48 protein-coding genes and 2 pseudogenes are annotated in these 56,209 nt (G+C 73.2%); 24 read left to right on the plus strand and 26 right to left on the minus strand.

The annotated features are described in order from the left end of the window. The first annotated feature begins 208 nt into the window (after positions 1-208). A complete protein-coding gene (locus ACFWA7_RS15115) occupies positions 209-2,707 on the plus strand; it encodes a beta-glucosidase (RefSeq protein ID WP_385823304.1) in 2,499 nt (832 codons plus the stop codon). Between the two features lie 715 nt (positions 2,708-3,422). Next, complete coding sequence (locus tag ACFWA7_RS15120) at positions 3,423-4,073, plus strand: DedA family protein (RefSeq protein ID WP_385823306.1); 651 nt, start codon at positions 3,423-3,425, stop codon at positions 4,071-4,073. A 21-nt stretch (positions 4,074-4,094) separates the two neighbouring features. Here the strand turns inward: ACFWA7_RS15120 and ACFWA7_RS15125 are convergent, their stop codons facing one another. Beyond that, on the minus strand, positions 4,095-4,541 hold the full coding sequence (locus ACFWA7_RS15125) for an SRPBCC family protein (protein WP_385534833.1): 447 nt from the start codon (positions 4,539-4,541) through the stop codon (positions 4,095-4,097). A gap of 94 nt (positions 4,542-4,635) precedes the next feature. Here ACFWA7_RS15125 and ACFWA7_RS15130 point away from each other — a divergent pair, with 94 nt between their 5' ends. Both ACFWA7_RS15130 and ACFWA7_RS15135 read left to right on the plus strand, forming a co-directional pair. Beyond that, positions 4,636-5,166: a gamma carbonic anhydrase family protein gene (locus ACFWA7_RS15130; RefSeq protein WP_385534835.1), complete on the plus strand. Its 531-nt coding sequence runs from the start codon at positions 4,636-4,638 to the stop codon at positions 5,164-5,166. A gap of 78 nt (positions 5,167-5,244) precedes the next feature. Then, a complete protein-coding gene (locus ACFWA7_RS15135; protein ID WP_385534837.1) occupies positions 5,245-5,988 on the plus strand; it encodes an acyltransferase in 744 nt (247 codons plus the stop codon). An 80-nt stretch (positions 5,989-6,068) separates the two neighbouring features. On the opposite strand, the gene ACFWA7_RS15140 is transcribed toward ACFWA7_RS15135, so the two are convergent. Further along, complete coding sequence (locus tag ACFWA7_RS15140; protein ID WP_385534839.1) at positions 6,069-6,932, minus strand: EamA family transporter; 864 nt, start codon at positions 6,930-6,932, stop codon at positions 6,069-6,071. 122 nt (positions 6,933-7,054) lie between these two features. Between ACFWA7_RS15140 and ACFWA7_RS15145 the strand changes: the two genes are divergently transcribed. From ACFWA7_RS15145 to fxsT, 5 genes are all read left to right on the plus strand, one after another. Beyond that, the gene (locus ACFWA7_RS15145) at positions 7,055-7,627 is read left to right on the plus strand and encodes a helix-turn-helix domain-containing protein (RefSeq protein ID WP_385534841.1); all 573 of its coding nucleotides are present in this window, start codon (positions 7,055-7,057) and stop codon (positions 7,625-7,627) included. A 206-nt stretch (positions 7,628-7,833) separates the two neighbouring features. Beyond that, positions 7,834-8,019, plus strand: coding sequence for a hypothetical protein (locus ACFWA7_RS15150; protein ID WP_385823308.1), 186 nt, complete (start codon positions 7,834-7,836; stop codon positions 8,017-8,019). Positions 8,020-8,035: 16 nt separating this feature from the next. After that, positions 8,036-10,486 (plus strand): FxsB family cyclophane-forming radical SAM/SPASM peptide maturase, encoded by a 2,451-nt coding sequence (locus tag ACFWA7_RS15155; RefSeq protein ID WP_385823310.1) that lies wholly within the window; start codon positions 8,036-8,038, stop codon positions 10,484-10,486. A gap of 94 nt (positions 10,487-10,580) precedes the next feature. Then, on the plus strand, positions 10,581-11,945 hold the full coding sequence (locus tag ACFWA7_RS15160) for a TIR-like protein FxsC (protein WP_385823312.1): 1,365 nt from the start codon (positions 10,581-10,583) through the stop codon (positions 11,943-11,945). Beyond that, a complete protein-coding gene (fxsT, locus tag ACFWA7_RS15165) occupies positions 11,929-15,903 on the plus strand; it encodes an FxSxx-COOH system tetratricopeptide repeat protein (RefSeq protein ID WP_385823314.1) in 3,975 nt (1,324 codons plus the stop codon). The genes ACFWA7_RS15160 and fxsT overlap by 17 nt, the downstream gene beginning before the upstream one ends. Positions 15,904-15,952: 49 nt before the next feature. Here the strand turns inward: fxsT and ACFWA7_RS15170 are convergent, their stop codons facing one another. From ACFWA7_RS15170 to ACFWA7_RS15220, 11 genes are all read right to left on the minus strand, one after another. Continuing rightward, complete coding sequence (locus ACFWA7_RS15170) at positions 15,953-16,819, minus strand: alpha/beta fold hydrolase (RefSeq protein WP_385534851.1); 867 nt, start codon at positions 16,817-16,819, stop codon at positions 15,953-15,955. A 213-nt stretch (positions 16,820-17,032) separates the two neighbouring features. Continuing rightward, positions 17,033-17,440: a CoA-binding protein gene (locus ACFWA7_RS15175; protein ID WP_385823316.1), complete on the minus strand. Its 408-nt coding sequence runs from the start codon at positions 17,438-17,440 to the stop codon at positions 17,033-17,035. A gap of 28 nt (positions 17,441-17,468) precedes the next feature. Beyond that, a complete protein-coding gene (locus ACFWA7_RS15180) occupies positions 17,469-18,365 on the minus strand; it encodes a class I SAM-dependent methyltransferase (protein WP_385823318.1) in 897 nt (298 codons plus the stop codon). After that, positions 18,365-19,159 (minus strand): alpha/beta fold hydrolase, encoded by a 795-nt coding sequence (locus tag ACFWA7_RS15185; RefSeq protein WP_385534857.1) that lies wholly within the window; start codon positions 19,157-19,159, stop codon positions 18,365-18,367. The genes ACFWA7_RS15180 and ACFWA7_RS15185 overlap by 1 nt, the downstream gene beginning before the upstream one ends. Next, positions 19,156-19,809, minus strand: a complete 654-nt coding sequence (locus ACFWA7_RS15190) for a LysR substrate-binding domain-containing protein (protein WP_385823320.1) — start codon at positions 19,807-19,809, stop codon at positions 19,156-19,158. Before ACFWA7_RS15190 ends, ACFWA7_RS15185 begins: the two co-directional genes overlap by 4 nt. After that, complete coding sequence (locus tag ACFWA7_RS15195) at positions 19,802-20,653, minus strand: DUF6182 family protein (protein ID WP_385823322.1); 852 nt, start codon at positions 20,651-20,653, stop codon at positions 19,802-19,804. The genes ACFWA7_RS15190 and ACFWA7_RS15195 overlap by 8 nt, the downstream gene beginning before the upstream one ends. Before the next feature lie 73 nt (positions 20,654-20,726). Continuing rightward, positions 20,727-21,893 carry a hypothetical protein gene (locus tag ACFWA7_RS15200; protein WP_385534863.1) on the minus strand — a complete coding sequence of 389 codons (1,167 nt, stop codon included), beginning with the start codon at positions 21,891-21,893 and terminating at the stop codon, positions 20,727-20,729. 73 nt (positions 21,894-21,966) lie between these two features. Then, positions 21,967-23,373 carry an NAD(P)/FAD-dependent oxidoreductase gene (locus tag ACFWA7_RS15205; protein ID WP_385823324.1) on the minus strand — a complete coding sequence of 469 codons (1,407 nt, stop codon included), beginning with the start codon at positions 23,371-23,373 and terminating at the stop codon, positions 21,967-21,969. 19 nt (positions 23,374-23,392) lie between these two features. Next, entirely contained in the window at positions 23,393-24,250 is an 858-nt protein-coding gene (locus ACFWA7_RS15210) for a class I SAM-dependent methyltransferase (protein WP_385534867.1), read from the minus strand. A gap of 79 nt (positions 24,251-24,329) precedes the next feature. Then, positions 24,330-26,030, minus strand: a complete 1,701-nt coding sequence (locus tag ACFWA7_RS15215; RefSeq protein WP_385823326.1) for a GH3 auxin-responsive promoter family protein — start codon at positions 26,028-26,030, stop codon at positions 24,330-24,332. Continuing rightward, positions 26,017-26,667, minus strand: a complete 651-nt coding sequence (locus ACFWA7_RS15220) for a hypothetical protein (protein WP_385534871.1) — start codon at positions 26,665-26,667, stop codon at positions 26,017-26,019. Before ACFWA7_RS15220 ends, ACFWA7_RS15215 begins: the two co-directional genes overlap by 14 nt. A gap of 304 nt (positions 26,668-26,971) precedes the next feature. Here ACFWA7_RS15220 and ACFWA7_RS15225 point away from each other — a divergent pair, with 304 nt between their 5' ends. The 3 genes from ACFWA7_RS15225 to ACFWA7_RS15235 all read left to right on the plus strand — a co-directional run bounded on the left by ACFWA7_RS15225 (position 26,972) and on the right by ACFWA7_RS15235 (position 31,879). Next, positions 26,972-27,598 carry a YigZ family protein gene (locus ACFWA7_RS15225; protein ID WP_385534873.1) on the plus strand — a complete coding sequence of 209 codons (627 nt, stop codon included), beginning with the start codon at positions 26,972-26,974 and terminating at the stop codon, positions 27,596-27,598. A gap of 70 nt (positions 27,599-27,668) precedes the next feature. Beyond that, positions 27,669-28,868, plus strand: coding sequence for an exonuclease SbcCD subunit D (locus ACFWA7_RS15230; protein WP_385534875.1), 1,200 nt, complete (start codon positions 27,669-27,671; stop codon positions 28,866-28,868). After that, the gene (locus ACFWA7_RS15235) at positions 28,865-31,879 is read left to right on the plus strand and encodes an AAA family ATPase (RefSeq protein WP_385534877.1); all 3,015 of its coding nucleotides are present in this window, start codon (positions 28,865-28,867) and stop codon (positions 31,877-31,879) included. Before ACFWA7_RS15230 ends, ACFWA7_RS15235 begins: the two co-directional genes overlap by 4 nt. A gap of 16 nt (positions 31,880-31,895) precedes the next feature. Here ACFWA7_RS15235 and ACFWA7_RS15240 read toward each other — a convergent pair whose 3' ends face one another. After that, complete coding sequence (locus ACFWA7_RS15240; RefSeq protein ID WP_385534879.1) at positions 31,896-32,342, minus strand: Lrp/AsnC family transcriptional regulator; 447 nt, start codon at positions 32,340-32,342, stop codon at positions 31,896-31,898. 94 nt (positions 32,343-32,436) lie between these two features. On the opposite strand from ACFWA7_RS15240, the gene ACFWA7_RS15245 reads away from it, so the two are divergent. Then, positions 32,437-32,925: a rhodanese-like domain-containing protein gene (locus ACFWA7_RS15245; protein WP_385534882.1), complete on the plus strand. Its 489-nt coding sequence runs from the start codon at positions 32,437-32,439 to the stop codon at positions 32,923-32,925. A 59-nt stretch (positions 32,926-32,984) separates the two neighbouring features. On the opposite strand, the gene ACFWA7_RS15250 is transcribed toward ACFWA7_RS15245, so the two are convergent. Both ACFWA7_RS15250 and ACFWA7_RS15255 read right to left on the minus strand, forming a co-directional pair. Next, a complete protein-coding gene (locus ACFWA7_RS15250; RefSeq protein ID WP_385534884.1) occupies positions 32,985-34,667 on the minus strand; it encodes a DUF885 domain-containing protein in 1,683 nt (560 codons plus the stop codon). A gap of 50 nt (positions 34,668-34,717) precedes the next feature. Then, complete coding sequence (locus tag ACFWA7_RS15255) at positions 34,718-35,248, minus strand: Lrp/AsnC family transcriptional regulator (protein WP_385534886.1); 531 nt, start codon at positions 35,246-35,248, stop codon at positions 34,718-34,720. Positions 35,249-35,307: 59 nt separating this feature from the next. On the opposite strand from ACFWA7_RS15255, the gene ACFWA7_RS15260 reads away from it, so the two are divergent. After that, positions 35,308-36,570, plus strand: coding sequence for a trans-sulfuration enzyme family protein (locus ACFWA7_RS15260; protein ID WP_385534888.1), 1,263 nt, complete (start codon positions 35,308-35,310; stop codon positions 36,568-36,570). Here ACFWA7_RS15260 and ACFWA7_RS15265 read toward each other — a convergent pair. Next, positions 36,503-37,912 (minus strand): annotated as a pseudogene (locus ACFWA7_RS15265) (GNAT family N-acetyltransferase); the annotation flags it as partial. The gene ACFWA7_RS15260 and the pseudogene ACFWA7_RS15265 overlap by 68 nt on opposite strands. A gap of 217 nt (positions 37,913-38,129) precedes the next feature. Next, positions 38,130-39,719, minus strand: coding sequence for an alkaline phosphatase D family protein (locus tag ACFWA7_RS15270; protein WP_385823329.1), 1,590 nt, complete (start codon positions 39,717-39,719; stop codon positions 38,130-38,132). 279 nt (positions 39,720-39,998) lie between these two features. Between ACFWA7_RS15270 and ACFWA7_RS15275 the strand changes: the two genes are divergently transcribed. Continuing rightward, a complete protein-coding gene (locus tag ACFWA7_RS15275; protein ID WP_385823331.1) occupies positions 39,999-40,415 on the plus strand; it encodes a VOC family protein in 417 nt (138 codons plus the stop codon). 40 nt (positions 40,416-40,455) lie between these two features. Here the strand turns inward: ACFWA7_RS15275 and ACFWA7_RS15280 are convergent, their stop codons facing one another. Continuing rightward, a complete protein-coding gene (locus ACFWA7_RS15280; protein WP_385823333.1) occupies positions 40,456-41,940 on the minus strand; it encodes a PLP-dependent aminotransferase family protein in 1,485 nt (494 codons plus the stop codon). Between the two features lie 47 nt (positions 41,941-41,987). On the opposite strand from ACFWA7_RS15280, the pseudogene ACFWA7_RS15285 reads away from it, so the two are divergent. Continuing rightward, a pseudogene (locus tag ACFWA7_RS15285) lies at positions 41,988-42,776 on the plus strand (EamA family transporter); the annotation flags it as partial. Positions 42,777-42,875: 99 nt separating this feature from the next. On the opposite strand, the gene ACFWA7_RS15290 reads toward ACFWA7_RS15285, so the two are convergent. Beyond that, a complete protein-coding gene (locus ACFWA7_RS15290) occupies positions 42,876-43,706 on the minus strand; it encodes an alpha/beta fold hydrolase (protein ID WP_385534896.1) in 831 nt (276 codons plus the stop codon). A gap of 186 nt (positions 43,707-43,892) precedes the next feature. Here ACFWA7_RS15290 and sigJ point away from each other — a divergent pair, with 186 nt between their 5' ends. After that, complete coding sequence (sigJ, locus tag ACFWA7_RS15295) at positions 43,893-44,801, plus strand: RNA polymerase sigma factor SigJ (protein ID WP_385823335.1); 909 nt, start codon at positions 43,893-43,895, stop codon at positions 44,799-44,801. A 249-nt stretch (positions 44,802-45,050) separates the two neighbouring features. Beyond that, entirely contained in the window at positions 45,051-45,812 is a 762-nt protein-coding gene (locus ACFWA7_RS15300) for a GntR family transcriptional regulator (RefSeq protein ID WP_385534900.1), read from the plus strand. A gap of 270 nt (positions 45,813-46,082) precedes the next feature. On the opposite strand, the gene ACFWA7_RS15305 is transcribed toward ACFWA7_RS15300, so the two are convergent. From ACFWA7_RS15305 to ACFWA7_RS15315, 3 genes are all read right to left on the minus strand, one after another. Then, positions 46,083-47,240 (minus strand): ROK family transcriptional regulator, encoded by a 1,158-nt coding sequence (locus tag ACFWA7_RS15305; RefSeq protein ID WP_385823337.1) that lies wholly within the window; start codon positions 47,238-47,240, stop codon positions 46,083-46,085. An 88-nt stretch (positions 47,241-47,328) separates the two neighbouring features. After that, positions 47,329-47,979, minus strand: coding sequence for a response regulator transcription factor (locus ACFWA7_RS15310; protein WP_101387208.1), 651 nt, complete (start codon positions 47,977-47,979; stop codon positions 47,329-47,331). A 4-nt stretch (positions 47,980-47,983) separates the two neighbouring features. Further along, entirely contained in the window at positions 47,984-49,156 is a 1,173-nt protein-coding gene (locus ACFWA7_RS15315; RefSeq protein WP_385534904.1) for a sensor histidine kinase, read from the minus strand. Positions 49,157-49,263: 107 nt separating this feature from the next. Here ACFWA7_RS15315 and ACFWA7_RS15320 point away from each other — a divergent pair, with 107 nt between their 5' ends. The 5 genes from ACFWA7_RS15320 (at position 49,264) to ACFWA7_RS15340 (ending at position 52,726) form a co-directional block, all read left to right on the plus strand. Then, entirely contained in the window at positions 49,264-50,268 is a 1,005-nt protein-coding gene (locus ACFWA7_RS15320; RefSeq protein ID WP_385534906.1) for an ABC transporter ATP-binding protein, read from the plus strand. Between the two features lie 3 nt (positions 50,269-50,271). Continuing rightward, complete coding sequence (locus ACFWA7_RS15325; protein WP_385823339.1) at positions 50,272-51,018, plus strand: ABC transporter permease; 747 nt, start codon at positions 50,272-50,274, stop codon at positions 51,016-51,018. A gap of 37 nt (positions 51,019-51,055) precedes the next feature. Further along, positions 51,056-51,493, plus strand: a complete 438-nt coding sequence (locus ACFWA7_RS15330; protein ID WP_385534910.1) for a hypothetical protein — start codon at positions 51,056-51,058, stop codon at positions 51,491-51,493. A 105-nt stretch (positions 51,494-51,598) separates the two neighbouring features. Next, complete coding sequence (locus ACFWA7_RS15335; RefSeq protein ID WP_385823341.1) at positions 51,599-52,000, plus strand: hypothetical protein; 402 nt, start codon at positions 51,599-51,601, stop codon at positions 51,998-52,000. Positions 52,001-52,111: 111 nt separating this feature from the next. After that, positions 52,112-52,726 (plus strand): hypothetical protein, encoded by a 615-nt coding sequence (locus ACFWA7_RS15340; RefSeq protein WP_385823343.1) that lies wholly within the window; start codon positions 52,112-52,114, stop codon positions 52,724-52,726. Positions 52,727-52,797: 71 nt separating this feature from the next. Here the strand turns inward: ACFWA7_RS15340 and mug are convergent, their stop codons facing one another. From mug to ACFWA7_RS15355, 3 genes are read right to left on the minus strand one after another with little or no spacing between them, the layout of a single operon-like run. After that, positions 52,798-53,355 (minus strand): G/U mismatch-specific DNA glycosylase, encoded by a 558-nt coding sequence (gene mug, locus ACFWA7_RS15345; RefSeq protein WP_385823345.1) that lies wholly within the window; start codon positions 53,353-53,355, stop codon positions 52,798-52,800. A gap of 49 nt (positions 53,356-53,404) precedes the next feature. Continuing rightward, entirely contained in the window at positions 53,405-54,847 is a 1,443-nt protein-coding gene (purB, locus tag ACFWA7_RS15350; RefSeq protein ID WP_385534918.1) for an adenylosuccinate lyase, read from the minus strand. A gap of 59 nt (positions 54,848-54,906) precedes the next feature. Beyond that, positions 54,907-55,734 carry an SGNH/GDSL hydrolase family protein gene (locus ACFWA7_RS15355; RefSeq protein ID WP_385534920.1) on the minus strand — a complete coding sequence of 276 codons (828 nt, stop codon included), beginning with the start codon at positions 55,732-55,734 and terminating at the stop codon, positions 54,907-54,909. 64 nt (positions 55,735-55,798) lie between these two features. Here ACFWA7_RS15355 and ACFWA7_RS15360 point away from each other — a divergent pair, with 64 nt between their 5' ends. Then, positions 55,799-55,996, plus strand: coding sequence for a hypothetical protein (locus tag ACFWA7_RS15360; protein WP_385534922.1), 198 nt, complete (start codon positions 55,799-55,801; stop codon positions 55,994-55,996). The last annotated feature ends 213 nt before the right edge of the window (positions 55,997-56,209 follow it).

Raw genomic sequence — 56,209 nt, forward strand, 5'->3', positions numbered from 1 at the left:
GGCCCCGAGTGCCTGCACTCGGGGCCGGATCCGTTTCTTGTTCAACTTATTGACTCCTTTCCGGGCCGGTCCTAGCTTTCTCGGACAACACGAGGCGCCTGACGGTGCGTCAACAGAGTTCTGGCGCATGGTGTGTTCAGAAGCCGAAGCACGTCCTGCCGTTTGCACGTGTCACTTCGCCGTGCCCGCACACAAAGGAGTGACGGTCATGTCCGACACCGTTTCCCGCAGGTCCGCCCTGTGGCTGCTCGGCGGCGCCGTCACGGTCGCCGCGGCCGCGACCGGCTGGAGCGCCCTGCCCGCCCGGGCCGCCGGGCCCCGCGCCGCCGGAACCGCAGCCGCCGCGGCCCCCGCCGCGAGCCCCCGTGTCGAGTCGCTGATCCGCCGCCTCACCCTGGACGAGAAGCTGTCCTTCCTGCACGGCGCCGACGACCCGCACAGCCTCGGCCAGGCCGGCCACCTCCCCGGCGTACCCCGGCTCGGCATCCCACCCCTGCGGCTCGCGGACGGGCCCGCCGGGGTCCGCGTCACGAAGCACGCGACCGCGCTGCCCGCCCCGGTGCTGCTCGCCTCCGCCTTCGACCCCGCGCTCGCCCGGGAGTACGGGGAGGTCATCGGCCGAGAGGGACGCGCGCTCGGCCAGGACGTGCTGCTCTCGCCCATGGTCAACCTGATCCGCACCCCGTACGCGGGCCGCAACTTCGAGACCTTCTCCGAGGACCCGCTGCTCTCGGCCGACCTCGTCGCCGAGGAGGTGAGCGGCATCCAGGCGCAGGGCCTGATCGCCACGGTCAAGCACTTCGCCCTGAACAACCAGGAGAAGGACCGTATGTCCGTCGACGTACGGGCCGACGAGCAGACCATGCACGAGGCGGAGCTGCGCGGCTTCGAGGCGGCGGTCGCCGCCCGCGCCGGGGCCGTCATGGGCGCGTACAACAAGGTCGGCTCCACCTTCGCCTGCGAGAACGCCGACCTGCTCACCGGGGTGCTGCGGGACACCTGGGGCTTCGACGGGTGGGTGATGACCGACTGGTTCGCCGCCCACTCCACCGTCGCCTCGATCCGCGCCGGGCTCGACATGGAGATGCCCGACGGCACCCACTTCGGCGCCGCCCTCAAACAGGCGGTCCGGGACGGCAGCGTCCCCCAGGCGCTGGTGGACCGCTCGGTGCGCCGCGTCCTGACCGTCATGGAGCGCTTCGGGCTGCTCGACGGCAGCGCTCCGGCCCGCCCCGACCGCGACCCGGCCGCCGGTGCCCGCACCGCGCTCAAGGTGGCCAAGGCCGGGGCCACACTGCTGCGCAACGAGCACCACGCCCTGCCGCTCACCGGCGCCGCGGCCCGCTCCCTCGCGGTGATCGGCCCGACCGGATCGCTCCCCTTCGTCAGCGGCGGCGGCAGCGCCCATGTGGTGCCGGACCGGGCCGCGAGTCCCCTGGACGCCATCAGGGCACGGGCGGGCAAGGGCGCGCGGGTGCGCCACGCCCTCGGCGAGGACCTGTTCGGCCGGGCCCTGCCCGCCGGAGCCGTCTCGCCCGGCGCCGACTTCGAGGGACAGCACATCGCCGCGGGCGCGACCTGGACGTACGACGGCACCCTCACCGCCGCCGAGGCCGACGAGTGGACCCTGGTCGTCCACTACTCCGGGCGAGAGCGGCCCGTCGTCCTCCTCGACGGCACCGAGCTCTTCCCGCTCGCCCCGGGCTACGGCGAGTACTTCGCGGGCGGCCTGGTCGGCACCACCCCCGACGGGCTCTCCGTGCGCCGGGCGACCGTGCGGCTCGCGGCCGGTCCGCACACGCTGAAGATCACCGCGAAGGGCGGCGCCGAGGGGCAGCTGTTCCGGCTGCGCCGGGTCACCGGGGCGACCCGCGCCGCGGACGTCGCCGAGGCGGTGCGTGTGGCGCGCGCGGCCGAGAGCGTGGTCCTCTTCGCGTACGAGGACGCCACCGAGGGCGCCGACCGCACCACCCTCGCGCTCCCGGGCCACCAGAACGCGCTGATCGACGCGGTCACCGCGGCCAACTCCCGTACCACCGTGGTCCTCAACACCTCCTCCAGCACCACCATGCCCTGGCTGGAGCGGACCGCCGCGGTGCTCCAGATGTACTACCCCGGCCAGGAGGGCGCGGCGGCCACGGCCGCGGTGCTCTTCGGCGACTGCGACCCTGGCGGGCGGCTCACCCAGTCCTTCCCGGTCTCCGACGAGCGCCACCCGGTGGCGGGCGACCCGCGCCGCTACCCGGGCGTCGACGGCGTCGAGGAGTACAGCGAGGGCATCCACCTCGGCTACCGCTGGTACGACGCGGCGGGCGTCGCACCGCTCTTCCCCTTCGGCCACGGCCTGTCGTACACGGCCTTCGTCTACGACGACCTGTCCGTGCGCACCGAGCACGGGGGGCTCTCGGTGACCTTCACCGTCCGCAACACCGGCCGCCGCACCGGCACCACGGTCGCGCAGGTCTACGTCGGCCGCTCGCCGCACCTCCGCCTCGACCAGGCCGAGCGCGCGCTCGCGGGCTACCGGCGCCTGGAACTGCCTCCGGGCGGCATGCGCCGGGTCACCGTCACGCTCCCCACCCGCACGCTCTCCTCCTGGGACCCGGCCCGGCACGGCTGGGTCCTGGGCACCGGCCGCCGCCGCGTGGAGGTGGGCGCCTCCGCGCGCGACATCCGGCTCACCGGCCACGGGGAGGTCCGGTGCTGAGCGACGGCGGGATACGGGTCCGGCTCGCGGCCCGGATCCGCACGGCTCTGCTTCTCACGACCGCCTGCGCGGCGGACCTGCTCACCCCCGTCCCGGCCGGGGCGCTCACCCCCGGGCCCACCCTCGTACGCACCCACTCCGGTCTGCTCGAAGGGGAAACGACCGGCGAGGGGCGGCAGTTCCTGCCAATTCCCTACGCCGAGCAGCCGGTCGGCGCGCCGCGCTGGACGGCGCCGCCCCGGCCGCGCCCTGGCGGGGCGTGCGCGATGCGACCCGGTTCGCCGACCGCACCTCGCCGCCCTTCGCCTCGCTGCGCGCCCTGCACACCGACTTCGTCTTTCGGGGCCACCCCATATGAACGAGGTGCGGTACCTCTTCCGCCACTTCGGCCTCGATGCGCCGTTCGACCCCGAACAGCGGGCGCCGGCCCGGCAGATGACCGCGTACTGGGGCTCCTTCCTGCACGGGAACCCGCCCCGGGCGGCCGGGCAGCCCGCCATTGCCGCAGTGGTCCGGCGACGGCTTCCCGGGCCGGGCTGCTGCGGCTGCGCACGGCGTCGGCGGACGGTAACGCCGTGGTCACCACGGTCGCCCGCGCGCACCGGTGCGGCTTCTGGGACGCCGTCGACGCGGTGTGAGCGGGTAGGCTTCCCGGCGTGCGCCAAGGGGGGCGCACACCGGGCGTCGGCCCGCCGCGATCGGGAGGAAACGGGCCTTGCACATCCAGGAGTGGCTGGAGAACATCCCCGCCGTCAGTGTCTACCTCCTGGTGGGGCTGGTCATCGGCTTGGAGAGCCTCGGCATTCCGCTGCCGGGCGAGATCGTCCTCGTCAGCTCCGCGCTGCTGGCGTCCCAGGAGGGTCACATCAACCCGGTGATCCTCGGCGCCGCCGCCGTCGTGGGCGCGGTCGTCGGTGACTCGATCGGGTACGCGATCGGCCGCAGGGGCGGCAGGCCGCTGCTCGCCTGGCTCGGCGCCAAGTTCCCCAAGCACTTCAGCGAGGGCCATGTCGCCATGGCCGAGAAGTCCTTCAAGAAGTGGGGCATGTGGGCGGTCTTCTTCGGCCGTTTCATCGCCCTGCTGCGCATCTTCGCGGGCCCGCTGGCGGGCGTGCTGCACATGCCGTACTGGAAGTTCCTGATCGCCAACGTGCTCGGCGGCATCTGCTGGGCGGGCGGCACGACGGCCGCGATCTACTACATCGGCGTGGTCGCCGAGTCGTGGCTGAAGAACTTCTCGTACGTGGGTCTGGGGCTCGCGGCCGTGCTGGGCGTGGTCTCGATGCTGATCGTCAAGAACCGCGCGAAGAAGGCGTCGGCCGAGATCGAGTCGGCCCAGGCCGAGAACGTGGCCGCCACGGACTGAACACCGCCGGTCCCGGGCGGTTCACTCCCCGAGCAGCGCGGTGAGCGCGCGGCCGAACACCAGCCGTCCCGCGCGGGCGGTCAGCGGATCGAGCAGCCGGGGCAGCCGCCACACCCGCAGGTCCTCCCGCCACACGAGCAGCGCCCCGGCCGCGGATCCCCGGGGGCTGGGGCGCACTTCGATCTCGGCCCAGCCGGTGACCACCCGCCCGCGCTTCTCCATGCGGCAGCGCCCCGGCCGTCCCCGCTCGGGCGGCTCCCACACCACGACCTCCATCGGGTCCTCGAACGCGAGGCGCCCGATGCCGGTGCGGGCCACGAAGACCGTGCCGACGCCGGTGGGCGCGGGAGTGGTGACGGTGATCCGGGTCAGCGGGACGCTCCCCGAGTGGCGGCCCCAGTCGGTGAGCCGCCGCCACACCTCGGCGGGGCCCGCCTCCGTACGCCGGTCGATCCGGAAGAGTGCCATCCGGCGATCGTACGGGCCACCCGGGCGCACACCCCGGCGATCCGTCGCCTACCGTGCCCCTGGGTGCGATGAGATCCGTACGAAGGAGTGGCGCATGGCAGAGCAGGCGTTGGTCGTGGCTGTGGGCGGGAAGAAGCCGCAGGTCGACCCGGCGGCGTTCACCGCACCCACCGCCGTGGTGCTCGGCGAGGTGACCCTGGCCGCCGGGGCGAGCGTCTGGTACCACACGGTGCTGCGGGCCGACTGCGGCCCGATCGTGCTCGGCGCCGACAGCAACATTCAGGACAACTGCACGGTCCACGTGGACCCCGGCTTCCCGGTGACGGTCGGCGAGCGCGTCTCGGTCGGGCACAACGCCGTGCTGCACGGCTGCACGGTCGAGGACGACGTGCTCATCGGCATGGGGGCGACCGTGCTCAACGGGGCCGTGATCGGCGCCGGTTCGCTGGTCGCCGCGCAGGCGCTGGTGCCGCAGGGGATGGTCGTACCGCCCGGCTCGCTCGTCGCGGGCGTGCCCGCCAAGGTCAGGCGCGAGCTCACCGAGGAGGAGCGCGAGGGCATCAAGGTCAACGCGCTGATGTATCGGGGCCTGGCCAGGGACCACCGTGAGGCGCACGGCGGCTGACCGCCCGGGCCCGGGCTGAGCGGAAGATCACAGGTCCCGGCGCTGACCAGCCCGGTCGGCGGTGAGTACCGTGTGCGGGTGCCGAAGAACAGAAACACGTTCTCATCGCTGACAGCCTGGCGGCGCCGGCTGGCCGCGGGCGCGGTCCAGCGCGGCTGGCAGTGGGTGCAGCAGGCGGGGGCGATCACCGCCGAGCACCCCGGGCGGCTGCGGTTCCGCCGGATCGGCTCCGGCACCCGGCTCGCGTTTCCGCAGGGCACGGTCTTCGGAGAGCCGTGGATCGAGCTCGGCGACCACTGCATCATCGGCGAGCAGGTGACGCTGACGGCCGGGATGATGCCGGGCCTCGACCTCGGCTCCGAGCCGATCCTGACGCTCGGGGACGGTGTGGTGCTCGGCCGGGGCAGCCACGTCATCGCGGACACGACGGTGACCATCGGCTCGAACACCTACTGCGGCCCGTACGTCTACATCACCTCCACCAACCACAGCTACGACGACCCGCACCAGCCCGTGGGCAAGCAGTGGCCGCGGATGGAGCCGGTGGAGATCGGGCCGGGCTGCTGGCTCGGCACCGGCGCCGTCGTGCTGCCCGGCGCCCGGCTCGGCCGCAACGTGGTGGTCGCGGCGGGAGCGGTGGTGCGGGGCGAGGTGCCCGACCACGCCGTGGTGGCCGGGGCGCCCGCCCGGATCGTACGGACCTGGGACCGCGAGAACGGCTGGCAGCCGCCGCTGCGCACACCGGCCCCGGTGCCGATCCCCGAGGGCGTCACCCCCGAACAGCTGCTCGCGGTGGCGGAGTTGGCGACGGACGAGGCGTAAGCGCCCAGGGGCGCGGGGAACCGCGCGATCAGCCACCACCGGCCGGCGGACGACACTCCGACCGTCACGCCGACATCCCGTCACCCCGTCGCCAGCAGCAGCGTGCCCACCAGGGCGATGCCCGCCCCCGCCGCCTGCACCCCGCGCAGCCGCTCCTTGAGTACGCCCCGCGCGGCCAGCGCCGTCACCACCGGGTAGAGCGAGGCGAGCACGGCCGCCACGGTGACCGGTCCCTGCTGCGCGGCGATCGAGTACGTGCCGTTGGCCGCCACATCGGCCAGGCCGACGAAGGCGAGCGCGGGCAGTGCGGCGCGGACCACGCTCATCCCGCCCTCCGGCAGCGCGTCGCCGCCGCGCTTCACCGAGACGTACAGCGCCGCGCCGCCGACGGCGACATTGGTGACGCGCTGGACGAAGAGCGCGAGGAACAGGCCGGTGAGGGTGGTCGACGCCTCCGCGATCAGCGCCATCACCGCGCCGAAGCCGAACGCGGCGAGCAGCGTGAGCACGATCGCCTGCCGCTGTACCGGCGCGCCCCGCAGCTCCGGGCCGCCCGCCATGAGGATGCCGACCACGGCGACGGCGATCCCGGCGAACTGGAGCACGCCGGGCCGCTCGCCGAGGACCAGGCCGACCCCGACCGGCACGGCCACTCCGAGTGAGCCGAGCGGGGAGACCACGCCCATCGGGCCGAGCGCCAGCGCCTTGTAGAAGCTGAGCATCGCGACCGGGCCGACGGCGCCCGCCGCCACCGCGAACCAGAGCTGGGGCCCGGCCTCGTGCCACCCGCCGGTGGCCACGACGACCGCGCCCAGGACGACGACGGCGATGGACTGCGAGACGACGACCACGGTCAGCGCGGGCGTACGGCGGGTGAGCAGCCCGCCGCCGAAGTCGGCCAGCCCCCACAGGAGGCTGGTGGCCAGGGCGAAGAGTGCCGTCATGAGAGTGCCTCGCAGTACAGTGCGGTGAACGGTTCGGTGCACCGGACCGTAGTTCACTATACTGAACTTGTCATCCAAAATATTAGTCTGTCGCTCCCGGCGGCCAACCTCATGGACGGAATGTGTCGGACCTCGATCTGCTGACCCAGTCCCTGGCCCGCAACGTCAAGCGCTGGCGCACCGAGCGCGGCTTCACCCTGGACGCGCTCGCCTCCCGCGCGGCAGTCAGCCGCGGCATGCTCATCCAGATCGAGCAGGCCCGGACCAACCCCAGCGTCGGCACCGTCGTCAAGATCGCCGACGCCCTCGGCGTGAGCATCACGACCCTGCTCGACTACGAGAGCGGGCCCAGCGTGCGGATCGTGCCGCCGGACCAGGCCGTCCGGCTCTGGTCCACCGAGCGGGGAAGCTCCAGCACCCTGCTCGCGGGCGCCGAGGCCCCCGGCCCGCTGGAGATGTGGCGGTGGCACCTGATGCCCGGCGACGGCAGCTCCTCCGACCCGCACCCGGTGGGCACCTTCGAGCTCATCCACGTCACCGCGGGCACCCTCACCCTGGTGGTGGACGGCGCCGAACACCCCGTCCCGGCAGGCCACTCGGTCTCCTTCGAGGCCGGCACGAGCCACATCTACCGCAACGACGGCACCGAGCCGGTGGAGATGACCATGGCGATCTCGGTCCCGTTCGAACGCTGAGACCTCCGGCGCGGTGGCCCGTGGTGCCGCGGGAGCCCGGGATTCGTGCCGTAGGAATCCGTCGGGTGACGCGAACTGGCCATCCATGCGCGGGAGTTCGGACCGATCGGCGCGGTCCTGTGCGAGAGTGGCCGATGCGGGGAAGACAAGTGCGGAGAGGGCAAAAGCCCTCCCGCAACGATGCACGCCCGCCGGTGGGGGGATTCATGGGACATCTCGTCACGGCCGCCGAACGACCTTGTACGGCGGCCGACCGCCAGGGCCGTGAACGGCCATCACTGCACACACAGGCCGCCAAGGCGCGCGGCGGGGAACTCCCCGCGGAGATACAGCGCCTGATCGCCGAGAACGCCTCGACGGTTCCGGTCGCCGCCTTCCAGTCGGCGCTCTAGCCGGAGGCCCCGCGCCATGGACCGGTCGCCTCCGGTGGTGTCGCAGGTCGTACTGAAGATGCACAGCCGCTGCGACCTGGCGTGTGACCACTGCTATGTGTACGAACACGCCGACACCAGCTGGCGCGGCCGGCCCAGGGCGGTCTCGCACGAGATCCTGGCCGCCACGGCGGCCGGGATCGCCGCCCACGCCCGGGCCCACCGGCTGCCCGCCGTCCATGTGGTGCTGCACGGCGGCGAGCCGCTGCTGGCCGGGCCCGCGCTCCTCAGACGCGCCGCCGAGGAGCTGCACCGCGCCCTGCGCGGCGTCAGCGCCCTCGATCTGCGCGTCCACACCAACGGGGTCCTGCTCGACGAGGAGTTCTGCGAGCTCTTCCGTGAACTCGGCGTCCACGTCGGCGTCTCACTCGACGGCGACCGGGCGGCCAACGACCGCCACCGCCGCTACGCCGACGGCCGCAGCAGCCACGCCCGGGTCATCGACGCGGTCGCCCTGCTCGGCCGCCCCCGCTACCGGGAGCTGTTCGCCGGGCTGCTGTGCACCATCGACCTGGAGAACGACCCGGTCGCGGTGTACGACGCGCTGGCCGGACTGGACCCGCCGCGCATCGACTTCCTGCTGCCGCACGCCACCTGGGACCACCCGCCGCCCCGCCCCGCGGGCTCGCCGACGCCGTACGCGGACTGGCTCGACGCCGTGTACCGCCGCTGGGACGGACAGGGGCGCCCGGTCCCCGTACGGCTCTTCGAATCCGTCCAGCGCACCCTGCGCGGCGGCAGCAGCCTCACCGAGTCCCTCGGGCTCGCCCCGGCCGACCTGGTGGTCGTCGAGACCGACGGCACCTTCGAGCAGGCGGACAGCCTCAAGACGTCCTACGACGGCGCCCCGGCCACCGGGATGAACGTCTTCGAGCACAGCCTCGACGACGTGCTCACCCACCCCGGGATGCTGGCCCGCCAGAAGGGGATCGAGGCGCTGTGCGCCCAGTGCACCGCCTGTCCCGTGGTCGCGTCCTGCGGCGGCGGCCTCTACGCCCACCGCTACCGGACCGGAACCGGCTTCGACAATCCGTCCGTGTTCTGCCCCGACCTGATGGCGCTGATCATGAACATCCGCACGCACGAGTCGCTCCCCGGGCACCCGGCGCACACCCGGGCCGGTGAGCCCACCACCCGGCCCGAGGCCGAACAGGCCCTGGAACCGGCCGACTTCGAGGAGCTGGCCGCCGGGCTGGGCGGCGCCGACACCGTCGCCCGCCTCGCCCTGGCCCAGCTCGACCTCAACCGCGGCCTGCTCGCCGCCCTCGGCGGCCGGGCCGACCCGGCGGACCGCCGGGCGGCCGCCGCCTGGGAGCTGCTGCTCGACCTGGACGCGGCGGCGCCGCACGCCCTGGAGGCCGCCCTCGGCCACCCCTACTTCCGGCCATGGGCGCTCGGCGTCCTCGGCGGCCGTGAACCCGGCGCGCTCGCGGGCGGTCTGGCGGAGCTCGCGGCGTCGGCGGCGCTGCGGGCCCGGCGCGCCGACACCGTCGTCGTGCCGCTGCGCGACGGCACCCTGCGGCTGCCCGGCATCGGCCGGGCCCTGCTGCCGGGCGGCGCCGAAGAGGCCGAACTGACCGCGCAGCCCTACGGGTTCACCGTACGGGCCGGGGGCCGCAGGATCGAGATGGGCTGGGGCGAGGGCCTGGACGGCCGCACCCCGCACTGGCAGCCCGTACGGCTCTTCGAGGCGAGCGGCTGGACGGTCGCCCTGGAGGACACCGATCCGCTGCGCGACCGCTACCCCTGGCCGGCCGAGGAGCGGCTGCCGGCGTCCGGGGCGCGCGCCTGGGCCGACGCGCTCGCCGGAGCCTGGTCCCTGATCCAGCGCCATCTGCCCTCGTACGCACCGGGAATCGCCGCCGGACTGCGGTCCATCACCCCGCTCAGCCCACGGGCGGGCGGCGACACCAGCGCCACCTGCCGGGACGCCTTCGGAGCCGTGGGCGCCGCCCGTCCGTCCGCCCCGGCCCCGCTCGCCCTCCTGATCGTCCACGAGTTCCAGCACGTGAAGCTGGGCGCGGTGCTCGACAGCTGCGACCTGTACGACCCGGAGGACACCGGCCGCCACTACGCCCCCTGGCGCGACGACCCGAGACCGCTGGGCGCCCTGCTCCAAGGCGCGTACGCCCACCTGGCGGTCACCGACTTCTGGCGGGTGCGGCGCACCACCGCGGACACCCCGGCGGCGCGCGGCAGGGCCGAGGCGGAGTTCGCGCGCTGGCGCCGGCAGACGTCGGAGGCGATCGACACGCTCGCCCGCTGCGGCGCGCTCACCGGCCCGGGCAAACGCTTCGTCGCCGGGATGGGAGAGGCAGCCGCGGCCTGGCGGGAGGAGCGGGTCGCACCCGAGGCGCTCGCCGCGGCCGCCAACTCCGCCCGGCGCCACCGGGACGCCTGGCGGGCCCGCAACGCGCCGCGCGGGTGACCGGCCGCCCCCGATTCGGCTCGTACAAGCGGTTCCGCCGTGGATCGCTCGCTTTCTACACTGAGGACCCACCCACTCGGACCGGGAGGGAGCGGTGCCGCACGGAGCCGCGCGGGGCGGGGGACACGAGCCGAGGCCGTACTTCTTCCTGAGCTACGCGCACATGCCGAAGAACGATCCCCGGGACAAGGACCCCAACCTCTGGGTGCAGCGCTTCTTCCGCGACCTGTCCGCGCACGTGATGCAGCTGACCGCGCTCCCGGCCGGGGTGCCCGCCGGGTTCATGGACCAGCACGTGCGCCCGGGCGAGGACTGGCAGGGGCAGATCACCGAGGCGCTGGCGCACTGCCGTGTCTTCGTACCGCTCTACTCGCCGCGCTACTTCCTCAGCGAGCAGTGCGGCCGGGAGTGGTTCGCGTTCGCCGGGCGCGACACCCTCCACCAGTCGCGCAGCGAGCACCGCTCACCCCCGGCGATCATCCCCGCGCTCTGGATCCCCGTACTGCCGCACCAACTGCCCGAGCCCGCCCGCAGGTTGAAGTTCGACCACGCGGACTTCGGCGACGAGTACGCCGACGAGGGCTTCTACGGGATGATCAAGCTCAGCTATCTGCGCGACCACTACGAACACGCCGTCTACCAGCTCGCCAAGCGCATCGTGAGCGTCGCGGAGCGGACCCGGGTGGCCGACGGCGACCCGCTCCAGGACTACGCGACGCTCACCTCCGCCTTCGGGGCGGCCCCCGGGCCCGGGCGCGACCTGGAGGTGACCGTCCTCGCCTGCTCCCGCGACGGCCTGCCGCGCGGGCGCGGCCCCGACTGCTACGGCTCCCGGCCCAGCGACTGGAACCCGTACCACCCGCTGTCCGCACGGCCGCTGGCCCGCCACACCGCCGACCTCGTCGTCAACCTCAACTACGCGGTGCGCCTCGCGGAGTTCGAGGACAGCGCCGACCGGCTGCTGCGCCCGGGGCCGCCCGACGCCCCCGGGCTGCTGCTGCTCGACCGCTGGGCGCTGGACTCGCCGCGCCACCGGGAGCTGGTGCGGCTGCTCTGCGCCGAGCCCCGCCCATGGCTCAGCGTGATGGTTCCCTGGAACCGCGCCGACCCCGAATCACCCCCGCGCGAGGCCGAGTTGCGCCATGTCGCGGACGAAGTGCTCGCGACACGGCTGCGGCAGAGCCCCGGCCACCTGACGCAGGGCGGCGGGCTGCCTACTCTGGAAGCCTTCAGCCAGGAGCTCCCCAGGGCGGTCCGGTCGGCGGTCAGGCACTACGAGAGCGCCGCGCGCACGGACAGGCCGGCCGGGCCCGGCAGCCCGCTGCCCCACGTCCTGCCGGACGGGGTCGGGCTCGGCCGGCCGGCCCGCGGCCGCACCGGGGACCAGCGAGAACAGCGCGCCGCCGGGAAGAGCAAGGCCGAGCAGGTGGAGGGCCCCCCAGATGGCCGAGAACCGTGACGGGACCGTCATCACGTTCTACTCGTACAAGGGCGGCACCGGACGCACGATGGCGCTCGCCAACTGCGCCTGGATCCTGGCGGCCAACGGCTACCGGGTGCTCGCCGTCGACTGGGACCTGGAGGCGCCGGGCCTGCACCGGTTCTTCCACCCCTTCCTCAACCTGCGTGATCTGGAGGCCACCCCGGGCCTGATCAACCTGATCACCGAGTACCAGGAGGAGGCCCGGAGGCCCGGCGAGCGCACCCCGGACTGGCACCGCGCCTACGCGCGCGTCCGCCCGCACGCCGTCACCCTCGACTGGTCCTTCCCCAGCGGCGGCAGCCTGGACTTCCTCTCGGCGGGCCGCCGCAACCGCGACTACTCCTCGGTCGTGGGACGGATGGACTGGGACCACTTCTACGAGCACTCCGGCGGCGGCCAGTTCTTCGACGCCATGGGCGACGACATGCGCCGCCACTACGACTTCACCCTGATCGACAGCCGGACCGGACTCAGCGACATCGCCGACATCTGCACCGTCCAGATGCCCCAGGTGCTCGTCGTCTGCTTCACCCTGAGCGACCAGAGCATCGACGGCGCCTCGGCCGTCGCCCGGTACATCGAGGAGCGCTACCAGGAGCGGAACATCCGCATCCTGCCCGTGCCGACCCGTATCGACGAGGGCGAGAAGGAGAAGGCCGACGCCGGGCGGGCGCTCGCCCGGGAGTACTTCGAGGGCCTCCCCAGCGGCCTGACGGGCGAGGCCGCCGACAGCTACTGGGGCACGGTGGAGATCCCGTACCGGCCCTTCTACGCCTACGAGGAGGTCCTGGCGACCTTCGGGGACCCGCCCAACCTCGGCAGCTCCCTGCTCGCCGCCTGCGAGCGGCTCACCTCGGTGCTCACCCACGGGCAGGTCACCGGGCTGCCGCCGATCGACGAGTCGCTGCGGCTCGCCCATGCCGCCGCCTTCACCCGGCGCAGGCCCGCCTCGCCCGCGAACATCGTGCTCAACCACGTCTCCGAGGACCGGATGTGGGTGGACTGGCTGTCCGCCGTGCTCGGCGCGGCGGGCTTCCGCACCTTCCCGGTGGACGTCCGCGCCCCCCGGTCCGACCTGACGGTGCCGGAGTCCGGCGAGGACAGCGCCCACCGCGTCCTGCACATCGCCTCCCCGCCCTACCTCAAGTCCCGTGCGGGACGCGGTCTGTGGGACAGCGGACCCGCCCCCGACCGGGCCGGCGGCCGCCGTCAGGTGCTGCCCGTGCGCGTCGGCGACGTACGGCTCACACCGCCGCCGGGCGGGCTGCGCGCGGTCGACCTGGTGCGTGTGGACGAGGCCGCGGCGGCGGCCGCGCTGCTCGCCGCGCTCGGCCGGAGCGAGGCCGCCGCCGCGCTCCCGTGCGCCCCCGACCGCCCCCGCTTCCCCGGGAACGCGCCCCGGATCTGGAACGTACGGCCGCGCAACAGCTGGTTCACCGGCCGCACCGACCTCCTCGACCGGGTGCGCGACCAGCTGCGCGGCGACAGCCGCTCCGCACAGCGCCTGCCCCAGGTCCTGTACGGACTCGGCGGCGTGGGCAAGACACAGGTGGCGCTGGAGTACGCGCACCGCTTCCGGGCCGACTACGACCTGGTGTGGTGGATCGAGGCGGAGCGGCCCGACCTGGTGGTGGCCTCCCTGGCGCAGCTCGCCGCCGAGATGGGCCTGCGGACGGGGGACGTGGTGGCCGAGGCGGCCATGGCGGCCCTCCAGGAGCTGTGGCGCGGCGAGCGCTACCCGCGCTGGCTGCTGATCTTCGACAACGTGGAGGACCCGGACGAGGCGCTGCGCCGGCTGCCCCCGCCCATCGGGCCGCTCCCCGGCCCCGTCTACGGGCATCTGCTCGCCACCTGCCGCAACAAACCGGCCACGAACCGGGTGGAGACCACCCAGGTCGAGGTCTTCACCCGGTTCGAGAGCGTGGAGCACCTGACCTGGCGGGTGGCTGGCCTGCCGCCCGGGGACGCCGACCTGGTCGCCGACGCGGTGGGCGACCTGCCGCTGGCCGTGGAGGTGGCGGCGGCCTGGCTCGCCGAGACGGCGACGCCCGTGGACGCCTATCTGCGCCAGCTCGCGGAGCAGAGCACCACGGTCCTCTCGCTCGGCACACCGGAGGGGTACGGGCTGCGGTTCGGCGCGACCTGGGCCATCTCCATCAAGAGGCTGCGCGAGGAGTCGAGCGCCGCGGTGCGCCTCCTGGAGATCTGCTCGTTCTTCTCCGCCGAACCCGTCTCCATGCGGCTCATCGGCAGCGACGCGATGTTCGACGCGCTGCTCCCGTACGACGCCGATCTGCGCGAGCGGTACATGCTGGGCCGGGTCATCCAGACGCTGAACCGGTTCGCCCTCGCCAAGGTGGACCCGGCGGACAGCAGCATCCAGGTGCACCGCCTCGTCCAGGCGGCCGTGCGCGACGCGCTCAGCGCCGAGGAGCAGGCCGAGACCAAGAGCGTGGTCCACCGCATCCTCGCGCAGGCGCGGCCGGCCGAGGGCGTCGACCGGGACGACCCGGTGAACGACCCCAAGAGCTGGCCCGCCTTCGAGCTGATCTGGCCGCATCTGAACGCCTCCGGCATCGCGGACAGCGACGACGCCAAAGCCCGTGAGCTGATGGTCGACCGGATCCGCTACCTCCTGCGGCGCGGTGAACTGGAGAGCGCCCGGGTCTTCGGCGCCCAGCTGGACCGGATCTGGACCAGCCGGCTCGGCGAGGACGCGCTGCAGACCCTCAACATCCGCTTCGAGCTGGCCAACGCCCTGCGGGCGCAGGGCCGTTACCAGGCAGCGCTGACCATGGACGAGGACACCCTCGCCCGCCAGCTGCGCCTTTTCCACGCCGGCCATCCCGCCGACGACCACCCCAGCGTGCTGATCGTCACCGGCAGCCTGGCCGCCGATCTGCGCGCCGTCGGCAGGTTCACCGAGGCGCTCGAACGCGACCTGTGGGTCTACCGGGGCATGCGCCGCCTCTTCGGCGAGGCCCACCGGCGCACCCTGATCGCCGCGCACAACCTCGCCATCGACTACCGGCTGACCGGGGACAGCGAGGCCGCGCGGCGGCTCGACGAGCGGACCGTGGAGCGCCGCGGCATGCTGCTCGGCGACGACCATCCCTACACCCTGGTCACCAAGATGAACCTGGCCGGGGACCTGCGGGAGACCGGCGAGTACGCGGTCTCGGTGGAGGTCCTGCGGGAAGTCGTGGACGGACTGCGCCGGGTCCTGGACCCGCACGCGCCCGAGGTGCTGCGCGCCGCCAAGAGCCTGGCCGTCTCGCTGCGCAGGGCCGGGTATCCGCACGAGGCGATGCGGCTGACGGGGGAGACGTACGAGCGGTTCCGCGACCGGTACGGGCCCGCCTCGCCCGACACCCTCGCCTGCGGGGTCGGCCTGGCCGCCGACCTTGCGGCCACCGGCGACCCGGCGCACGCCCTCGACCTGGCGCGGCAGATGTTCGAAGGGTACCGGGGGACGCTGGGCGAGTCCCACCCGTACAGCCTGGCGTGCCGGGCCAATGTGGTCGTCCATCTGCGCGCGACGGGAGGCGCAGAGGAGGCGGTCGCGGACGCCGAGGAGGTACGCGACCGGCTGGAGCAGGCGCTCGGCCCCCAGCACCCCTTCACGCTGTGCGCGGCCGTCAATCTGGCGAACGTGTACGGAGACCTGGGCCGGTTGGACCTCGCCGAGCGGTGGGAGTACGCCGCGCTGGAGGGACTGCTCGACAAGCTGGGTCCGTGGCATCCGGACGTGCTGGTCTGCCGGTCGAACCTGGCGGTCACCCTGCGGGCGGCGGACCGGGGCGAGGACGCGGCCGGAATGCGCGCGGCGGTGATCGAACCGGCCGCCGAACGCCTGGGCGTGGACCACCCGATCGCGGAGGCGGCCCGCTCCTGGCAGCGGCTGGACCGGGACATCGAAATCCAGCCGGTCTAGGCGCGGTGGCCCTGCGCATCGAGCGCCGGGCCTCGCGCGACCGGCCGGTCTAGGAGCGGGCGGCCCAGCGAAGGGCGCGGGTGAACACCGCGAGCGCGCCGAAGTGCGCGGCGTCCGGGGGCACTTCCAGGCGTGCCCCCGGGATCCGCTCGGCCAGCCACCGGGTGTGCTGCGCGGGGGCGAAGACGTCCTGCTCGCCGTGCCACAGCAGCACCGGCGTACGGATGTCCTCCGGCCGGAACTCCCAGGGCGAGCTCAGCGCCAGTACGTCGTCGACCCATCCGTCGGCCGAACAGCGCAGCCCCTCCGCGAAGTTACGGACGAGCAGCGCCCGGATCGCGGCGTCGGCCAGCACCTCCCGGTCCGGCCCCGGCACCATGCCGTGCATCGCGGTGACCGTCGCCCTCGGATCCGCCCGTATCTCCTCCGCCCGCACCTCAAGGGCGGCCGTGACCGCCTCCGGGCCGCCCGCCGCGATCGTGTACGCCCTTACGTTGTCCTCGGTCATGCCGTCGAACCAGTCGAGGCCGTCCGCGTCGCGCGGCGCGAGCGGGACGAGCGCCACCGCCCTGGCCGTACGCCCCGGAAGCCGCGCGGCACACGACAGCGCGTGCGGCGCGCCGCCGGAGCGCCCCACCACGGCGAACTCGCCTATGCCCAGGGCGTCGGCGATCGCCGCCACGTCCTCCGCCGCGTGCACCACCCGGCGCCCCGGCCGCCGGTCGGAGTCCCCGTACCCGGGCCGGTCGAAGGTGATGAGGCGGACGCCCATGCGGTAGAGCACGGTGCTGCGGGGAGCCGGACCGTGCCGGCTCCCCGGCGTGCCGTGCAGCAGGAACACCGGCCTGCCCAGGGGGTGCCCCCGGCTCTCGACGGCCAGGTTCCGGCCGTCCGGGGTACGGATGAGCTGCGGCAAGGCGCGCCTCCCGTGGGTCCGTTCGGGGGCTGGGGGATGGCGCCAGTATGAGCGCGCCGGGACGGCCGGTACAGCGGACGACGGGGTGCGGCGGGACGACGGGGTGCGGCGGGACGGCGAACACGGCGGGACGGGGTGGGGCGGCACGGCGGAACGGGGTGCGGGGGCACGGCCGGTACCGCGCGGGGCGCGGGCCCGAGCCTCCGGGCGGGCTCAGCCCAGCCGGGGTATCTCGATCGCCGGGCACCGGTCCATGACCATGTCGAGCCCCGCCGCCCGCGTCCGCTCGTACGCCGCGTCGTCGATCACCCCGAGCTGGAACCAGACCGCCTTGGCCCCGGCCGCCACGGCCTGGTCGGCCACATCCCCGGCCAGCTCGCTGTTCACGAACACATCCACCACGTCGACCTTGAACGGAATCGCGTCCAGCGACGGATACCCCTGCTCGCCGTGGACCGTCTCGGCCTTGGGGTGCACGGGCACGATCCGCTTCCCGTACCGCTGCAGCACCGCCGCCACCCCGTACGCCGCGCGGCGCTCGTTGGACGACAGACCCACGACCGCCCAGGTGTCCCCGGTCCCGGTCAGGATCTTGCGGATGGTGTCCTGCTCGCTGTTCACTCCGTGCCTCCTGCGGACCGCGGGTCCGTTAGATGTGCTCCTCACCCGCAGAACGACTGACCGGCTTCTGGAATTCCCGCTGATCGGGCACGGTGCCGACTGCCAGCACATTGCCCTCGCTGATGTATCCGTCGGGCCCGTCGAGCGGATGGTCCGCGGCGTCCGGGTCCGCGAAGCGGCGCCACTCCTCGCTCAGCCCGAGCGCCAGGGCCTGCTCTGCGAGCCGGGCACAGGTCGGGGCGTAGAACGCCCTGGCCTGCGGAGTGAGCGGGGCGAAGTGCTCGATCAGGGCGGTCCGTTGCCGCACCTCGGTCAGGCCCGCGGTTTTCAGATGGCGGTACAGATCGCGGGTGCGCAGGAGCTGGGCCGCATAGCCGGGGGTCCGTCCGGCCGCGCGGAAGAAGTCCGTGAAGAGATACGGGTCCGCCGGCCGGGCCGTGATCAGGTGGGCGTCCAGGTCCTTCACCGCTATCGTGCCGCCGGGCCGCACCACCCGCCGCAGCTCCCGCAGCGCGAGGGCCAGTTCGGAGTCGTTCAGGTACTGAACGGTGTTCGCGCACCAGACGGCGTCGAACGTGGCGTCCGCGAAGGGGAGTTCCAGCAGATCGGCGCGGCGGACGTCGACCGGGCAGGCGGGGGACCACCGCGCCAGCCGTTCGGTGGCCAGCGCGGCGTTCTCCTCGGCCAGGTCCACCGCCGAGACCCGCCCCTCCGGGCCGACCAGATCGGCCAGCCACGGCAGGAAGTCCCCGCCGCCGCAGCCCGCGTCCAGGACATGCGCGCCGGGCTGTATGCCCGCCTGCCCGAGCAGGCGGAGATAGTCGTCCCGGCATGCGTCGAAGTGCGCGTCGACGATGGTGTGGTGGGTGAAACCGAGGCCGGTGGAGGTGGTGAACCCCCAGGCCCGGTGGTCTTCGGTCAGCATCAGCGCGCATCCACTTCGGCCGTGAGCGCGTCCAGTTCGGCCAGGAGGGCGTCCAGTTCGGCCTGAGTGGCCTCCGGTGCCTCCAGTGGCGGCAGATGTCCCGAGCCCGGGACGACCACGAGGCGCCCCCGGGGCAGGGCCTCGACCATCGCGCGCGTGTCCGACTCCGACACCAGCTCGTCCTCCTCACCGACGATCACCACGGCCGGGATGTCGGTGGCACGCAGGACGTCCAGGGCGTCCGGCCGCGCCGCGATCGCCCGCTGGGCCCAGGCCAGCGACGCGGGAGAGGACCCGGCCGCGACGGTACGGAGCCGGGCCAGCACCTCCGGCCGCTCGGCGCGCGTGGTGGCGCCGACCAGTCGGGGCGCGGTCGACCCGATGACCGCCGGGCCCTTCACCGGGTCCTCGACGAGGGCCAGGAAGCCCTCCCGCGCCGTGCGCGTGGCCTCGTCGTCCATGTCCGCCCGTGTGGACAGCAGGGCGAGCGCCAGTGCCCGACCGGGATGCCGGCGCAGGAACGCCATCGCCGCATAGCCGCCCATCGAGACCCCGACCAGCACCGCGCGCTCGATGCCGCGCTCGTCCAGCTCGCGGGCCAGGTCGTCCGCGACCGTGTCCAGCGACGGCGGCTCGTCACCGAGCGGAGTGGCCCCGAAGCCGCGCTGGTCGGGGGCGACGACCAGATGTCCACGCCGCTCCAGGGCCTCCCGGTGCGCGTCCCACATCGACGAGTCGAGGGAGAGCGCGTGCAGCAGGACCACGGGGACCCGGCTGTTCGTCGTCGCCGTCATCGCGCCGTGCTCCCGCTTTCGGCGTCCGCGATGAACCGGGCCGTGTGCGCGGCCGGTTCGGGGTCCCGCAGCCAGGCCAGGGCGACCGGCGCGGGCGGCAGATCAAAGATCGGGATCACCTTCATATGCGCCGGCGCGATGGCCTCCAGGGACTGGAACGTCAGATGGACGGCGTCAGTCCCGGAGAGCGTCCCCATCAGGCCGTTCACCGTGCCCATGTCGTACGCGCGCCGGATCCGGCGGCCCTTCGGGGTGCGGGGCGGCACCACGTCGTCCCACACGTACTCCGGGAAGGCGCCGGGGCAGCGGAAGCCCTCGTAGGCGGCCAGCTCCTCCACCGACACGGACGCGTGCGTGGCGAGCGGGTGGTGGGCGCCGACGATCACCGCTCGCGGGTCGAGTGCCACGGGGCGGCTCACCGCCAGATCCGGCTCCCGCAGCCCGTACTTGACGATCATGACGTCGAGTTCCTTGGCCCGCAGCCCACGGAACGGGTCGGCCACGTCGTACCCGACCAGCTCGACCTCGCTCTCGTCGCGGCCCGCCGCGCGGACGATCGCGGTGGCGAGATCGGGCGAGCCGTGGATGCCCAGGCGGACGGGCGGCGGGCCCGGGACGCTGCCGGTGGGAAGGGTGGTGCGGTCAGTCATGGCGAGTCTCCTCGGTCAGTGCGGCAAAGGCGCGGAGCTGGTCGGGACGGGTGCGGTCGACATCGACGCGGAGCGCGGCGAAGGGCGCGGTCGCGCCGGTCAGGCTCGGGACGGAGCGCAGGGTCAGCCGGTCTCCCGGCATGATCAGGCCGTCCAGAGCCGCCTCGACCACGAGGTGGTTGAGGTGGACGAGCGCCTCGGGCACGGGAACACCCGAAGCGGCCACATAGAGGTCGCGGTGGACCCCGGCCCTCGGCGGGGGGCCGGGGCGCGGCGCGGAGGGTCGCGGCGGGGCGGCGCCGCGCGGCAGCGGTCCGGCGCCGGGCCCCGGTGTCGGGGCCTGCCGTTGCGCCCCGGAGTCACCCCGACTGGCTGTCGGGGCCGGGACCGTGACCGTTCTCGGCGGGCCCACCGGGAACGCGGCCGTGGACAGGAACAGCTTGAGCAGGCGGCGCAGCCCCGCGCTGCTCTCGGCCGGTGCCGGGCCGCACCAGCCGACCGACCCGTCCTCGGCCAGGCGGTCGAATGGGTAACGGCCCAGCAGGTTCGCGGGGTTCCCGGCCAGGAACACCGTTCGGGTGAATGAGCGCCGCCAGGCCGCCGCAGTCTCGGGCGCGAGCCCGAGCGCGAAGGCGGACGCGTCACGGATCCAGGCCGCGGGGTCGAAGTGGCGCACGACCGCCACCGCCTGGACGGCGTCGGCGTCCGGCCGCTCGGCGACCCGGGTGCGCGCCGCCAGCAGCGCGGCGAGGTCCGACTCGCCCTCGGCGTCGACCAGTTCGGGCCGTAGCTCCCGCAACCGCCGGAACGCCTCGGCGTGCAGCCGTCGCTGGGTCAGGGGCACGGGAGCACCTCCGGGGCGGGCCGCTTCCCGCTCGGGGGTCCGGGAAGATCTGCTGAGGGGAGTGGTCGCCCGGTCAGGAACACAGGAACACCTCCGCCAGCAGATCGCGCGCGGGCGCGGCGCGGCGCCGGGCGAGCAGGCTCGTGGTGAGCCGGTACGGGTCCACATAGGTGTGGTCGCGGCGGTGGACGCCCAGCCGTTCGGGCAGACCCGGCTCAGCCGTGGCGGGCGCGCCGGACAGCAGGCGGTCGGCGCGCTTCAGACACTGGTGCAGCAGATCGGGCCGATGGGACTGGGCCTGGCCCGGTCCGAGCGTCGCGATGAAATAGAGCCGCATGCCGAGCCGGATCGCCGCCTCGTCGTGGTCGGCGGACGCCGCCCCGATCAGCGCGGCCGCGTCCAGGCCCCGCCAGCCGCCTTCGCGGGCCGAGCGGATCTCGCCGTCCACCGGGACGCGGCCGACCGGGACCCGGTGCACGACGGGCCCCAGCGGCGCGAGCACGCGCGCGAGGAGCTGGTAGTCCGGGTCGAGCTCACGGTCGTACAGGAACACCACCTCGTCGTAGTGCGGCGCGAGCGGCAGGAGTTCGCGCAGTGCGCAGGCGAGGTAGTTGGGGCGGCCGTCGGCGGTGACGATCTGCCGCAGCGGCAGACCGTGCCGCGTCAGGTCGAGGTAGACCGGGCCGCCGAGCCCTCGGTGGTCCAGGCACAGGCCACGCGCGCGTAGCTGCTCCAGCATCTCCTCCAGACCGAGGCCGGGCGGCTGGTGGGCGAGGAGCCCGGGGTCGTACAGGCCGAGCCGGGCGTAGTGCTCCCGCCACAGTTCGAGGACCCGGGCGGCGGCCGGGTGCACCCAGCCGTGGTGCTCGACGGCGTCGGCGTACGGGCGTAACGCGGCGGCCGGAACCCGGTCCGCCGCCGCGCGGTGGCGCACGTACAGCGAGCCGATGTCGTCCTCCGTCAGTTCCGCGTAGCCGGTGTCCCCGTGGGTGCGGTCGAGGAACTCCCAGAACCCCAGGGTCTGTTCGGTGAGGTGGTACGTCGTGTGGCTGTAGCGGTAGTCGACCTCCGCCAGACACGCGGTCGCCCGGTACATCACGTCCGTCCAGAACAAACCCTTGAGGTGGGACGGGGCGAGCGGTTTGGAGGGGGTGACCGTGATCGGAGCCAGCAGCACCCGGCGGCGCGCTCCCGCCGCCGCCCGGGGCCGGGGCGCGGAGACGACTGCGGGGGCGGTCACGGGCGTGCTCCTTCCACCACGGAGGGGGCACGGCGACGGGACGGCGTCACGACGGATCTCCTTCCGCACGGCGTCACGACCGGCCTCCTTGCGCCGCCACGAGGGCGCCGAGGAGGTCCTGGCGGGGCATGGTCGCGGTGCCCGCCGGGACCGCGCCACGGGGCGCCTGAGCCACGCGATGCCGGAACTTCTCGTCCCCGAACACCTCGTCCGGAGTGCTCAGCCCCATCAGGACCCGCATCAGCCCGCGCCACACCGTCCCGTCCTGGGCGGCGGCCGCCCGTATGGACGTGTCGGGGCAGCCGGCGTAGGCGGGCGGCAGCGGCCGGCCGTGCACGACGGCGCTCCAGCGCCCGATCCGCTCCCGGTCGGTGCTCGCCGCGTGCTCGTACCACGGCCGCAGGAACGTATCGGCGAACCCGGCCGCGGCCTCGGTCCGTTTGGTCGCGGGGCGCGCGGCCAGCGCGTCGGCGAGGCCGAAGGCCTGCGCGAGCGCCAGCGACATCCCGCGCCCGTAGAGCGGGTTGGTGACACAGGCGGCGTCCCCGACCGGGAACAGGCCCGCCACGGGCGGGTGCACGGCGGTGGCGCGCAGCGCGTTGGCCGGGCTGCCGATCACATGGACGGCGGAGATGGGCGCGCTGACGGCGTCGTCGAGCCAGTCGGCCAGGCCCGGAGTGGCGCGCGCGACGGCGGTGAAGTCATCGGCGTGCCGCAGCCGGTCCAGTTCCGTGTCGCCGGGCAGCGTGCCCAGGGCGATCGCGAAGGTGCCCGCGTCGCCGGGGTGCAGCACGCCCGCGTAGTGGTCCCAGATGTCCCCGGCGGCATGGCCCCGGTTGAGCGGCCCGGGCAGAGAACTGCTTCTGAGCCGGTAGAACCGGGTGAAGCCGCGCAGCCCGGACGGGCTGGTCAGATCCCCCGCCACCGGAATCCCGGCATCCGTGAGCCAGCCGCGCGAGGCCGCGCGGCGGCCGGTGGCGTCCACGACCACATCGGCGGGCAGGTGCGCGCCGTCCGTCGTCACCACGCCGCGCACGGACTGCCGGTCGGCGCTCAGCCGCAGCCCGCGCACCGTCGTGCCGTGCCGGATCTCCACCTGCGGCAGGGCCTCGACCGTCCGGTACAGGACGAGTTCGAGCGTGGTGCGGCGGCAGCCCAGCGCGACCAGTTCGTCGTCGCCCACCTCGCGCGCCCGGTCGGTCGCACCCTGCGGCAACGCGCGCGTGAGGTCGAACAGCGGGGCACCGGCGGCGACCAGCCGCTCCAGGACCTCGGGCGCGCGCGTGCGCAGCGTGCGCACGCCGAGCGAGGTCAGCGTGTGGGACTGCTGGGCCTGCGGCACGGTCGGCCGCTGCCAGCGGCTGTGCAGGTCGGCCATCGCGCCCCGGGGCGGTGGGGCGGAGCGCTCCAGGACGACGACCTGCCGTCCGGAACCGGCCAGCGCGAGCGCGGAGGCCAGACCCGCGACACTGCCTCCCACGACCAAAGCTGTCGGCATCTCAGCGCCGCCGACCGTGGATGAAGAACACCCGGCGCACGTTCGCCTCGTGCCGCGCCGGCACCGGGTCCGGCCAGCGGCCGAAGTCCGCGCCCGGTTCGCCGGGTTGCAGCGCCTCGACGGAGAACCCCAAGCTCTCGAAGAGCGCCTCGGGCTCGTCGGTCCCGAACAACCAGGGGCAGCCCCAGCCCGCGAAGACGTCCAGCAGCCCGCGCATCTGCGGGAGCGTCAGGGCGGCGGCGTTGACCAGGTCGGCGGCGATCCGGCTGCCGGGCGCCGAGAAGGCGGCGACGCGGCGCAGGATGCGGTGGGTGTCCTGCTCGGGGATGTAGTACAGCAGCCCTTCGAGCAGCCAGGTGGACGGCAGGGCCGGGTCGTACCCCGCCTCCCGGAGGTCGTCCTCCCAGTCGGGAGAGGTGAGGTCCACGGCGACCGTACGGTGGTCGGTCCGCGGGCTGACGCCCTCCAGCCGGTCCTTCTTGTACGCCAGCACCGCGGGCCGGTCGACCTCGTAGTAGCGCAGCCCCTCGGGCCAGTCCAGCCGGTAGGCGCGCGAGTCCATCCCGGCCGGGGCGAGCACGATCTGCCGCATCCCGGGCTCGCGGGCGGCCTCTTGGAGGTAGTCGTCGAAGAACCGGGTGCGGATGGCGTTGTAGTCGGGGGTGCTGGGGAGCGTACGCGAGGCGTCCGCCGGGAACGTCGCCTTCCGGATCTCCGCGAGCAGCTCCGGCCCGATCTCACCGCAGAGCGCGTCCGCGTACGGATCCTGGTAGATGCGGTCGGGCCGACGCGTCTCCGCGGCACGCAGGGCAGCGGTGAGCAGGGCGGTGCGTTCGACTGCGTCGAGCAACTCGGTCACGGGGTTCTCGTCTCCTTCGGTCGGATGGGTGGAGTGCGGGGCCCGCAGTGGGGTGCGGCCGCGCCTGGAGGAGTGCCGTTCAGGAACCGTTCCCGTCGGTGAGTCGTTGCCATTGCGCCGGGTCTTGGCGGAAGAGCCGGTCTTTGACCTGGGTGGGGCGGACGCCGGTGGCGACGGCGGCGTGCCAGTCGTCGAGGAAGGCGTCGGGGTGCAGATGCAGGGAGGTGGGGGCGCCCAGGCGGTGGTGGGTCCGGGCGTGGTGATAGCCGGGGGATTCGTGGCCGAGGGCGTGGTCGAGGCGCTTCAGGAACGCTTCGGTTTCGTCTCCGCTCCAGGGGGTGGCCGAGGCGAGGGCGAACCGGTAGGCGGGGGTGCCGTGTTGTGCGTGGGTGACGCGACAGGCGGTGTTGCGCAGTTCGAGGCCGCCTGCGGCCAGGGCGGTGCCGAGGGCACGCAGGACGTGGGCGTCGCGCAGACGTTCCCCGGCGGCGTTGGAGAGGGAGCTGCGGCCGGTGTATTCGAGGCGCGGCACGCCGTCCTCGCGGTCGACGACCCGTACGACGTCGCCGACGGCGTAGCGGTAGAGGCCGCCGATGTGGCTGAAGACGGTGTGGTAGTCGCGGCCCACCTCAAGCTCGTGGGGCTGGAGGGTGGGCATGTCCGGGGTGAGATCGGCGTCGGCGTCGGCGAACTCGTGTACGGAGGCGGTGACGACGAGGCTTCCGGCGGTCGGGTGACGGTCGAGGGCGACGCCGGTGGGGCCCTCCGATGCGGCGACCGGGGCGGGCAGGAGGGTGACCGCCGGCCCGAACTCCTCGCGCAGCCGCGGCAGATAGAGCGAGGCGAGGCCGGTGGTCCAGCAGAACAGGGCCCGCATCCGCGGCCAGATGTGGGCGGGCCGGACCCGCCCGAAGCGCGCGGCGAGGCGGTCGAGTTCGCGGGCGCGCTCAGGGTTGGGGGAGCCGTGGGGGTGTCCGCCCAGGGTGCCGTCGCGCACCTCTTGGACGATGCGCTCCCACCACAGGTTCAACTGGTGGGGGAGGGCGGCGACCATGGCCGGGTTGATGCCGATGACACAGCGCACATCGCTCTCTACGGCCAGGCGCAGCCGCAGATACATCTTCTCCAGATGCGCATCGGCCGCCACCGGCACCGGCAGGGTGGCCCAGGGGGCACTCGTGCCGGGCTCCGCGGAGAGCGGCTCACCGAACCTGGCGCCGAAGTCGACCTGGCTGGCCCCGACGTGTGGCTTGCCGGAGGCCGTGGTGGGCGGGGCGGCGATCGGGTCGTGCTTGAGGTTCAGTACCGCGTCCGGGCGCGCGAGGACGTCGGGGAAGTGCTCGATGAGCGGCGCCCAGGCGGCGTAGTAGAAGGGAAAGAACGTGGTGCGCATGAACTGCGGGGTGACGGGGATCTTCTTGCGGGCGCCGGTGCTGCCGCTGCTGGTGAAGAAGACGGCGGGTCTGTCGGCGGTGAGGATGTTGTCCTCGCCGGCCGCTGCCCGTTCGATCCAGGGGGCGAGGCCGCTGTAGTCCTGCACGGGTACGGCCTTGCGCCAGTCGTCCAGCGTACGGATCCGGGCGAAGCCGTGGGCGCGCCCGTAGGCGGTGTCGGCGTTGAAGGCGAGCAGGTCCTCCAGGACCCGCTGCTGGTGTCCGGCCGGATCCGCGAACGCCGCCCGCAGCCGGGCCCGCTCGGCGAACACCCGCGACCGGTACCGTCCGATCCGCTGCGGATCGGCCCAGGACAGGCCGTCCTGACGAGTCTCAGACGTAGTCATGACAGAGCACCTCCCGCACCGCGTCGGCGGTCCGCCCGGGGGAGTTCTGCTGCTCCACGACCGTCACCGGGAGATCCCGGATCTCGTCCCGCATCAGCTTCTCCAGGTCGGTCTGGTACCGCTCGAACGACGTCCGGTTCGGCCGCTCGCCGTAGTGTTCGAGGGAGTTGAGCCGGGTCCCGCGGCGGCTGCGGCGCCAGGCCTCGTGCGGCGAGACCTTGAGGTAGACGACGTGGCGCGGCTGCGGGAACGAGCGCCACCAGTCGTACATGGGGTTCTCGCTCACCCCCGCGAGGCGGCACTTCGCGAGGATCTTGTAGTAGTACGAGTCGACGAGGAGCGGCCGTCCGTCGGCGGCCTCCGCGGCCGTGAGGAGCTGGTCGCGCAGGTGCACCACGGCGGTCTGGAGCATGCTGGCCATGAAGTCCGGCGAGTAGGCGCCGTCCGGGGCCGCGACATCCTTGACCACGTCGCGCCGCAGCCGGCCGATCAGCGCGTGCCGGTCGGTGAGGAAGTGATCGTCGACCGAGACGACCCGGACTGGCTCCGGGTCTCCCGCGAGCCGTGACATCGCCGATGACTTGCCCGCGTAATCGCCTCCCAGGAGGACGGAGAATAACGGGAGGTTTGATGACATATCGGGTTGCTCCTTACGAACCGGCGCACTCTCTGCTGTGGCACGACTCCTCCCCGCAGCCTGGGGGAGGTGCCTATAGGGAGAGTTGAGGATCAAGGGGGAGGAGCGGGTGAAGGTTCAACTGACATCCACCCGGCGTGGCCTGCGTGTGCCGCCGGATATCCGCCCCGAGCGTGCCGTCGCGCCGAGCCGGGTGACATCGGTCACCCCGCACCCCTGGGGCGGGCCGGGGATCTCGGTCTCCAGGTCCGGGGCGCCAGGGCGACCAGCAGGTCAGACGTGTGGCACCGCATAGGGTGGCCGTATGCAGGAGCAGTACCGGACGATCGCCCGCGAGGGCGTGCACGAGACCGAGGTCAACCGATCGCGGTTCCTCTGCGCGCTCGCGCCCGCCGCGACCGAGCAGGAGGCGCAGGACTTCATCGCGCGCGTCCGCAGGGAGCACCCGACGGCGACCCACAACTGCTTCGCGTACGTCATCGGGGCCGACGCCTCGGTGCAGAAGGCGAGCGACGACGGCGAGCCGGGAGGGACCGCCGGAGTCCCGATGCTCCAGATGCTGACCCGCCGCGAGGTGCGGTACGCCGTCGCCGTCGTCACCCGCTACTACGGCGGCGTGAAGCTCGGCGCCGGCGGGCTCATCCGCGCGTACGGGGGAGCGGTCGGCGAAGCCCTCGACGCGCTCGGCACCGTGGTGCGCCGGCGGTTCCGCCTCGCCACCGTCACCGTCGACCACCAGCGCGCGGGCAAGCTGGAGAACGATCTGCGGGCCACCGGCCGCGCGGTGCGCGAGGTGCGCTACGCCGAGGCCGTGACCATCGAGATCGGCATCCCGGAGGCGGACGTGGAGTCCTTGCGGCGCTGGCTCGCGGATGTCACCGCGGGCAGCGCGACGCTGGAGCTCGGCGGAGAGGCGTACGGGGACGCGTGACAACTCTGCGCCGTACCGGTAAGGCAGTTGCCGCCCGGGATGTCCGACCCCACCGTTACCCTCGGGGATCATGAGATTCCTGCACACGTCGGACTGGCACCTGGGACGGTCGTTCCACCGGGTCGCCCTGCTCGACGCCCAGGCCGCGTTCCTCGACCACCTGGTGGCGACGGTGCGCGAGCGCGACGTGGACGCGGTCCTCGTGGCAGGGGATGTCTACGACCGGGCCGTGCCGCCGCTCGCGGCCGTGGAGCTCTTCGACCGCGCCATCCACCGCCTCGCCGAGGAGGGCGTGCAGACGGTCATGATCTCCGGGAACCACGACTCGGCCCGGCGGCTCGGCGTCGGCGCGGGCCTCATCGAGCGGGCGGGCATCCATCTGCGCACCGACCCGGCCGGGTGCGGCACTCCGGTGCTGCTGTCCGACGCCCACGGCGAGGTGGCTCTCTACGGGCTGCCCTACCTCGAACCGGCCCTGGTCCGCGACGAGTTCAAGACCGCCAAAGCCGGGCACGAGCAGGTCCTCGGCGCGGCCATGGAGCGCGTCCGGGCGGATCTCGCGGCACGCGCGCGAGGCACCCGCTCCGTCGTCCTCGCCCACGCCTTCGTGGCGGGCGGAGAGGTCAGCGACAGCGAGCGGGACATCACGGTCGGCGGGGTCGCCGCCGTGCCCGCGGGAGTCTTCGACGGCGTCGACTATGTGGCGCTCGGCCATCTCCACGGCAGCCAGACCCTCTCCGACCGCGTGCGCTACTCGGGCTCCCCGCTGGCGTACTCGTTCTCCGAGACCACCCACCGCAAGTCGATGTGGCTCGTCGACCTGGCCGCCGACGGATCGGTGGCCGCCGAGCGGATCGACTGCCCGGTCCCGCGCCCGCTCGCCCGCATCCGGGGCCGGCTCGACGACCTGCTCGAAGAGCCCGCCCTTGAGCGTCACGAGGGGGCGTGGGTCGAGGCGACGCTCACCGACCCGGTCCGCCCCGACGACGCGATGGCCCGCGTCGCCGCCCGCTTCCCGCACACGCTGAGCCTGGTCTTCGACCCGGACCGCGCCCCCGAGGACCCGCTCGCCTCGTACGCGCGACGCCTCCAGGGCCGTACCGACCAGGAGATCGCGGAGGACTTCGTGGCCCATGTGCGCGGCGGCAGCGGCCCGGACGAGCGGGAGCGGACGGTGCTGCGCGCCGCCTTCGACGACGTACGGGTCGAGTCGGCGCTCACCCAGGACCACGCGCGCGAGGGCGCGGCCGCACGGGAGGGGGCCCGATGAGGCTGCACCGGCTGCGCGTCACCGCCTTCGGCCCCTTCGGCGGCACCCAGGAGGTCGACTTCGACGCGCTCTCCGCCGCCGGGCTCTTCCTGCTCCACGGGGCGACCGGCGCGGGCAAGACCTCCGTCCTGGACGCCGTCTGCTACGCGCTGTACGGGGCGGTGCCCGGAGCCCGCCAGAGCCCCGGCGCCACCCTGCGCAGCGACCACGCCGCGCCCGAGACCGTCACCGAGGTCCTGCTCGATCTGACCGTCGGCGGACGGCGGTTGGAGATCACCCGGCGGCCCCAGCAGAACCGGCCGAAGAAGCGCGGCACCGGCTTCACCTCCGAGAAGGCGCAGACCTGGCTGCGCGAGTACGACGCGCGGGACGCCGTCTGGCAGGCGCTCAGCCGCTCCCACCAGGAGGTGGGGGAGGAGATCGGGCAGCTCGTCGGTATGAGCCGCGAGCAGTTCTGCCAGGTCGTCCTGCTGCCGCAGGGCGACTTCGCCAAGTTCCTGCGGTCCGACGCCGAGGCGCGCGGCAAGCTGCTCGGGCGGCTCTTCGACACCGGCCGCTTCGCCGCTGTCGAAGAGCGTCTGGCCGAGCTGCGCCGCGCCGCCGAACAGCAGGTCAGAGCCGGTGACGAGCGGCTGCTCGCGCTCGCCCAGCGGATGGCGCAGGCCGCCGGGGACAGTGCGGACGCGCGCGACTGGCCCCTGCCGGAGCACCGCCCGGGGGAGCCCGGGCTCGCCGAGGCCGTCCTGGAGTGGGCCGCTGTCGCGCGCGCCGGGGCCCGCGAGCGGCTCGCCGTCGCGGAGTGCGCCGTCACGGCCGCCGAGAGCCGGCAGGCCGCCGCCCGTATCGCGCTGGACGACGAGCGCCGCCTCGCCGAGCTGCAGCGCCGTTACGCGGACGCCCGCCGCCGCGCCGACGAGCTGGCCGCGGCCGAGCCCCGCCGCGCCGCCGTGCGGGACCGGCTCGACCGGGCCCGCAAGGCCGACCTCGTCGCCCCCGCCCTCACGCTGCGCGCGGAGACCGAGCGCGAGCACCACACGGCGGCCACGGCCCGCGAGCGCTCCCGCGCGCTGCTGCCCCCCGATCTGGCCGAGGCGGGGGCGGACCAACTCGGCGCGCTGGAGCGGCAGATGCGCCAGGAGCTGGGCGCGCTCGACGCCGCCCGCAGGGCCGAGGCCCGCAGCGCCGAGATCACCGCCGAGCGCGCCGAGCTCGACCGCCAGGCCAGGGCCGACGAGCAGCTGCTCCTCGACGCGGCCGGCTGGCTCGCCTCCTGGGAGGGCGACCGCCGGCGCCACCAGGAGCGCATCGACGCCGCCCACCAGGCCGCCACCCGTACCGAACAGCTGGCGGGACGGCTCGAACCGGCCCGGCGCAGGCTGGCGGCGGCCCGCGACCGCGACGCCCTCCACGCGCGCGTGGCCGCGGCCGAGGAGCGGCAGAGCACTGCCCGGGAGCGGGCCAACACCGCCCATGAGCACTGGCTCGCCCTGCGCGAGGAGCGGCTGCGCGGCATCGCGGCCGAGCTCGCCGCGGGGCTGCGCGACGGCGAGGCGTGCGCCGTCTGCGGCTCGCCCGAGCACCCCGCCCCCGCGCGCGCCACGACCGGCCAGGTGGACCGTAGGACGGAGGAGGCCGCCCACGAGGCGTACCGGCAGGCCGAAGCGGCCCGCGCCGAAGCCGAGCGCGCCCTCGCCTCCGTACGCGAGCGGTTCGCGGCGGCGAGCGCGGAGGCGGGCACGGAGACCCTCGCCGTGCTCGACGGCCAAGTGCGCGAGTGGGGGGCCGAGTACGGCGAGAGCCGTGCGCTGGCCGCCGGGCTGCACGCCGCCCGGGAGGCCTTCGAGAGCGCGGAGCGCGAGCACGCGCGACGCCTGGCGCAGCAGCGCGAGGCGGACAGGCGCGTCTCGGCCCGTACCGCACGGCGCGAGGAGATCGACCGGGAACAGGCCTCCCTGGAAAGGGAGTTGGCGGCGGCCCGGGGCGAGGCGCGCAGCGTCGCCGAGCAGGCGGACCTGCTTGAGCACCGGGCCGGGCTGCTCGCCGGGGCCGCCGGGGCCGTCCGTGAGGTCGAGGCGACCGCCCAGCGGCTCAAGGACGCGGACGGGCGGCTCTCCGAGGTGGCCTTCCGAGCCGGGTTCGACACCCCTCGGGCAGCGGCGGAGGCTTTCCTCGACGACCGGCAGCAGCGCGAGCTCCAGCACCGGCTCGACGAGTGGCAGCGCGAGGAGGCGGCCGTCGCCGACCGGCTCGCCGAGCCCGCCACGGTCGCGGCGTCCGCGCGCCCGGCCGCGCGGACCGAGGAGGCCGAGGCCGCCCACGCGCGCGTGGAACGGGCTCTCCGGGAGGCCGCCTCGGTGCTCGCCGCCGCGCGCGCCCGCTGCGCCGAGCTCGGCCGGCTGGGGCGGGAGGCCGCCGCGGAGACGCGCCGGATCGGGCCGCTGCGCGAGGAGTACGACCGGGTGGCCCGCCTGGCCGGGCTCACCGCGGGCACCTCCGCCGACAACGAGCGCAAGATGCGCCTGGAGTCGTATGTGCTGGCCGCGCGCCTTGAGCAGGTGGCGGCCGCCGCGACGGCCCGGCTGAGCCGGATGTCCGGCGGGCGGTACACACTGGTGCACTCCGACGCCCGGGGCGGACGCGGCCGTTCCGGCCTGGGGCTGCATGTGGTCGATGCCTGGACGGGCCGGGAGCGCGACACCGCCACGCTCTCGGGCGGCGAGACGTTCTTCGCGTCGCTCGCGCTGGCGCTGGGCCTGGCCGATGTGGTCACCGACGAGGCCGGGGGCGTGCGGCTCGACACGCTCTTCATCGACGAGGGCTTCGGCAGCCTCGACGACCAGGCCCTGGACGAGGTCCTGGACGTACTGGACTCGCTGCGCGAGCGGGACCGCAGCGTCGGCATCGTCAGCCATGTCGGGGATCTGCGCCGCCGTATCCCGACCCAGCTGGAGATCGTCAAGGAGCGCAACGGGTCGGAGGTGCGCCACCGCTCGGCTGGGGCCGGGGATTAGGTACCCCGGCCGGCGCTCAGCGGCCGATCGCGCGTCGGGGCAGTGGCGAGGAGTAGACGACGCTTGTCGTCACCGACCCCAGTGCGCCGATCTTCCCGGAGATCTCCTCCAGGTGGCTCATCGACCGTGCGCCGACCTTGATCACAAAGCAGTCGTCGCCCGTGACGTGGTGCGCCTCCATGATCTCCGCAGTCGCCTCAAGGAGATCGTGGAACGGCTTGTAGTTGCCGTTCGGGTACCGCAGCCGTACGAAGGCGAGGATGCCCCGGCCGAGCCGCTCCTGGTCGACGATCGCCGTATAGCCCGAGATCACCCCCGCTTCTTCGAGTCGCCGCACCCGTTCCGTCACGGCGCTCGGGGACATGGCGACGGCGCGGGCCAGCTCCGCGAAGCTGGCCCGGCCGTCCTGCTGGAGGGCGTCCAGGATGCGCCAGTCGGTGTTGTCCGGGGAATACTCGGTCATGGCTGCCAGACAACAGTGAAATCCCCGGCGAATCAAGAGATGTTCCGGGGATCGTATCTTCCGGCCAATGATCAAGAGCCGTAGATTTCTGGCCATGACAACAACGCAGCTCGCCACCGCCGCCAACCCCGTCCTGCGCGTCGCCCCGGCCGCGCCCGCCGACGCCGCCGCGTACTTCCGCGCCAGCCTGGTCTTCCACGCCGATGTCTCCGACGTGGCGTCCGTGCTGGCCCAGGGTGGAGAGCAGGGCTTCGTCGTGCTGGACTCGCGCTCCACGGAGGCCTGGGACCAGGGCCATGTGCCCGGCGCCGTGCACCTGCCGACCGCGCTCATCGCCGAGCAGGCCGAGCAGCTGCTCGACAAGGCCGTGCCGGTCGTCACCTACTGCTGGGGCCCCGGCTGCAACGGCGCCACCCGCGCCGCCCTCGCCCTGGCCGAACTCGGCTACCAGGTCAAGGAGATGCTCGGCGGCTTCGAGTACTGGGTGCGCGAGGGCTTCGAGTTCGAGACCTGGGAGGGCCGCGGGAAGCGCGAGGCCGATCCGCTGACCGCGCCCCTCGGTGCGCAGAACTGCGGCTGCTGACGGCCCGGCCTCGGGCGGCGGGCCGTGGGTGGTGAGCCGGGCCCACCACCCACACCGCGTCAGAGCTTGGACAGCTCGTCCACCAGGTCGTCGAGGCCCAGCGGTCCCTGTGAGAGCGCCGCCATGTGCCAGGCCCGGGCGTCGAACGCGTCGCCGTGGTGCTTCTTCGCGTTCTCCCGGCCCATCAGCCAGGCCCGCTCGCCCAGCTTGTAGCCGATCGCCTGGGCGGGCACGGACAGATACCGGGTGAGCTCGCTCTCCACGAAGTCCGCCGGACGCCCGCTGTGGTTCCCGAAGAACTCCTGCGCCAGCTCCGGCGTCCACCGCTCGCCGGGACGGAACGGCGAGTGGTCCGGAATCTCCAGCTCCAGGTGCATGCCGATGTCGACGATGACCCGGCACGCCCGCATCATCTGCGCGTCCAGGTAGCCCAGCCGCCGCTCCGGGTCGGGCAGGAAGCCCAGCTCGTCCATGAGCCGCTCGGCATACAGCGCCCAGCCCTCGGCGTTGGCGCTCACCGTGCCGATGGTCGCCTGGTAGCGCGAGAGCCGGTCCGCCACGTGCCGCCACTGCGCGATCTGCAGATGGTGACCCGGAACGCCCTCGTGGTACCAGGTCGAGACCAGGTCGTACACCGGGAAGCGGGTCTCGCCCATGGTCGGCAGCCAGGTGCGGCCGGGGCGCGAGAAGTCCTCCGAGGGGCCCGTGTAGTAGGGCGCGGCGGCGCTGCCGGGCGGCGCGATGTGCGACTCCACCTTCCGTACCCGCTCGGCGAGTTCGAAGTGCGTGCCGTCCAGCGCGTCGATCGCCTCGTCCATCAGGGCCTGGAGCCACTCGCGGACCTCGTCCACACCCTCGATGTGGGCGCCGTGCTCGTCGAGGTGCGCCAGCGCCTCCCAAGGGCCCGCGCCCGGAAGGATCTTGTCGGCCTCGGTCTTCATCTCGCCGAGGATGCGGTGGTACTCGGACCAGCCGTAGGCGTACGCCTCGTCGAGGTCCAGGGTCGTCCCGTTGAAGTAGCGCACCCACCGGGCGTACCGCTCGCGGCCCACGGTGTCCGGCGCCCCGGCGATCGCGGGCGCGTACACCTCGCGCAGCCAGTCGCGCAGGGCGACCAGCGCCCCGCCCGCCACGCGCGCGCCCGCGTCCAGTTCGGGGCGCAGGGACTCGGGGCCCGGCGCGACGAACTCCTCGAACCAGTTGCGTTCCGTGCCGATCCACTCGGTGAGCTGGCCGGTGAAGGTGGCCGTGGCGCGCGGGCCGGCGAACAGCTTGCGGTCGAGCCCCAGTTGCAATGCGGCGCGATAGCCCTCAAGGGCTGCGGGGACGGCCCTGAGCCGGGCCGCGACATCCGCCCAGTCCGCCTCGTCGGCGACCGGCATCATGGTGAACACCTGGCGCACCGAGTGGACGGGCGAGCGCAGATTGCTGATGCAGCGCAGGCCCTCCTGGGCGTCGTGGACGGCGAGTTCGGACGTCAGGCGCTCCCGCAGCAGTCTGGCGCAGCGCCGCTCGGAGTCGCTGTCCGCGCCCGGCAGCCGCTCCGCTTCGTCGAGCCGCGCCAGCGTCGCGCGGGCCAGGTCGGCCACGGCCGTCTGCCCGGCGGGCGTGAAGTCCGGAAGCAGCCGGGCGCTCTTGCGCACGCCCAGATAGGTACCGGTGATGGGGTCGAGTTCGATGAGTGCGTCGACATAGGCGTCGGCGACCTGGCGGGGCAGCACGCTGCTGGAAGTGTCTGGCATGGACCACATACTCGTACGAGCGGAGGCTCCGCGTCACCAACAGGCGACCTTCAGCCACCAGAGGCGGAAGGGGAGAGAGGGGACGAAGCGGAAGTTGACACCGGTGTCGACGAGGGTGGCAGCAGAGGGCCGCACTCCCACTGCTGGAAGATCAGCCGCGTCTCCACCCGGGCGACTTCGCGCCGCGAGGTGAACTCGTCGATGACCAGCCGCTGAAGGTCGGAGGTGCCCGTCACGGCCACGTGGACCAGGTAGTCGTCCGGGCCGGTGAGGTGGAACAGGGCACGGGACTCCGGAAGCGCCCGGATGCGCTCGACGAACGGGCCGATCAGTTCACGCCTATGTGGTCGCACCTGTACGGAGAGGAGTGCCTCCAGGCCACGGCCCATTTTGGCCGGGTCGAGACGGAGCTGGTGGCCCAGGATGACTCCGGAGCGGCGCAGCCTGGTCACCCGGTCGAGGCAGGTGGAGGGCGCCACGCCCACCTGCGCCGCCAGATCACGGTAGGTGGTCCGGGCGTCGTTCTGCAGAAGGCGCAGAATGTCCAGATCCACCGGGTCCAGTGCGACAGAATCGGCCATTGGCCGAACGTAGCACGGACCTCGCCGCTCATTTCCGGTCACGTCTCCACAGTTCCGCCATGGACTCCGACACGCAGGACCGCGACCAGGCCGCACCCCGTGCCCTGGCCACCGAAGCCGTCCACGCCGGCCGCGACGACCTCGCGGGACTCGGCCTGCACGCCCCGCCGATCGACCTCTCGACGACCTACCCCTCGTACGACAGCGCGGCCGAAGCAGCCCGGATCGACGCCTTCGCGGCCACCGGACTGCTGCCCGAAGGGCCCCCGGTGTACGCCCGCCTCGACAACCCCACCGTGGGCCGTTTCGAGACAGCGCTCGCACGGCTGGAAGGGGCCGACGGCGCCGTCGCGTTCGCCAGCGGCATGGCCGCCCTCTCCGCCGTGCTGCTCGCCCGGGCCTCGGCCGGCCTGCGGCACGTGGTCGCGGTCCGGCCGCTGTACGGCTGCAGCGACCACCTCCTGGACGCCGGACTCCTCGGTACGGAGGTGACCTGGGTGGACCCGGCGGGCATCGCCGACGCCCTGCGGCCCGACACCGGTCTGGTGATCGTGGAGACTCCGGCCAATCCGACGCTCGCCGAGGTCGACATCCGGGCCGTCGCCCACGCCTGCGGCTCGGTGCCGCTGCTCGTCGACAACACCTTCGCCACGCCCGTGCTCCAGCGGCCGCTCGAACAGGGCGCGCGGATCGTGCTGCACAGCGCCACCAAGTACCTGGGCGGCCACGGCGACGTCATGGGCGGGGTCGTCGCCTGCGACGACGCGTTCGCCCGGCAGCTGCGCCAGGTGCGGTTCGCCACCGGCGGCGTCCTGCACCCGCTCGCGGGCTATCTGCTGCTGCGGGGCCTGGCGACGCTTCCGGTACGGATGCGCGCGGCCGCGGGCAGCGCCGCGGAGCTGGCCCGCAGACTGGCCGCCGACCCGCGGGTGTCCCGCGTCCACTATCCGAAGGTGGGCGGGGCGATGGTCTCCTTCGAGGTGGACGGCGATCCGCACCGCGTCATCGCGGGCGTCCGGCTCATCACCCCGGCCGTGAGCCTCGGCAGCGTCGACACCCTCATCCAGCACCCGGCCTCCATCAGCCACCGCATCGTGGCCGAGGGAGACCGGCGCTCCGCCGGGGTGAGCGACCGCCTGCTGCGGCTCTCGGTCGGTCTGGAGGACGTGGAGGACGTGTGGAACGATCTGGACCGGGCGCTCAGCGCTCCGCCTGCGACGCCTGCTCGAACGATGCCTGCTGTTCCAGTGACGGACGCTCGGACTCCGAGCGCTCGAACGACGGACGCGCCGGTACGCGAGCCTTCGGCAGCCGGGCGGTGACCACCAGGGTGCCCTCCTCGATCTGGTAGTCGAGCGGCAGGCCGAGGCCGCGCATCGCCGCCACCATCCCGGTGTTGGAGGACTGCGTCACCGCGTACACGCTCTCGCAGCCCGCCTCGACCGCCAGCGCCACCAGGCGCTCCAGGAGCTCGGAGCCGATGCCCCGGCGCTGCCAGTCGTCCTCGACGAGCAGCGCCACCTCGGTCTCGTCGCCGTCCCACAGCAGATGGCCGAGGGCGACGAGCCGCCCGGAGGCGGTCTGGGCGGTGAGGGTGCGGCCGTAGCGGGGGCTGAACAGGTGGTTGAGGTAGCGGTCGGCGTCGCCGACGGGGCCGTGGTAGCGCAGGCTCAGTGTGCGGTCGGAGCAGCGCTCGTGCATGGCCTTGGCGGCGTCGACGTCGTCCTGACCGGCCCGGCGGACGGTGATCTCGTTGCCCTCGGGCAGGGTGAGGACGTCCTGGCTGCGCGGGATGCGCGGGCCGAGCCGCGCGTCCAGCTCGACCAGCGCGCGCGCCCGCGCGAACTCGGTCGGGGTGAACGGGAGGTAGGGCCGCTCGATGGTGATGGCCCCGCCGTTCGGGTCGCGCAGCCGCATGGTGGTCGACTCGAGTACGCCCTCGACCGGCGCCGTCTCACCGGTCGGGCGGCCGGACAGGGACACGGCGGGCAGCGAGTGGATGGTGCACCGGCCCAGCAACTGCCGTAGCGCGAGCGGCAGTTCCGCTGCGTCGAGCGCGGTCCGGGTGGCGAGTCCGAGGACCCGGGTGGGCGCGTCCACGAGGTCGTGCGCGTCCGCGCGCTCCAGCCAGATGTCGCCGCCGCCCGCCGCCGCGATCTCCCGGGTGAGCCGGTCGCCCGCCAGCTCGGCGGGGGCCCGCAGCAGGAACTCGTCGACGGTGCCGTCGGCCAGCGGGTGCGTCTGGAGGGTGAGGATGTCGACCCGGCTGTGGGCGAGCGCGGTGCACAGGGCGGCCAGGCTGCCCGGCTCGTCCCGCACGGTGGCCCGCATCCGCCACAGCGAGGTCTCGCGGGGCGCCGTCTCCGCTTCGGCGGAGCCGTCGGTGGACGCGGCGTCGGTGGGGCCGGGCGCCGCGCCCGTATCCGCGGGCGTGTCCGCCGGAGGTGCGTGGCTGTGGCGCCTGGCCCACCACGTGTGGAACGCCGCCGTGGCCACCAGGGCGACCGCCGAGGCGATCAGCAGGAACGGTCCGTCGGGCCCGTGGGCGACCATGTTCGCCAGCCCGTCGGCCACCGCCACGGCCGTGAACAGCGCGGCCAGCTCGATCATGTCCCGCCGCCAGTGGTGGCGGCGGGTGCTCCTGCGGGCATTCAACTCAGGCATCTCAGTCATGCCATCACTGTGACCGAGCGGTGTTGCGTGATCACGAACGCTTTGTGACTGATGGGTTAAGTGTGGTTCTGGTGGTTTTCTAGCCGTTTCTTACGCCTTGTGGCGCGGAATGACCGGCTCGGTGCCGCAGTCCGTACGTCGTCTCCGGCGTACGTCATCACTGCCGTACGCCGTCACGAACGCCTGCCCCGTAGCCGACCGTACGTCGCTACTGCCCCACCAGCCCTGGCCTGAGGACCTTGGTGAAGAGTACCGAACCGCCCTGGGCGCGCAGTCGCACCGTCAGTTCGCCGCTGCCGCCGTCGATCTCGATCTCGCCGAAGTTCGGCGGGGTCTCCATCGGGGAGGCGTTGGCCTTCACCGGCGCGTGGACGAAGACCTGGTCGGGGCCGAAGGTCGCGTCGAGCGCGTTCGCCGGGAACCCGCCCGCGGCGAGCGGCCCCGACACGAACTCCCAGAACGGGGCGAAGTCCTTGAAGGCGGCCCGTGACGGTTCGTAGTGCTGGGCCGCCGTGTAGTGCACATCGGCCGTCAGCCACAGCGTGCCGGTGATCCGGCGGTGCTTGATGAACCGCAGCAGCTCGGCGATCTGGAGCTCGCGCCCGAGCGGCGCGTCCGGGTCGCCCTGCGCCACGGCCTCGAAGTTGGCCGGGCCGTCGGCGACGACCAGACCGAGCGGCATATCGGCGGCGATCACCTTCCACACCGCCCGGGAGCGCGCGAGTTCCCGCTTCAGCCACTCCAGCTGCTCCGCGCCGAGGATGCCCACGGTGTCGTCGGCCTGTCGCCCGGGGGAGTTGGCGTCGCGGTAGGTACGCATGTCGAGCACGAACACGTCGAGCAGCGGCCCGTGGCGCACCACCCGGTGCACGCGCCCCTCCCGGCTGCCCGGCCGCAGGGTGGAGACGGGGAAGTACTCGCTGAAGGCCCGCAGCGAACGGGCGGCCAGCACATCGACGTTCTTCTCGGTGTAGCGGGCGTCGTCCAGGATCTGCCCCGGGTACCAGTTGTTCCGTACCTCGTGGTCGTCCCACTGGACGATGGAGGGCACCTGCGCGTTGAACCGCCGTACGTTGTCGTCGAGCAGGTTGTAGCGGAAGTTGCCCCGGTACTCGGCCAGCGTCTCGGCGACCTTGGACTTCTCCTCGGTCGTGATGTTCCGCCAGACCCGGCCGTCGGGCAGCGTCACGCTGGGCAGGATCACCCCGTCCGCGTAGATGTTGTCTCCGCTGGACAGGAAGAAGTCCGGGTTGAGCTGCCGCATCTCGTCGTAGACGCCGAAACCCCCGATGTCCGGGTTGATGCCCCAGCCCTGCCCGGCGATGTCGCCCGACCAGAGGAAGCGCACGTCCTGGTGGCGCGAGGCGGGCGCCGTGCGGAACGTGCCGTACACCGGCTTGCCGGTACGGCGCGGGTCGTCGGGGTCGGCGAGTGTGACCCGGTAGTGGATCTGCTCACCGGCCGGCAGGCCGCGCAGCTGCGTCGTACCGGTGAAGTCCGTGCCCGGTCCGAGCAGCGGGCCCTGCCATCTGCGCGGGCGGCGGAACGATTCGGTGGCGGAGGTCTCCACGACCATCCGGGCGGGCCGGTCGGACCGGGCCCAGACGAGCCCCGACGACGCCGTGATGTCACCGGCCTGCACACCCCAGTCGGCGCTCGGCCGCCCGGAGAGCGCCAGCGCGGGCGCGGCCGTGGCCGTGGCGAGCCCGGCGGGCAGGGCGAGGCCCGCCGACGCGGCGAGCGAACCCTTCAGTACGGTACGGCGGTTGGGCGAGGGGATCCGAGGGCGGTACGGCATCGAGGCGCCTCCAGGAGCGGCGTGGTGAGGTGGGGCGGTGTGGTCCGGTGCGTGCGGATCCGTGCTATGCCTACTGCCCGGCTGCGGCGCGTGCGCGAACCCCAGGTGAACAACCGGATGTTGGCCCTGGGCCGCTGGACCGAGGACGGCCGGACCAGGGTGAGCGGCGGGGGACCAGGGAACCATCGACTGGGTGATCTTCGTTGGGTACCTTGCGGTACGGGCCGCCGTCGCGGCGGCCCCGGACGACGGCCATAGCGAAAGCACAGGGGGGCTCCCATGCCGGTCGGAGGCCGTTCACACATCCGCATCGCCCGTCCGTCGCGCGATCTGGCCGCGGCGGAGCGCTTCTGGGTCGAGGGCCTGGGCCTCGACGTCCTGTGGCGGCACGACGCGGAGAGCACCGCCCCCGGCGAGCACGCGCTGCTGATGGCCGGCTGGCCCGACGCCGACTGGCATCTGGAGCTGATCCACGAGCCGGCCGCTCCCGTCGAGCCCCGGCCGACCGAGGAGGACCTGCTGGTCATCTACGCGGACGAAGAGGTTCCGCAGGACCTGGTGGCCCGCCTGGAGGCACACGGCGGCAAGCGGGTCCAGTCGCCCAACCCGTACTGGAACGAGTGGGGCGTGACGATCGAGGACCCGGACGGGTACCGGTTGTTGGTGCTCTCCAAACGGGGCTGGGCCAACGCCTGATGTCAGCGGGCCCGACTCCTGAAGCGGTTCGGCCCGACGCCTAGGTCCCTGCGCGTGCGGCTCCGGCGAGGAGCCGCACCCCGCGCGCGATGTCGGACGGTGTCAGATGGGCGTACCCGAGCACCAGCGCGACGCCGTCGCCCGCTTCGGCGTCCGTTCCCGCTTCGGTCCCGCGTGAGCTGTAGTACGAGAGCGGGCGCACGGCCACGCGCGCGTGGGCGGCGCGTTCGAGGAGGCGGGGCTCCGGGCCGTACCGAGCGGGCAGCCGGGCGATGATGTGCAGTCCGGCCGCGATGCCGCTCACCTCGCTGCCGGGGAAGTGCTCGCGGAGCGCGCCGACCAGCGCGTCCCGCCGCTCCCGGTAGGCGCGCTGGCACCGGCGCAGCTGACGGTCGTACGCGCCGCTGGTGAGGAAGTCCGCGAGCAGCGCCTGGTCGAGGGCGGGATTGCCGAGGTCCATGGTGCGTTTGCGGGTGACGATCGCGCCGGTCAGCCGCTCCGGCGCGAGCAGCCAGCCGAGCCGCAGCCCGGGGGCGAGGGACTTGCTCACCGACCCGGTGTACGCCACGTGTTCCGGGTCCAGCCCCTGGAGAGCCCCGACCGGAGCCCTGTCGTAGCGGAAGTCGCCGTCGTAGTCGTCCTCGACGACGAGCCCGTCCACCGCCCGCGCCCAGTCCAGGAGTTCGGCCCGCCGGCACGCGGAGTAGGCGATTCCGGACGGGAACTGATGGGCCGGAGTCGTCACCGCGACCCGTACCCCGCTCGCGTACAGCGGGTCCATCGCCAGGCCCTCCTCGTCGAGCGGCAGCAGCCGGGTCCGTACGCCGGTGGCCGCGAACAGCGCGGTGTGCTCGGGGCTGCCCGGATCCTCGACGCCCACGGTCCGCTCGCCCCGCTCCCCGAGTACGAAGCCGAGCAGCGTCGTCGCCTGGGCCACCCCGGAGCACACCACGATCCGCTCGGGGTCGGCGACCACTCCGCGCCGCCGGGCGAGCAGCGCGGCCAGCGCGGTCCGCAGCTCGGGCAGCCCGCGCGGATCGGGATAGCCCAGCGCCCGGTGCGGCAGCCGCTCCAGGACGCCCTTGTGTGCGGTGGCCCAGGCGGCACGCGGGAACAGCGACAGGTCCGGGGTGCCGGGCAGGAAGTCGACGAGGGCGCCCGGGGCGCGCGGAGCCAGATCACGCGCGCGTGGCGCGTCGGCGGCGCGCGCCGCCCCGCCCACCCAGGTGCCCGAGCCCCGGTCGCTGCGCAGATAGCCCTCGGCGGTGAGCTGCTCGTACGCCTCGGTGACAAGGCCGCGCGAAACCCCGAGGTCGGCGGCGAGTTCACGGCTCGACGGCAGCCGAGTCCCGGCCGCCAGCCGCCCCGACCGCACGGCCTCCCGGAACGCCGACTGGAGCATCCGGCCCCGCTGCCGGGCCGGCGCCGCGGCGGCCGGAAGCAGTAGTTCCCAGGCCGCGTTCCACGACGGCGGCGCGTCGGCGCCGTGCGGCGCGGAGGGCGGAGTGGTCCCCGATGGCGTCATGGAAGTGGACCTTAAACAAGGCCACCGCGCTGCCTAGCGTCGGGCTCATGAACGTCTCACAGCTGCGGGGCGCGGCGTTCGCCGCCGTCGCCTGCTTCCTCGTCGGCGGCTCCTTCACCGCCAACAGCGTCCTCCGCGACTACCCGCACGCGGGCGGCCAGGCCGTCCGTTACGGCCTCGCCTGTCTGTTGCTGCTCCCACTGCTCGGCCGGGGCGCCACCGCGCCGCTGCGCGGCCTCGGCGGAGCGCAGTGGGGCAGGCTCGCGCTGGTCTCCGCCGTCGGCATGGTGGGCTTCAACCTGGCGGTGCTGGCCGCCGAGCGCACGGCCGAGCCCGCCGTCCCCGGTGTCTTCGTCGGGTGCGCGCCGGTCGTGGTGGCGGTCCTCGTGCCGCTGCTCGACGGACGGCGGCCCACCCGGCCGGTGCTCCACGGAGCGCTCCTGGTGACGGCCGGAGCCTTCACCGTGCAGGGGTGGGGCCGTACCGACGCGGTGGGCATCGCCTGGTCGGCGGGTGCGCTGGTGGGCGAGGCGGGGTTCGCGGTGCTCGCGGTGCCGGTGCTGCGACCGCTCGGCCCCAAGCTGCTCTCGGCGGCCGTGTGCGGCGTCGCGGCCGTCGAGTCCGCCGCGCTCGCCCTCGTACTGGACGGCCGGGCGGCGCTGCGGCTGCCCGACGCCACCGAGACGGTGGCCCTGATCTGGCAGGCCTCCGTCGTCACCGTGGTCGGATTCGTCTGCTGGTACATGGGCGTGCAGCGGATCGGCGCCGAACGGGCGACGCTCTTCTCCGGCCTCATCCCGGTGTCGGCCGCGCTCACGGCCCCGCTGGTCGGCGCCGGAGCGTACGGCACGGCGCAGGCCGCAGGCAGTGCGCTGGTCGGTGCCGGGGTCGCGCTGGGCGCCGGGGTGCTGGGCCGGCGCCCGAAGCGCACCGGCTCAGCGGCTGGTGTCGAGGATGACGCGCGCGACCAGGGCCGGGTCGTCGTTCATCGGGACATGGCCGCAGCCGGGCAGCCGCACCAGCCGGGCGCCGGGGAGGGTGTGCTTGGCGCGGATCCCCTGACGGCGCAGCAGCAGCCGGTCCTTGGTGCCCCAGGCGACGGTGACCGGAACTCCGGGCACGTCGTCGGTGAACCGGACCGCGATCCCGGCGGCCAGGGTCTCGTCGAAGCCGGTGGCGTCGCGCAGCGCGAGCGTCTCGGCGACGACGGCCTCGGGTGAGCGGCGCCCGGGGCGCGCGTAGATGGTGCTCGTGAGCGCCGCGCGCCCGGCCGCGCTCCTGGACATCCGCTCGATGACCGGCAGTGGCAGCAGCCTCGACCCCCGCCGCATCGCGGTCAGCGTCGCGAAGGCGTAGCGGCGCTCCGCCTGGGTCCAGAACCCGGCGGGGGAGAGGGCCGTCACCGACCGTACGAGCTTCTCGCGCCCCAGCTCCAGGGCCAGCAGCCCGCCCAGGGAGTTGCCCGCCACGTGCGGCCGCTCGATGCCCAGCTCCTCGCAGAGCGCGCCCAGCGTCGGCACGACCGTCCGCAGGCCGTACGAGACGCCCTCGGGCAGCGCCGGGGACTCGCCGAAGCCGGGCAGGTCAACGGCTATGACGTCGCGCTCGGCGGCCAGAAGGTCGAACACCGGGTCCCATGCCTGGCGGTGGTGGCCGATACCGTGCAGCAGGAGCAGCGGATCGCCGGAACCGGCCCGCCGGTAGGAGACGGTGACGGTGCGGCTGCCCCGGGGGGAGCCGATCGTGAAGGAGACCTCTTCGGCCATGCTGCTGCTCCCGGTCGTGGACGGACGGCGCCGCGCGGGCGGCGGTAGACACCCTGTCAGCAACAATTACCCTTCGGTAGCTTGGAGTTCAAGGGGCGGGTCCCGGACACCGCGCAAGGGGCGAAGAATCGAACAGTGCGGGTTCTCCTTCTGGACAGCCGGTTGCCGGTCGGCTGGGATGGAGCGGTGACTGCCGCCACTGCCGCCGAGATCTTCGAAGTCCACAGGTCCGTCCTCACGGGCGTGGCCTACCGCATGCTGGGCCGCGTGGCCGACGCCGAGGACGTGGTGCAGGAGGCGTGGCTGCGCTGGTCGGCGCAGGACCGCGACGGCGTGCGCGACTCGCGGGCGTTCCTCGTACGGATCACCACCCGGCTCGCCATCGACCGCCTCAGACAGATCCAGGCGCGCTGCGAGGCGTACGTCGGCCCCTGGCTGCCCGAGCTGGTCGCCACCGATTTCGGGCCCGTCGTACCGGATACGGTCGAACAGGCCATGCTGGCCGATTCCGTCTCGCTCGCCGTCCTGGTCGTCCTCGAATCGCTGTCGCCGCTGGAGCGGGCGGTGTTCGTCCTGCGTGAGGCGTTCGGCTTCCCCTTCGCGGAGATCGCGGCCACCCTGGACCGCTCGGAGCCCGCCGTGCGCCAGCTCGCGGGGCGCGCCCGGCGCCATGTCGACGAGCGCAAGCCGCGCTACGACGTCGACCCCGCCCACCGCCGCGACCTCACCGAGCGGTTCATGGCCGCCGCGGGCGGCGGCGATCTGGACTCCATGCTCTCCCTGCTCGCCCCCGACGTCCGTTTCATCGGCGACAGCGGCGGCAAGTCCAAGGCCCCGACGCGGATCATCGAGTCCGCCGACAAGGTCGGACGCTTCCTGTACGCGGTGTCGCACGAGGGCGGGCCCGAGGGCGACTTCCGCATCACGGAGATCAACGGCGGCCCGGCGGTACTCGTCCTCTACGACGGCAAGCCGGACAGCGTCCTGCAGCTCGACGTCCTCGACGGCCGCATCCACTGCATCTACGTCGTACGAAACCCGGACAAACTGACCGCACTCGTCTGCGAGGAGTACGTGGACCAGTCGCCCTGTTAGTCCCACTCGCCCCAGCAGTCACGACTCCGTGCCCGGATCCGGGCACGGAGTCGTGACTGCGCCCTGCTCACGGGACCGCGAACGTCTTGTGAACGCTCTGGGACCAGGGGTCGATTCGTTCCGTAAGGGAACGAGGATTGGTCTTGACCAAGGGGGTGTGCCGCCCTATGGTCGCAGAGTTAGTGCAGGAACCTTTAATAAACAAGGGCGCAGAAAAGCCGCCGGGGCACGGCGATTGCGGAGGACAGGGTGGGGACCACGCAGCTGGACACGGTGCCGGAGCCGAAGTACTGGCACCTCAAGACCGTGCTGAGCGAGGCGCTCGACTCGGACTTCGCGGTGGGAGAGATCCTGCCCAACGAGCGTGAACTGGCCGCCCGTTTCGGCGTCGCCCGCGCCACGCTCCGCCAGGCTCTGGAGCAGCTCGAACTCGAAGGCAGGCTGCAGCGCCGCCGCGGCGTCGGCACGACCGTCGCCCCGCCGCGCGTGGGTGTCTCCGTCGGCGCCGAAGAGCACGACTGGCCCGGCACCGCCGGTGACGCCTGGCAGGCCGCCGACTGTGCCGTCGGCACCCCGCCGCTCGCGGTGGCCCGGCTCTTCGACACCGAGCCGCTCGAAGAGGTGCACACCGTCCGCCGGATCCGCGCCACGCACGGCCAGCCCGTCGCCGCGGAGCTGCTCTACGTACCGGCGTCCTCCGTGCCGGACCTCACCGCGATCGACGCGCCGTCCGGACCGGCCCGCGCGCGCAGCGTGCTGCGCGAGCTCCAGCGCCTCGACCTGGAGGGCCAGGACCGCGCGGTCGAGCTCGGCTCGGCCCGCGCCGACGACGCGAAGGAGCTCGACCGGCTGCCGGGCGCGCCCGTCCTCGTCGTGACCACGCGCTACTTCTCCCTCGGCCGGACCGTCGCCGTCTCGGTGGCGACCTACCGCGCCGACACCTGCCGCCTCACCTTCGGCGACTCGGGCGACCTCCAGATCCGCCACGACGGCCACCGCCAGGCCTCCTGACCGCCAGGCCTCCTGGCCCCGCGCGCCCGATTTTTGATACGGCCCGCCGCTCTACGAGTGGCGGGCCGTTCGCGCGCGGGCTGCGGGCTGCGGGCTGCGGGCTGGAGGCTCGGGGCCGGGCTGGCGTCGACGCCGGTCGACTCTCGATTTCGAGGCCGGGGGATCGGGCTGGGGCTGGGGCTGGGGCGTGGCTCTGCCTTGTCGCCCGGGATTGCGGGACCCAGCCCTGTCGTGCTCTCGGCCCGCCGTAGCCCCCGCCCGCCCACCCGCTCAGCGGCGAGCCGTCACCGTGCCCTCGACCGCGAACAGCTGCTCCTCGACGTGATCGAGCGCAAGGCGCAGCGCACCGGTCGCCACCGCCGCCTCCCCGAGCAGGGAGAGGGTCACGCGTGGTGGCCGCAGGCAGTACCGCGCCAGCTCCTGGCGCAGGGGGTCGAGCACACCGTCGATCCCCGCCGCCCAGCCGCCGACGACCACCAGCTCCGGGTCGAGCGCGAGAACCAGGGCCGCCACATCGTGGACCAGCCGTTGGATGAACCGCTCGACCGCCTCCTGCGCACCGCTGTCGCCCCGCTTGGCCAGCGCGAACACATCGGCGACCGCCTGCTCGTCCAGCGGGTGCAGCGGCTCCCCGGTCGTCGACAGCAGCTTCTCCGGCGTCACGTCACGGCCCAGCAGATGCAGCGCCCCGATCTCGCCTGCCGCGCCGCCGAACCCCCGGTGCAGCCGCCCGCCTATCAGCGACCCGGCTCCCGGGCTCAGCCCGGCCAGTACGAAGACGATGTCGTCGGAGTCGGTCGCCGCGCCCTTCCAGTGCTCGGCCACGGCCGCCGCGTTGGCGTCGTTCTCGACCAGCACCGGGCAGCGGAACGACCGCCGCAGCCGCTCACCAAGGGCCAGCCCGGTCCATTCGGGCAGCGCCGTCCCGAGCCGCACGGTGCCGTCGGCCTCCACTATGCCGGGGCTGCCGACACCGACCGCACGGAGCGAACTCCGCGCCACCCCGGCCCGCCGCAGCAGGTCGGCCACCGTCGCCCGAACCCGCTCCAGGCGCTCATCGGCGGAGGCCGTCTCGGACACCTCGCGCGACCCGGCGCCCACGATCCGCCCGTCGAGGCCGGACAACAGCGCCGCCACCCGGTGCGGGCCGATCTCGATGCCCAGCAGATGGCCCGCCTCGGCCCGGAACCTGAACCGGCGTGCGGGCCGTCCCTGACGGCGCGCCTCACCCTCCTCGGGAGCCGACTCGACGACGAGTCCGCCCTCCATGAGCCCCTCGACCACACCCTCGACCGTCGGCCTCGACAGACCGGTGATCCGGGTCAGATCGGTGAGAGTGGGGGATTCCGCCCCACGCAGTGCATGGAGAACCACCGCGGAGTTGATCCGCCGCAGCAGAGAGGGATCCCCGCCGGTCAGCCGCCCCAACGTGTGTCCTCCCAGCTCGTGCGCGTGTCTGCCGGATCGTACTCGCTGGTCATGTATACGGCGAGTGGCGGATGGTCACGGAGCCGCATCAGCTCGGAGCCACGAATCCCGACTCGTACGCCGCGATCACCGCCTGGGTCCGGTCCCGGGCGCCCAACTTGGCCAGGACGGCGCTGACATGGGTCTTCACCGTCTCGGTGCCGACGATCAGCCGGGCGGCGATCTCCGCGTTGGAGAGCCCGCGCGCCATCAGCCGCAGAACGGCCGCCTCACGCTCGGTGAGTGCTGCCTTGTCCAGCGCCGCCCGTGCGTCCCGGTTGCCGTACTCGGCCGCGAGCGAACGGACCGCCGCCGGGAACAGCAGCGATTCGCCCTCCGCGACGAGCCGCACCGCGTGCACGATCTCGGCGGGCCGGGCCCGCTTCAGCAGAAACCCATCGGCACCGGCCCGCAGTGCTTCGTACACGTACTCGTCGTTCTCGAACGTCGTGACCACCAGGATCTTCGGCGGATCCTGCACCGTGCGCAGCACCGCCCGAGTGGCCTCTATCCCGTCGAGCAACGGCATCCGGACATCCATCGCCACCACATCGGGGCGCAGCTGGCGCACCAGCGGGATGACGGCGGCGCCATCGGCGGCTTCACCCACCACCTCGATGTCGGGCTGGGCCTCCAGTACGGCACGCAGACCCGCACGGACCAGGGGTTCGTCGTCGACGAGAAGAACGGTAACCGGCATCCGGTCAGCGTAGGCCGTCCAGCGGCAGCCGGACGCGCACCCTCCATTCCCCCTCCTGCGGACCCGACCGGGCCTCGCCGCCCAGCAGCGCCGCCCGTTCGCGTATGCCGCGCAGACCGCTGCCGCCCTGCACCTTGGGCATCGAACCCGCCAGCGGATTCGTCACATCGAGCTCCAATCGCTCTCCCAGCACAGCTATCCGCACCCGCACGGGCACCGGTCCCGAGTGCCGCAGCACATTGGTCAGCGCCTCCTGAAGGATCCGGTACCCCTCCCGGGAGACCGGACCCGGCACCAGGGCCAGCGGGCCGCTGAGCTCGGACTCCACTTTCGCCCCCGATGCCCGCGCCGATTCGAGCAGCCGGTCGGCCTCGTCGAGTGTCGGCCGCTGCCCCACCGGCCCCCCGCTCTCGCGCAGCACGAGCAGCACGCGCTCCAGGTCGTCCAGCGCCGCCCGGCCCGTCTCCTCGATCGCGGCCAACGCCCGGGCAGTGAAAGCCGGGTCGCCCGCCGCCCGGGCAGCGCCGGCCTGCACCACGGCGACGGTCAGCGCGTGTCCGATCGAGTCATGGATCTCGCGGGCGATCCGATTGCGTTCGAGCAGCCGCTCGGTCCGCTCCTCCAGCGCGGTCAGCCGCTCCTCTTTCGACGGGCCGAGCAGCCGCCGGGCGATGGCGGCGTCCAGCTCGCCGATGCCCGCCACACAGCCGAGCATGAGCAGAACGGGCAGCGGGGCCAGCAGCCACCACCACCAGTGCGGTGCCGCGTCGCGCAGGACGGGGACCTCGCTCCCCCCGTGGCCCATGGGGGCGGTGACCAGTTCGTAGGCGGTCATGGGGAGCCATACCGATATCACCATGGTCACCAGAGCGAGCGCCAGCCGGATCTCCAGCCATATGACTGTCCGCCAGCGCTCACCCCAACTGGCCGACGGCGCCGCGGAGACGGTCGCGTCGTGCCGCCCCCGCTCCTTCGGCACGACGAGCAACTGGACCTGCATCCCCTCGGCCAGGCGCACGGCCGGTATCAGCCCTATCAACAGCAGGGCGAGAAACGGGACATAAGGCTTTTCCATATCAATGAACAGCCAAATGCCGTACACCGCTACGGGCATCGACAGATGCAGCCATCGCGTGTACGTCACGGAGCGGCCCAGCGGGCGGAGAAAGCGGAACATGTCGCCATCGTGCCAGCGACCGGATCAGCGCGTCTCCCCCGCGCGGGGGAGACGGTCCCCACGCACGGGGGAGGCCCGGGACCTGCCACGACGGCGAATGTTGAGGCATGACCAGCATCGACGTCCAACAGCTCACCAAGGAGTACGGAACCACCCGTGCCGTGGACCGCCTGACATTCAGCGTGCGGCCCGGCCAGGTCACCGGATTCCTCGGCCCCAACGGCGCCGGCAAGTCCACCACCATGCGGCTCGTTCTGGGCCTGGACCGGCCGACTTCGGGCACCGCCACCATCGGCGGGCGCCCGTACGCGGAATACGACGAGCCGCTGCGCCACGTCGGCGCACTGCTCGACGCCCAGGCCGCGCACGGCTCGCGCACCGCACGGAACCATCTGCGGGCCCTGGCTGCCAGCAACCGAATACCGGCCCGACGCGTGGACGAGGTGCTGGAGGAGGCGGGGATCGCCCGTGTCGCGAGCCGGCGCATCAAGACCTTCTCCCTCGGTATGCGCCAGCGGCTCGGGATCGCCGCGGCCCTGCTCGGCGACCCCGCGGTGCTGATCCTCGACGAGCCCTCCAACGGGCTCGACCCGGAAGGGATCATCTGGATAAGGGAGTTGATGCGAGGGCTTGCCCGTGAGGGCCGAGCCGTCCTGGTCTCCAGCCATCTGATGAACGAGACCGCTTCGTTCGCCGACCACCTGGTCGTCCTCGGCCGAGGACGGCTACTGGCCGACACGCCCATGCAGGACTTCATCGACTCGCGCATTCAGCCGCGAGTGCGTCTGCGGACCACCGAAGGCAGCCGCCTGCACACCCTCCTGACGTCACGCGGCTTCGCACCTGTCCAGGGCGAGGACGGCCGCTGGATCGTCGAGGGCGCACGGGTCGAGGACGTGGGTCCGATCGCCGCGGCGGAAGGCATCCCGATCCTTGAACTCGCGACGGAGGAGGCGACGCTGGAGCAGGCCTATCTCGACCTCACGGCAGACGAGGCGGAGTTCGTGTCCGCTTCGTCGGGCAGCACCGACAGCCCCAACCCTCCCGCCCCTTCCCGCCAGTCAACCCCTTCTGACCGCTCTGTCCGTTCGACCACCGACCAGGAGGTATGAGCCGTGTCGTTCCCCGCAGTTCTCCACGCCGAGTGGATCAAGGTCCGCTCGCTCCGGTCCCTCGTCGGCTCGCTGATATCGGTGTTCCTGGCGACAGCCGGGCTGACCATCCTCGTCTGCGCCACGCTGGGACGCCCGGAGCCGGACAGCACCGACTTCGACCCCGTCCTGTTCTCCTACTACGGCCTGAACTTCGGGCAGATGGCGGCACTCACCTTCGGGGCGATAGCGATGGCCGCGGAGTACAAGAACGGGGGGATACGCGTCTCGCTCGGCGCCGTGCCCAACCGTGGGCTGTTCTACGGGGCGAAGCTGGCCGTGATCGGCGGTCTCGTCTTCGCCGTCGGCCTCGTCACCAGCCTGATCTCGTTCCTGTCCGGCCAGGCGCTCATGGACAAGGGATTCGGCATAGGCATCGGTGATCCTGGAGCACTTCAGGCGGTGGTCGGCTGCGCCCTCTACCTGGCCTTGCTGAGCCTGCTGGCCGCGGGCCTCGCGGCCCTGCTGCGGAGTGTCACCGGTGCAATGAGCATGCTCGTACCGCTGTTCCTGATCCTGCCCTTCGTGGTCGGGGACGTATCGCAGGGCGGCGGGGCCGCGGACTTCCTGCCGGACCGGGCCGGCCAGCAGATCCTGCTGCTCCACCCGGAAGGGCCGTTGGGGGCCTGGAGCGGTATGGCGGTGCTCGTGGCGTGGAGTGGGCTGGCCATGGTGGCGGGCTGGTGGGCGCTGCGGCGGCGGGACGCCTGAGAGGCCAATTGTCAGTGGCGGCGGGTTTACTGACCGCATGACCACCGCACGGCATCTCGAAGTCATCGACCTGCTGCGCGTCCGCGACTTCCCCGCGGAGCGCGGCAGGTCGGGGGCGATCACCAGCGGACCCGGTTATCACCTGGTGGAGCTCAGCACCAGCGAGGACTTCTGGGACGACGACGGCAGCAGACGCGTCGAAGTGGAAGAGCAGTACGAAGCGGAGTGCGAGGCCCTGGCCGAGTCGCTGAGCGAGCGGTGGGGCGTGGCGCAGATGTTCAGCCTCTGGAGCTTGCTGGCCCGGGGCATGGAAGGAGAGGCGATAGCCGAGCCGTGGGGCGAGCTGAGCAACAGCGTCCCGTACCTCCACCTCTGGCGGGCGGACCGCCACTGGGTCGCCGTCGGGGTCTCGCAGTGGGACACGGAACTGGAGTTCCAGCTGATGGCGGTGGTGACGGAGGTCGATCCGCCGTAGCCCGTCGGAGGCGAGGGCGGGGCCGCCGGGTGACGTGGCGGCGGGCCGGCGTGGCGTAACGTCCTGGGGCGTCGCCGTCTCTTGCCGGCGGGTGAGGAGATCGTGATGACGTACGCAGTGGCGGATCTGGGCGGCGGGACGACGGAAGTGTCCGTCGTGGCGGACGGTGTGGTGCAGATGACCGGCTACGCGGGCGGTGGTGAGGCGTCGGTCGGCGAGTTCACCCCGGCGCAGGCCCGGGAGCTGGCGGCGGCGCTGGTGCGGGCGGCGGACGAAGCGGAGAACCTGGCACCGAGCGAGCCCGTGTCGGTCAAGGCGCAGGACCTGCGGCGGGGTGACGTACGGGACGGCGACCGGTCGATGACCGTGGACCGCGTCAAGGTGGACGGGGCCACCTCGACGGCGCACGTCACCTGGAAGTCGGACGCGGGCCGCACCTGGACGCAGAGCTATGCCATGGACACGGACATCCGTCTGCGGAGGCGGGGGCCGCAGGCAGCGGGGTGAGGGGGTGGGGCGGAGCGGTGCTCGGGGGCGAGGTGGTGTGGGGCGGCGGCTGGGTGGTCGTTCCACGTAAGTCTGATGCGGCTCGATCGGGCGGGAACGTAATCTCGCCGGATGAGCGGTTTTGCGACACATCGCCAACGGGTGCATGACACGGGGCTGTCGGCGCGTGCGCGGCACGCGAGCCTGCGCACGTGTGTGGTGATGTTCGCGCCGTACGGGTTCCGGGCGACCTACCACCATCTGTGCCGGAGTGCGGGGGTGCCCGCGCGGCTGGAGTCCGATCCGGGTGCGCTGGTGCGGGCGGTCGAGGAGTTGCAGACGGCCCGGGTGCTGTGGCTGGAGGACGAGGCGGCGTACATGGCGCGGCGTCGGGGGGAGAAGGCGTCCGGGCGGCGGAACACCCGGGCGGACGGGAGTTGGCGGGACGCCGGACGGGGGAGCGGCGGGAGTCTTGTCCAGTGTCCCGACCCCGGTTTCCATCCCACCGACCCCCTGCCGGTAGTGGTGGAGCGTGTCCTGGGCTCCGTCCTCGTCCCTGGGGAAGCTCCGGCGTGCCGGGCGTGTGTGGGGGACAACGGGGTGGTGCGGTGGTTCAACGGCCGGGAGGTGTACGAGCTCTGCCGGGTGTGCGGGGTCGCGCTGGACTCGCGTGATGCCGAGCCCGACCCCGTGGTGCTCCAGGCGGGCCACGAGCGCTGGGCCAGGATCTGGGGGCGCACGCTCTAGACCGGGGGCGAGGTGCCGATACTCCGGGCCGCCGGTCGCAGGCCGCCGGGCTGTCGGTGGTCAGGCGGTGGTCAGGCGGTGGCGGTGGCTGTGTCGGCTTCCGCCGCCGCTCGGAGTCGGCCGTACTCCTCGGCCATCGTCTGGGCCGTCCAATGGGCGTTCAGACCGCTGGGGTTGGGGAGGGCCCAGACGCGGGTCTCGCCGATGGTGCGGGTCTGGGGGCCTATCCGGGCCTTGCGGTCGTCGAAGGCGGTGCGGTAGGCGGTGACGCCGACAACGGCGAGGTAGCGCGGGCGGAGTTGTTCGACCTTGGCGGTGAGGATGCGGCCGCCCTCGCGGAACTCCTCGGCGCTCAGCTCGTCGGCTCGGGCGGTGGCCCGGGCGACGACGTTGGTGATGCCGAGGCCGTAGGTGAGCAACTCGTTCTGCTCCCAGGGCTTCAGCCGGCGCGGGGTGAAGCCCGAGAGGTGCAGGACCGGCCAGAAGCGGTTGCCCGGGCGGGCGAAGTGGTGGCCCGTCGCGCCTGACATCAGACTCGGGTTGATGCCGCAGAAGAGCACGGACAGGCCGCCCGCGGCCACGTCGGGGATGACGTTGTCGCGGGCGGCCTGGAGCTCCTCGGGAGTCATCGAGTGGTCCCGTCGGTGCCGTATACGCCTTCGGTGGCCCGGGTCCGGGTCAGAGGATCGAGCCGGGGGTGTACGCGGCGGCGGCCGGGTGCTGCTTGACGATCTCCTCGATACGGGAGACCAGAAGGGCGACCTGGTCGCCCGCGGCGCCGGTGAAGGACAGCTTGTCGGCCATCAGGGCGTCGAGCTGGGCGCGGTCGAGCGGCATGCGGTCGTCGGCGGCCAGCTTGTCGAGGAGTTCATTGCGTTCGGCGCCCTGCTCGCGCATGGCCAGCGCGGACGCGACGGCGTGCTCCTTGATGACCTCGTGCGCGGCCTCACGGCCGACCCCGGCGCGTACGGCCGCCATCAGCACCTTGGTGGTGGCGAGGAAGGGAAGGTAGCGGTCCAGCTCGCGGGCCACGACGGCGGGGAAGGCGCCGAACTCGTCGAGCACGGTGAGGAAGGTTTCGAGCAGGCCGTCGAAGGCGAAGAACGCGTCGGGCAGCGCGATGCGGCGGACGACCGAGCAGGAGACGTCGCCCTCGTTCCACTGGTCGCCGGCGAGCTCGCCGGTCATCGAGGCGTAGCCGCGCAGGATGACCATCAGGCCGTTGACGCGCTCGCAGGAGCGGGTGTTCATCTTGTGCGGCATCGCGGACGAGCCGACCTGGCCGGGCTTGAAGCCCTCGGTGACCAGCTCGTGTCCGGCCATCAGCCGGATCGTCTTGGCGACCGAGGAGGGCGCGGCGGCGAGCTGCACCAGGGCGGTCACGACGTCGTAGTCGAGCGAGCGCGGGTAGACCTGACCGACGGAGGTGAAGGCGTGGGCGAAGCCGAGGTGGCCGGCGATGCGCTGTTCGAGCTCGGCGAGCTTCGCGGCGTCGCCGCCGAGCAGGTCGAGCATGTCCTGGGCGGTGCCGACCGGGCCCTTGATACCGCGCAGCGGGTAGCGCGCGAGCAGCTCCTCCAGGCGGCCGTAGGCGACGAGCAGCTCGTCGGCGGCGGTGGCGAAGCGCTTGCCCAAGGTGGTGGCCTGCGCCGCGACGTTGTGCGAGCGGCCCGCCATGACCAGCTCCGCGTATTCGCCGGAGAGCTTGCCGAGCCGGGCCAGGACCGCCACGGTCCGGTCGCGCATCAGCTCCAGGGAGAGCCGGATCTGGAGCTGCTCGACGTTCTCGGTCAGGTCGCGGGAGGTCATGCCCTTGTGGACCTGCTCGTGTCCGGCGAGGGCGTTGAACTCCTCGATCCGGGCCTTCACGTCGTGGCGGGTGACCTTCTCGCGCTCGGCGATCGACGCGAGGTCGACCTGGTCGAGTACGCGCTCGTAGTCGGCGAGGGCGGCGTCCGGCACCTCGATCCCGAGGTCCTTCTGCGCGCGCAGCACGGCGAGCCAGAGCTGACGCTCCAGCTTCACCTTCTGCTCGGGGGACCAGAGGACGGCCAGCTCCGTGGAGGCGTAGCGGCCGGCCAGGACATTGGGGATGCGAGGCTTCGCAGACACAGCAGTCACGTGACCAGATTCTACTGGCGATTTCTGCAGGCCAGCGCCCCGGCCCGGTTTGTGGCTTGCTACGAGAGCGCGGTCACGTCACCGGACGCCGTCCCCGGTCCCTCATCCGCCCGTGGGGTCGTGTCGTACGGCAGGAGCTCCGGGCGCTTCGCCGGGCGGCCGTCGCCCGAGGACCGGCCGGTGAGGCGGCGGCCGATCCACGGGGCGAGGTGCTGCCGGGCGAACCGCGCGTCGGCCACGCGGCGCGTCGCCCAGCGCGGCTGCGGCCCGCGTGGCAGCGGGGCGAGCCAGTCGTCCCCGGCCGGGAGCCCGAGCTTCTGCCAGACCGCCTCGGCCACCCGGCGGTGGCCCTCGCCGGTCAGATGGAGGCGGTCGACGTCCCACAGGCGCGGATCGGCGAGCACGGCCGCGCCGTACAGGTCGACGACGAGCGCGTCGTGCTTGGCGGCGAGGTCTTCGATGTGCGAGAAGAGCTCTTCCATACGGGGGCGGAAGCGTTCCATCACGGGGCCGTCGCGGCCGGGGCTGCGCATCAGGACGAGCCGGCCGCAGGACGGCGCCAGCTTTTCGACGGCCTCGGTGAGGAGCCCGCGCACCCTGTCCATGTCGCACTTGGGCCGCAGGGCGTCGTTGAGGCCGCCCACCAGGGTCACCACGTCCGCCCGCATGGCGGCCGCGGGCTCGACCTGCTCGTCGACGATCTGGCCGATGAGCTTTCCGCGTACGGCGAGATTGGCGTAACGGAAGCCGGGCGTCCGGGCGGCGAGCCGGGCCGCGAGCAGATCCGCCCAGCCGCGGTAGGAGCCGTCGGGCAGGAGGTCGGACATGCCCTCGGTAAAGGAATCGCCGACTGCGACAAAGCTTGTGTAGCTGGCATTCATCTCCATGGCGGAGTGATCGTACCGCGCGGTAGTGTCACGCGGTCGGGTGGAGTCGGCAAGGGGGAAGCGGATGAGCGAGGCGCTCGAACAGGCGCCGGCGGAGGTGCTGGCGGGGGCGCCGGCGGGGTTGGTCGCCGCGGTGGGCACCTGCGAGGACGCGCGCGGCGCGAGCGGGTCCGACGCCTCTGGGGGCGACGCCACCATCACCGTCCAGGGCGCGGCGGGCGAACTGCCGCTGCTCGTGCTACGGGCGGCGGGCGCCCAGTGACGAGGAGTTGACGGTCACGGGCGAGCGCGAGGTGCTCGACATGTGGCCGGCCGCGACAGAGCTCTGACCCGCCGTCCGTGCCCGGCAGCTCGTGCCCGTCGGCGGCGTCGGCCGCGGCTCATGACACGCCCTGGGCGAACTCAGCCGATCCCCGCCGCGCGGGCCCTGTCGGCGTGGGGCGTTACGCGGTATGCCAGGAACACCTCAACTCCG

The organism is Streptomyces sp. NPDC059994 (assembly GCF_042737755.1).
Lineage (GTDB): Bacteria > Actinomycetota > Actinomycetes > Streptomycetales > Streptomycetaceae > Streptomyces.

What these genes read in the sequence shown, in the direction of transcription:
- ACFWA7_RS15115 (WP_385823304.1), top strand. Translation starts at nt 209, where the DNA reads ATGTCCGACACCGTTTCCCGCAGGTCCGCCCTGTGGCTGCTCGGCGGC.
- ACFWA7_RS15125 (WP_385534833.1), bottom strand. Translation starts at nt 4,541, where the DNA reads ATGGCACTCTTCCGGATCGACCGGCGTACGGAGGCGGGCCCCGCCGAG.
- ACFWA7_RS15130 (WP_385534835.1), top strand. Translation starts at nt 4,636, where the DNA reads ATGGCAGAGCAGGCGTTGGTCGTGGCTGTGGGCGGGAAGAAGCCGCAG.
- ACFWA7_RS15140 (WP_385534839.1), bottom strand. Translation starts at nt 6,932, where the DNA reads ATGACGGCACTCTTCGCCCTGGCCACCAGCCTCCTGTGGGGGCTGGCC.
- ACFWA7_RS15150 (WP_385823308.1), top strand. Translation starts at nt 7,834, where the DNA reads ATGGGACATCTCGTCACGGCCGCCGAACGACCTTGTACGGCGGCCGAC.
- ACFWA7_RS15155 (WP_385823310.1), top strand. Translation starts at nt 8,036, where the DNA reads ATGGACCGGTCGCCTCCGGTGGTGTCGCAGGTCGTACTGAAGATGCAC.
- fxsT (WP_385823314.1), top strand. Translation starts at nt 11,929, where the DNA reads ATGGCCGAGAACCGTGACGGGACCGTCATCACGTTCTACTCGTACAAG.
- ACFWA7_RS15180 (WP_385823318.1), bottom strand. Translation starts at nt 18,365, where the DNA reads ATGCTGACCGAAGACCACCGGGCCTGGGGGTTCACCACCTCCACCGGC.
- ACFWA7_RS15185 (WP_385534857.1), bottom strand. Translation starts at nt 19,159, where the DNA reads ATGACGGCGACGACGAACAGCCGGGTCCCCGTGGTCCTGCTGCACGCG.
- ACFWA7_RS15190 (WP_385823320.1), bottom strand. Translation starts at nt 19,809, where the DNA reads ATGACTGACCGCACCACCCTTCCCACCGGCAGCGTCCCGGGCCCGCCG.
- ACFWA7_RS15215 (WP_385823326.1), bottom strand. Translation starts at nt 26,030, where the DNA reads ATGACTACGTCTGAGACTCGTCAGGACGGCCTGTCCTGGGCCGATCCG.
- ACFWA7_RS15220 (WP_385534871.1), bottom strand. Translation starts at nt 26,667, where the DNA reads ATGTCATCAAACCTCCCGTTATTCTCCGTCCTCCTGGGAGGCGATTAC.
- ACFWA7_RS15225 (WP_385534873.1), top strand. Translation starts at nt 26,972, where the DNA reads ATGCAGGAGCAGTACCGGACGATCGCCCGCGAGGGCGTGCACGAGACC.
- ACFWA7_RS15230 (WP_385534875.1), top strand. Translation starts at nt 27,669, where the DNA reads ATGAGATTCCTGCACACGTCGGACTGGCACCTGGGACGGTCGTTCCAC.
- ACFWA7_RS15235 (WP_385534877.1), top strand. Translation starts at nt 28,865, where the DNA reads ATGAGGCTGCACCGGCTGCGCGTCACCGCCTTCGGCCCCTTCGGCGGC.
- ACFWA7_RS15240 (WP_385534879.1), bottom strand. Translation starts at nt 32,342, where the DNA reads ATGACCGAGTATTCCCCGGACAACACCGACTGGCGCATCCTGGACGCC.
- ACFWA7_RS15245 (WP_385534882.1), top strand. Translation starts at nt 32,437, where the DNA reads ATGACAACAACGCAGCTCGCCACCGCCGCCAACCCCGTCCTGCGCGTC.
- ACFWA7_RS15250 (WP_385534884.1), bottom strand. Translation starts at nt 34,667, where the DNA reads ATGCCAGACACTTCCAGCAGCGTGCTGCCCCGCCAGGTCGCCGACGCC.
- ACFWA7_RS15255 (WP_385534886.1), bottom strand. Translation starts at nt 35,248, where the DNA reads ATGGCCGATTCTGTCGCACTGGACCCGGTGGATCTGGACATTCTGCGC.
- ACFWA7_RS15260 (WP_385534888.1), top strand. Translation starts at nt 35,308, where the DNA reads ATGGACTCCGACACGCAGGACCGCGACCAGGCCGCACCCCGTGCCCTG.
- ACFWA7_RS15270 (WP_385823329.1), bottom strand. Translation starts at nt 39,719, where the DNA reads ATGCCGTACCGCCCTCGGATCCCCTCGCCCAACCGCCGTACCGTACTG.
- ACFWA7_RS15275 (WP_385823331.1), top strand. Translation starts at nt 39,999, where the DNA reads ATGCCGGTCGGAGGCCGTTCACACATCCGCATCGCCCGTCCGTCGCGC.
- ACFWA7_RS15280 (WP_385823333.1), bottom strand. Translation starts at nt 41,940, where the DNA reads ATGACGCCATCGGGGACCACTCCGCCCTCCGCGCCGCACGGCGCCGAC.
- ACFWA7_RS15290 (WP_385534896.1), bottom strand. Translation starts at nt 43,706, where the DNA reads ATGGCCGAAGAGGTCTCCTTCACGATCGGCTCCCCCCGGGGCAGCCGC.
- ACFWA7_RS15310 (WP_101387208.1), bottom strand. Translation starts at nt 47,979, where the DNA reads ATGCCGGTTACCGTTCTTCTCGTCGACGACGAACCCCTGGTCCGTGCG.
- ACFWA7_RS15315 (WP_385534904.1), bottom strand. Translation starts at nt 49,156, where the DNA reads ATGTTCCGCTTTCTCCGCCCGCTGGGCCGCTCCGTGACGTACACGCGA.
- ACFWA7_RS15320 (WP_385534906.1), top strand. Translation starts at nt 49,264, where the DNA reads ATGACCAGCATCGACGTCCAACAGCTCACCAAGGAGTACGGAACCACC.
- ACFWA7_RS15330 (WP_385534910.1), top strand. Translation starts at nt 51,056, where the DNA reads ATGACCACCGCACGGCATCTCGAAGTCATCGACCTGCTGCGCGTCCGC.
- ACFWA7_RS15335 (WP_385823341.1), top strand. Translation starts at nt 51,599, where the DNA reads ATGACGTACGCAGTGGCGGATCTGGGCGGCGGGACGACGGAAGTGTCC.
- ACFWA7_RS15340 (WP_385823343.1), top strand. Translation starts at nt 52,112, where the DNA reads ATGAGCGGTTTTGCGACACATCGCCAACGGGTGCATGACACGGGGCTG.
- mug (WP_385823345.1), bottom strand. Translation starts at nt 53,355, where the DNA reads ATGACTCCCGAGGAGCTCCAGGCCGCCCGCGACAACGTCATCCCCGAC.
- ACFWA7_RS15355 (WP_385534920.1), bottom strand. Translation starts at nt 55,734, where the DNA reads ATGGAGATGAATGCCAGCTACACAAGCTTTGTCGCAGTCGGCGATTCC.
- ACFWA7_RS15360 (WP_385534922.1), top strand. Translation starts at nt 55,799, where the DNA reads ATGAGCGAGGCGCTCGAACAGGCGCCGGCGGAGGTGCTGGCGGGGGCG.